This is a genomic window from Flavobacterium branchiicola, from assembly GCF_018383905.1.
GTDB lineage: Bacteria > Bacteroidota > Bacteroidia > Flavobacteriales > Flavobacteriaceae > Flavobacterium > Flavobacterium branchiicola.
Genome location: NZ_JAGYWA010000006.1, coordinates 1 through 57,671 on the forward strand (window position 1 = coordinate 1; position 57,671 = coordinate 57,671).

Below are 57,671 nucleotides of genomic sequence, written 5' to 3' on the forward strand. Positions count from 1 at the left end.
TATAACTTCTTAAGGTGGTTATTGCGGCGGGGCTCACCTCTTCCCATCCCGAACAGAGTAGTTAAGCCCGCCTGCGCAGATGGTACTGCAGTTATGTGGGAGAGTATGTCGTCGCCTTTCTTTTGAAAACCCTGTTTCGTGAGTTACAGGGTTTTTTATTCTTACTTTATTTATAGTAATATGAATAAATAAAGGTACCTTAGCTCAGATGGTAGAGCAATGGACTGAAAATCCATGTGTCCCTGGTTCGATCCCTGGAGGTACCACATCCGCTCGGATGGTGAAATTGGTAGACACGCTGGACTTAAAATCCAGTGAACAGCAATGTTCGTGCGGGTTCAAGTCCCGCTCTGAGTACTAAAAACTTCAATTAGCTTTTGCTGATTGAAGTTTTTTTTTGGAATTAAATGTAGCATTTTTGTTAAGCTTTCTTTTTAAAGTGGTTTTTGGGAGTTTTAAGTGCCTGTTTTTTTATTTTGCATTCATTTGTTGTGAACGTGGTTCTTTTCTTCGCATTATTAATAAATTTGGTTTTAAATATTTATGGTATGGAAGAGCTAATTGACATTATAAACAGTTTTCAAAAGTTGGACAACGAAACTGAAGAAGCTATTCGGAAGTTTTTTATTGTTGAGAAATTTGAAAAAAACGAATTTATCATTGAAGAAGATAAAATTTGCAGAAAGGTATATTTTATTAAATCGGGTGCAGTTAGAAGATTTTGTTTTGAAAACGATGAAGAAGTTACCAAGTGGATTTATACTGATAATCAATTTGTAACTTCGATGAGTAGCTTTTTCGAACAAAAACCTTCTTTTGAAATTTTTCAGACTTGTGAAGAAACCATTGTTTATTCGTTATCTTATTCTGATGAACAACTTCTATTAGAATATCCTTTATTTTTAAAATTTCACCTTAAACAGCTTCGATATTATCTTTCTAAAATTAATGAGTTTCATCATTTATTCCGGGTAATGACTGCTGAACGAAAATATTTATTTCTATTAGAATCCTTTCCTCAAATTATTCAGAAAACTAAACTGAAACATATTGCGTCTTTAATCGGTGTGAGTCAGGAAACATTAAGCCGAATTCGAGCAGGGATTATTTGATGTTAGGTCAAATAATTTAATTTTCTTTTTTTCAATATTTGCTTTATTGCTAAAATTTAGAATATTGAAAAATACTGACATACACAAGAAGGCTAATATTGGGACAAATGTTCAGTTTGGTAATTTTATTACTATTGAAAATGATGTTGTAATTGGAGCGAATACATGGATAGGGAATAATGTTTCTATTTTAAGCGGTTCACGAATAGGGAATAATTGCCAAATTCATTCTGGAACTGTAATCGGGGGAATGCCTCAGGATTTGAAATTTAAGAATGAATATACTTTAGTGGAAATAGGTAATAATAACATCATTAGAGAAAATGTTACTATAAATCGTGGCACTTCTTCAAAGGGAGTAACGCGAATTGGGAATTCTAATTTAATCATGTCAAATGCTCATATAGGCCATGATTGTTTTATTGGGAACAATTGTATTATTGGTTTTAGTGTTGGTATGGCGGGTGAAGTAATTGTAAATGATTGGGCTAATATAAGTGGTCTTACTGCGATTCATCAATTTTCCAGAATTGGTAGCCATTGTATGATTAGTGGTTTGAGCAGAATTGTTAAAGATATTCCTCCTTTTATAACAGTTGCCCATGAACCATTAAGATATGCTGGTTTAAATATTACAGGTTTGAAAAGAAGAGGATTTACTTTAGAGAAGATTAATGAGATCAAATCGATTTACCGGATATTATTTCAAGAGAAGAGAAATACAAAGTTAGCATTGGATTATATCGAACTCAATTTTGAACAAAGTCATGAACGTGATGAGATTCTTACTTTCATTAGATTATCTGAACGAGGAATTATCAAGGGTGTTTTATAGTATTATGAGAAATAGAAAGACTCCATTCTACAACTTTAGAATGGAGTCTTTTAATTAAATATGAATTAATAATTTTGTTTTAAAAGGGATGACTAACTTTTACTCATATTTTAAATATTTCAAAACATCTGTTTTTGTAGCTATGTACGCTCTCGATAAAACGATTAGTAAAGTCAGAATTAGTAAGATTGTAAATCCAATGAAAAATGGGAGTAAACCTATCTCTATTCTAAACGCAAAGTTCTCGAGCCATTTATTTAGTAGATAATAAATAGGGCACAATGCGATTGTAAAACCGATGATACAATATAGAATGTATTGTTTTGATAATTCTTTTATTAATACATTGGTTTCTGCTCCAAGAGTTTTTCGGATTGCAATTTCTTTCATTCGCCTTTGTATTGAATAAGAGGCCAGAGAAAATAAGCCAAAAAGGGCTATTAGAATTACTATTACATTTAACAGCGAAAAAAGATTTTTTTGTTTTGTATAAGCTTCATAAGTTCTAGCATATTGTTTGTCTACAAACTCGTATTTAAAAGGATATTCTTTGTCAACATTTGTTGTCCAAAAATTTTCTATGTCCGAAAGTGTATTTTTAATATTCTGAGATTTTAATTTTACATAAACGACATTCATATTTTCAGCTAAATGCAAGGTTTCCATATGAAAAAATGTCATTGGTGGCACTTTGACTTCAGGACTTAATAAATTGAAATCTTTTACAACTCCAATAATTTTTAACTTTTGATTTCTAATTAGAATTTCTTCTCCAATAGGAGTTTTCATATTCATCAATTTTGCAGCAGTTTCATTTATCATTATGGAATTTGTAGTGTCAGAGGCAAGTTTTCGATCTAACCCTCTGCCTTTTGCCATTTTGATTTGCATCATTTCGAGCATTCCAAAATCAACTCCAATATGTTTTGCTTTAAAAAGCACATCATGATATAAAAGTGGTGCTAACGAATTGTCTGAACCATCAAAAGATACAAGTCCTGTTGAAACATTTTCAACTCCTTCAATTTTTCCTAATTCTTGTTTTATTGTATTGTATTTGTTGAAAATGCTTTTGTCAATGTTTTCACCTTCGTAATATGAAGGCGGTAGATTTAAGTCTATAGCGACTAACTGGTCTCCTTTAAAACCAAGATCCCTATCATTTAAATATTTTACTTGTTGATAGACTATATGGGAACCAATAATAAAGAATGTTGCAATCGCAAATTGAAAAATCAACATTCCGTTGCGCAGCCAAACTCCATTTTTGCTTCTTGCAAAATTACCTTTTAATACTTTTAACATTTCAAAATTTGAAACATAAACTGCCGGAAATATTCCTGCAACCAAAATGGTAATAACAAAAACCAGAACTAATTGTAAATAAAACTGACTTCCATTAATTATTAAATTCTTGTTTAAAAAATTATTGTAATAAGGTAAAGTTAATTCTACAACGACCAAAGCCAATAATATTGAAAATAAACTTATCAGAGTGGTTTCAAATATAAATTGATATATAATGTTACTTTTTGATGCACCAAGAATTTTGCGAATTCCTACTTCTTTAGCTCGTTTTATCGCATTGGCAGTAGCCATATTTATATAATTGACAATAGATAAAATGAGAATTAAGATTGACAATCCCGCCATAATTATTAAAAACTGATAATTACCACGGCTTTCCGGATAACCATCTGTGATTGACTGCAATCTTGCTGTTGAAAGAGGTTCCATGAAAACGGTAAAATGACCTACTTTTTTTGTCATTTCTTCAGGAGTAAAACCAGCTTGTTTGGCCTCTCTCACGATGACTTCTTCATAGTATGTCTTTTCGAGCATTCTTCGTGTTTGCTCTACTTTTGATGGATTTTTAACTTTCAAAAGCATTTTTACAGCAAATAGACTTCGGCTTTTATCAGGGTCAACAAGATCCTTCATTCTATTTACTACAACATTTGGAGCAATCGAAGAATTGCCTGGAATGCGGTATACCGCACGAACTACAAACAAATTATCAAGACAGTGAATTTGTTTGCCAATTGGATTTTTGTTGCCAAAAACACGCTTAGCAAGATCTTCTGAAATAGCAATACCTGATCCATCTTTCAACGCATTGACAGCATTTCCCTGAGTGATTTTAAATGGGAATAAAGAAAAGAAATCACTTTCTACATTGATTATTTTATCAACGAATTCTTTCTTTCCATTATAAATTATTTTACTTTTTTGATACCAACTATCTGCGAACACAATGTTTTCGACATTTGAATCTTTTTCTAAATAAGCTTTGAATCGTACAGGATGATCGGTGCCAACAGGCGTATCTGTCAATTGAACTAATACCTGATAGACATTGTCTCTTTCCGGATTCCAGGCATTGTAACTTTGTTCGTCGTTCCAATAAAGCAAAGCGAAAATTAATCCTGAAATTCCAATTGCTAATCCCAGAATATTTAAAGCTGTAAAAAGCTTGTTTTTTTTAATTTGGTAAATAAATATATTGGTCCAGTTTTTTAACATTATTCGTATTTTAAATATTGTAAAATCTCCACTTTTGTTACTTGATAGGCTTTTGTTAAAACAATGGTCAGTGTTAGAAATAATAAAAAGAAAAATGCTACTACAAATGTCTGAATCGATATATCAATTCTATACGCAAAGTTTTCCAACCATTTTTGAAGTAATAAATAGGCAGGCACAGTTCCTATTAGAAAACCAATTATGCAGAAAATTACGTATTGTTTCGATAATTCTTTCAATAGTGTAATGGTTTCAGCGCCGAGTGTCTTTCTGATGGCTATTTCTTTCATTCTTCTTTGAATGGAAAAAGAGGCCAATGAAAAAAGTCCAAAGAGAGCTATTAGAATTACAACAACATTCAATAAAGAAAACAAATTCTTCTGTTTTACATAAGACTCATACGTTCGTGCATATTCCTTATCGACGAAATCATATTTAAAGGGATATTCGTTATCAACTTTTGACCATAATTTTTCTATGCTCGCAATTGTATTTTCTGGGTCATCCATTCTTAATTTTATGAAAACTTTGCTGATGTTGCGTGCCATTCCTAAAGTCTTTAAATGGTAGAAAGCCATAGGAGGTACTTGCATTTCCGGGCTTAATAAATTAAAATCCTTTACAATACCGATGATTTGTAATTTTCGCTCTCGTACTATAAGTTCTTTACCAATCGGGCTTTTAATATTCATCTGTTTTAAAGCGCTTTCATTTATAATAACTGAATTGATAGTGTCAGAAGCTAGTTTTCGATCAAAATTTCTTCCTTGTACAATTTTAATATTTAGCATTTCAAACATACCATAGTCTAATGCAATTGTTCGTTCTTGAAAAAGTTCATTATTATAGAGCACCCCGCTGACAAAATTGTCAGAACCATCAAAAGCAATAAGACCTGTTGAAATTTGTTCAACACCTTTTATTTTGGTGAGTTGTTGTTTTATGAGACTATATTTGCTGTAAATATTTTTTTCTACATTTTTATCTTCATATTCTACTGCCGGAAAATTCAATACTACAGAAATTACCTGATTTCCTTTAAAACCAAGATCTTTATTTTGTAAATATGTAATTTGTTCATAAACAATATAGGAACCAATTATAAAGAAGGCAGCAATTGCAAATTGAAAAATCAACATTCCGTTGCGTAACCAGATTCCGTTTTTACTTCTTCCAAAATTTCCTTTTAAAACTTTCAAAGTTTCAAAATTGGCTACGTAAATAGATGGAAGCAGGCCAGCTGTAAATACTGTAATTATAAAAATTAGCATTAATTGCCAGTAAAATTGACTACCGAGCAGGATGAGATTTTTGTTTAAGAAATTGTTGTAAAAAGGCAAGGTCATTTCTACAATAACTAAAGCCAGGATTACCGAAAAAGAAGTTGTTAAAATCGTTTCAAATATGAATTGATAGATAATATTCGTTTTGGAAGCACCTGTAATTTTTCTCACGCCAACTTCTTTCGCTCGTTTTATGGCATTTGCTGTAGCAAGATTGATATAGTTAACAATTGATAAAATGAGAATCAAAATTGATAATCCCATCATAATTATTAAAAATTGATAATTGCCTCTTCCTTCAGGATAACCGTCTGTTATTGAATGTAATCTGGCTTTCGAAAGTGGTTCGATTACGACATTAAAATGACCTACCTTTTTACCCATTTCTTCAAATGAAAAACCTGCTTCTTTTGATAAACGTTTAATGAAATCATGGTTGTAGATTCGTTCCAGTTTTTTTCGTGTAATTTCAATCTTTGTCGGATCTTTTACTTTAAGTAGTAATTTAAAAACAAATGGATTGTTAATATCTGAATTGACTACTTCCTCCATTTTATTGATTATCACATTTGGAGCGATTGAGGAGTTTCCCGGAACTCGATAAACTGCCCGAACAGAAAAAAGTTGATCAAGACATTTAATTTGTTTCCCAATTGGATTTTCATCGCCAAAGATTCTTTTTGCAATACCATCAGAAATTGCAATACTAGAGTTGTCTTTTATTGACGAAATCGCATCTCCCTTTATGATTTCAAAAGGAAAAAAAGAAAAAAAGTTGTGTTGTACATTAATTATTTTATCTACAAATTCCTTCTTCCCTTTGTAAATAATTTTATCTTTTTGATACCAGTCGTCTCCATACATTACGGTTTCGATATTGGGATCTGCATCCAGAGCTGGTTTTAAAAATAAAGCGCAATTTGACCAGGATGGCATGCCACTCAATTGTACTAAAACTTGATATACATTGTCTTTTTCAGGATTCCATGAGTCATAATTTTGTTCGTCGTTCCAGTTTAGAAGTGCAAAAATTAATCCTGAAATACCAATTGATAATCCTAGAACATTCAGGGCAGTAAAAAGTTTATTGTGTCGTATTTGGTAAATAAATATATTGATCCAGTTTTTTAGCATGTTATTCGTATTTTAAATATTGTAAAACATCAACTTTGGTAGCCTGATAAGCTCGGGAAAGTACTACTGCAAGAGTAAGCAGTAATAAAATGGTAAAACCGGTTAAAAATGGAAAAACAGAAATAGAAATTCTATAAGCAAAATTTTCTAACCATTTATTTAATAAATAATAGGCAGGAAATAAAGCGATCGTAAATCCTATAATACTAAAAAGAACATATTGTTTACAAAGTTCTTTCAATAAAATATTTGTTTCGGCACCAAGTGTTTTTCGAATAGCAATTTCTTTCATGCGTCTTTCGATAGAGTAAGAAGCCAGGGCAAATAAACCAATTAGAGCAATAATAATAACAATCACGTTTAGTAACGAAAAAACATTCTTTTGTTTGACATAGCTGCTATACGATCTTTTGTATTCTTTATCTACAAAATCATATAAAAAAGGATATTCTGAATCAACTTTCTTTATCCATAAACTTTCTATGTCAGTAATAGTCTGCTGCATGGTTTTGGGATCTGCGGTTACATAAATATTGTTCAAAAGATTAGTAAACCACGGTATACTTTTAAAATGAAATATTGACATTGGAGGGACGGCTTCGCCAGGATGTCCGAGATTAAAATCTTTTACAACACCTACAATAATTACTTCTTTTCCATCCCAGTTTATTTTTTTTCCTATAGGATCTTTTTCGTTTAATAATTTTAAAGCGGTTTCATTAATTAACATCGAATTTATAGTGTCCTGAGAAAAATTAGGATTAAAATAACGCCCTTTCACAATTTTTATTTTCATCATCTCAAGAAGTCCAAAATCTACAGGAATACAACTCCCGTCTATATTTATGTCTTTGTAATGATATGAAATTACAGATTTTGCACCTCTTCCCATAACAAAGCCACCGCCTGCAACTTGTTTTACGCCTTTTATGCGAAGCATTTGGTTTTTGATACTGTTATATCTGCTAAATTGATTTTTATCTGTGATTTTTTCGCCATATATATTTCGATAGGAGATATTAAGAATCTGGTTTCCGTTAAAACCTAGATCCTTCGAATTCATATAATCGATTTGCTGATATACAATATAAGATCCGATGATAAAGAAAGCAGCCACAGCAAATTGAAATATCAACATTCCGTTGCGAAGCCATACACCGTTTTTACTTCGAATAAAATTTCCTCGCAGCACTTTTAAAACTTCAAAATTCGAAACATAAACTGCAGGAAATATTCCGGCAACAATTACAGTAACAATAAAAATAACAGCTAACTGCAGATAGAATTGTTCACTTTGAAGAACAAGGTTTTTTTCTAAGAAAGCATTGTAATAAGGAATTGAAAGTTCAACAATTACAAGGGATATCAAAATTGAAAACAATAAAATTATAGCAGTTTCAAAAATAAACTGTTGTATAATATTGGCTTTAGAGGCTCCAATAACTTTTCGAACACCAATTTCCTTTGCTCTTTTTACAGCATTTGCTGTAGCAGAATTTACATAATTGACAATAGACAGTATGAGAATTAGGATTGATAAACCACCAAAGATCAATAAGAGTTGATAATTTCCGTTGGTTTCAATAAGTCCACCCGTTTTGGTATGTAACCGAAGAGAAGATAAAGACTCTAAATGAGGTTTTACTTCTCCAAATTTTTTAATGAACTCTTCTGGATTCATGCCCTGAGATTTGGCACGGGGTACCGTCATGTTATCATAATAAATTTTAGTCAGGTTCTTTATGATTAATGCTGTATCAGTTGGTTTTTTTAGTTTTAATAAAAGGATAAACTGAAAATTTCCCCATTGCTGGATCGTATTTTTTACTCGTGAATCCATAAAATTGATTACACAAGAAGGATTAAAAATCGACTTTTTGTCTAGTTTATAAACGCCTCTAACAACCAATACCTGATTCTGAAAAACTATTTTTTTGCCAAATGCACTTTTGTTTCCAAAAAGTTGCGCAGCCAAATCTTCAGATAAACAAATACTATTTGCATCTGGTATACTTGTCTTTGGATTTCCTTCGATAAATTGATAGGGGAAATAGTCAAAAAAGTTTTTTTGTGCAATAAGAATTTTATCAGACTGTATTTTTTTACCGTCATAATGAATAATTTCATTATCATAATTTCCGTTTACATAGCAATAAGATTCGACTTCTGGACTTATGTTTTTTATTGTAGGTCCTATTGGAGCCGAACTTGAAGCCCAATATGTAGTAGGATCCATTTGATTTGCAACTAAAAAAACATTGTCCTTATTTGGATTCCATTGATCGTAACTTTGTTCGTCGTTCCAATACAAAATCGCAAAAACTAATCCTGCGATTCCGATGCTCAAACCCAAAACATTCAAAGCCGTAAAGAATTTGTTGTTTTTGGTGTGATATATAAATATATTAATCCAGTTTTTCAGCATGACTCTAATTTTTAGAAGCTACCAAAACGTCTACATTTCTATGATTTACTTTTTCAGAAAGAATAACTCCGTCTTTCATTAAAATGGTTTTTTGCGAAAAAGAAGCATCATAATCAGAATGCGTAACCATAAGAATCGTTGAGCCGCTGGCATGAAGATCAGTTAGTAATTCCATAACCTCATTTCCGTTTTTACTGTCCAGATTTCCGGTTGGCTCATCGGCAAGAATAATTTTCGGATTATTGATTAAAGCTCTTGCAACGGCTACACGTTGTTGTTGTCCGCCCGAAAGTTGCTGCGGAAAATGTTTCAGTCTATGAGAGATTCCCAAAATTTTTGCGATTTCATTTACTCTGGATTTTCTTTCGCCAGAAGGAACATTATTATAAATCAAAGGCAATTCGATATTATCAAAAACAGATAATTCATCAATTAAATTAAAGTTCTGGAAGATGAATCCGATGTTTTCTTTTCTGGCTTTTGATTTTGCTTTCTCCTTTAAACCCACCATTTCCTGATCCAGTAATACATAACTTCCATCTGATGCGCTGTCCAGAAGTCCGATGATATTTAATAAAGTCGATTTTCCGCTTCCGGATGGTCCCATGATCGAAACAAAATCGCCCTGGTTTATAGTTAATGAAATTTCGCTTAATGCTCTGGTTTCTAATTCCTCAGTTCTAAATACTTTTGAAAGCTTGTTAATGGTAATCATAATAGATTGTTTTTAGTTTTGATTGATTTTCTTTTATAAATATTATTCCTTCGGAAGTAAAAGAAACACGTCTGAAAATTAAGATAATTAACAATGCGATTTTTTGTTATTTTTACTTTCGAAAGAGGTTAATAATTAATGATTTACCACAACAAATGTGATTTTCATGCCAAAAATTTAAACCTTGTAACTGCTTTGTTTTTAAGATTTTATTTTCTAAAAAAAAGCTTCACTGTCCATAAGTGGACACCATTCGTCCAAAACCGAACAAAAATGAAAAAGACAAACGCTTCAATTTTAATCATCGATGATCAGGAAGACATCCTTTTTGCGTCGAAAGTCTACCTGAAAAAGTATTTCGAGAACATTTATACACTCAATAATCCGAAAAATATTGTCGAATTATTGGCAAAAAATACCATCGATGTAGTTTTGTTAGACATGAATTACAGAATAGGTTTTGAAGATGGAAGAGAAGGTTTGTATTTATTGAAAGAAATAAAAACACTTTCGCCAAAAACAGTTGTGATTTTAATGACCGCTTTTGGTAAAGTCGAAACAGCCGTTGAAGGATTAAAATCGGGTGCTTTTGATTATATTTTAAAACCCTGGGAAAATGTAAAACTACTAGAATCGGTAAAACAAGCCGTTGAAAAAGCGAGAAAAGAACAAAAGAAAATTAAAAGTCCGGAAATTGCCGATGACTTTTTTATTGGGAATTCTGAGATTATAAAAAAGGCCTATTCTTTTGCGGATAAAGTGGCAAAGACGGATGCCAATGTTTTGATTCTTGGTGAAAACGGAACAGGAAAATTTGTTCTGGCGCACCATATTTATTCGCAGTCCGAGAGAAAAAATCAGCCTTTTATCAATGTCGATTTAGGATCATTAAATTCTAATATTTTCGAAAGTGAATTGTTTGGTTATGCAAAAGGTGCTTTTACCGATGCAAAGGTTGATACGCCGGGACGCTTTGAAATGGCGCAAAACGGAACGATTTTTCTGGATGAAATAGGGAATGTTCCGCTTCATTTACAGTCCAAATTATTGCAGGTTATTCAAACTAAAACCGTAACCAGATTAGGCGAAACAAAAGCAAGACCTCTAAATGTTAGAATTATTACGGCAACAAATTTGAATTTAAAACTTGAAGTTGCCGATAAAAATTTCAGGGAAGATTTGTATTACCGAATCAATACAATGGAAATTATTTTGCCTCCGCTGCGCGAAAGAAACGAAGATAAAATTCCGCTGGCTGAATATTTATTAGAAAAAATCAGTGAAAAATACGGAAGAAGCCAAATTACTTTTGATAAAAAAGTATTGGAACAAATCGAGAAACACGCCTGGAACGGTAATATCCGCGAAATGGAAAATAAGATCGAGCGTGCTGTTATTCTCTGCGAAAACAATAAAATCACAGTTTCCGATTTAGATTTAGAGCAAATCACCGAATACGAAAACCCGGATGATATTCAGCTTTCTTCGGTTGAAAAAGCTACTGTCGAAAAAGCACTTTTAAAACACAATAATAATATTAGTAAAACCGCCGAAGAACTAGGGTTGTCAAGAGGATCTTTGTATCGCCGTTTAGAAAAATATAATATCAGTACCAATTAATATGCTTAAATCTTTCAAAACATATCAACTCATTTTCCTGCGTTTACTTTTGATTTTGGCGGGAATTGAGTTTTCTCTTTATCTGCATAAAATCAAATTTGTTTTTGCACCTGTTTTTGGTTTTCTGATTGTTTTTTTTCTAATTATCGAATTGTATAATTATATAAAAAGCATCATTTTATTGTACGACAAAACTATTTCTTCGATCATACAAAATGATTTTAGTTCTGATTTTTCGAAACATAAATCCAATCAAAATGATTTATTTCAGTTGTATGATATTTTAAAAAACAAGCGAAATGAACAGGTTTCAAAAGATATTATTTACACCTCAATTTTAAATAATATAGAAACCGGAATTATTATTCTGCAAAAACAGGAAAAGGATTGGAACGTTTTTTTAATGAACGATTATTTTTCGACTCATTTTAATGTACCTAAATTTTCAAAATGGAAATACCTGAAAAGTCATTTGCCTTCGCTTTGCGAGATTATTGACAAAGATGATTTTCAGGAAATAAAAACTTCGATCGAAATTAGTATCAATCAGGAAAATTCGCAAACTTTTGTTTTGCAGGCTTCGCGAACAGAGATTTTTGAAAATGATTATTTTATTGTTTTACTCGATTCGATTCAGAATGTGGTGGAGAAAAAAGAGAAAGACGCCTGGATTAATTTGATGAAAGTGATTTCGCATGAACTTTTAAATTCCATAACGCCAATTCGTTCTATTTGCCAGAATCTGCAGGATTTAGTTGAGCAGGATTCTTTGTCTTCAGAAGATTTAGAAGACATTAAAAATAGTGTTGGCACGATGTTGAGACGAAGTGATCACTTACAGAAGTTTGTTGAAGGTTATCGAAAACTGGCAATGTTGCCTTCGCCTAAAAAACAAAGAGTCGAGCTGCAGGATTTGATAAATAATGCGCTTCAAATTATGGAGCCCATGTTTAAAAAAGAAAATATCGAAATTGTAAATGCAATTTCTCTTCATTATTTAATTAATGTTGATGCGCAGCAAATCGAACAGGTTTTGATTAATCTTTTAACAAATTCAATTCATGCGTTGAAAAGCGCTAATCAAAAGCGGATTTTTATTTCGGCGGAAGCCAAAGAAAACAGAACTTTTATTAAAATTGCCGACAGCGGAAACGGAATTGAAAAAGAGATCGAAAACAAAATTTTCCTTCCTTTTTTTACTACCAGAAATGAAGGCGCCGGAATTGGTTTGACTTTATCCAAAAATATTATTGAAGCGCACGGCGGTTACATCAATTATAAAAATGAAAGTGACAAAACAGTTTTTGAAATTTGTTTAATTGAGGGGTAATTTTCTTTTTAAGTTTTAGAGATAAATATTGTTATACTTAATGAAAAAATTATGGAAATAAATAGAGACTTAGTTCAAAAAATGATAAATGATTCTATAGGGGATGATTTTGTTATTCATGAATTTATAGACAGTTCTAAATATGTATTTATAACATATAAGCATAAAGAATTTGATGAAGATGATGAGAGAGGAAAATTAATTGGACCTGGACCGATAGTTTATAATAAAGAATCAAAAGAATATAAAACTAGTGGAAGTGGTGATTTTGTTTGTGGAGAATATTTTGGCTACTTGAATGATGGTGACGAATATATTGAAAAAGAGTTATCTCTTGAGGAAATTAAAAGTAATATACTGCGAAGAAAATTTGTGAACCATGATGATATTTGGGATCTAGAAATTATTTATAAAAATAAAAAAGGAGATTTTAAATCATATCTGACAAAAAATAGAAATTATAATCTTATGTTGCATAGTATTTATTGTTCGGAAGATTTTGATTCTGTAATATATTTTGAAAATTTATGGATAGAACTCAAATTAAAATATGAAATGATAAGCCCTAATGAGATTTTATTGTGGAAAAGTTATTCTGGAGATTTGTTTGAGAAGTAGATTTTATCTTTACAAGAGAATAGCACATTACTTTTAGCATTAATTTATGTTAGCAAATAAAAAGATTTTTATAAAATGATATTAGCCTTCGACACGTATTATTACGACAATAAAGCCAAAACAATCTGCATTGAATTTACAGAGTGGAACCAGAGTACAGATTTTAAAGTTCACTCCCAAATTATTGATAATGTCTCAGAATACATTCCGGGAGAATTTTATAAAAGAGAATTGCCTTGTATTTTAAGTTTATTAAATAACATTGATTTAAAGTTGGTTGATATCATAATTGTGGACGGTTTTGTATATTTAGATGACGATAAAAAATACGGTTTAGGCGGTCATTTATACGAGAAACTAAACAAAGAAATTCCGATTATTGGTGTTGCCAAAACTAATTTTGCCAGCATCGAAAATGATAAAAAACCTTTATTGAGAGGCGATAGCAAAAAGCCATTGTTTGTTACTGCTATCGGAATTGATTTGGAAGATGCTTTTAAGAAAGTGGAAAGTATGCATGGCGAATTTCGAATGCCAACTTTATTGAAAGAAATGGACAGGTTAACAAAAGAACTTTAAAATATTTATGGATAAATCTCTTTGGTCTGAAATTGAAAAATTTGATTTAGACAATCCGGGAGAAGAATATGGTTTTTCGACCAGGCTGGCATCTGAAAACAGCTGGACAACTTTTTTTACCAAAACAGCCATTGTTGAATATAAAAAATTCATGTATTTGGCAGCAACCTCTGGCGAGATGGTTTCGCCTTCAGAAATAGTAGATGTAGTCTGGCACCAGCATCTACTATTTACAAAATCATATTCTGATTTGTGTGCTATTTTATCTAAGAAAATAGAACATATTCCTTCGACTCATAATAAAGCCGAATTTGAGAAATTTAAAAAAGCAAAAGAGGCAACAAAAAAACTATACGAGTTAAATTTTGGAAACCAGCCAAAGGAAATATGGGAGTATAATGATCCGTTAGATACCCTTCAATTAGAGGTTTCAAATCTGGATCTCGCCGTAATTAAAATACTGTTTTTAGGATGTGCTGTACTTTTTATTTTTCCAATTTCGCTTATACTTAAACCTGTTTTAATCCAAATTGGCAATCCGGATTTTGCCTATTATTATGTTTTTCTGTATGCCGTTGGAATTGTTTTATTAATGCAATTTGTAAAGAAATCTTGTGAGAAACTAATTGAAAATTTAAGAACTACATTTTTAATTCGGAATCTTACACCATTCGAATTACTGTTTTTGCAAAAAGAAAGATTGGATTTGGTTATTCACGGAGTTGTAAATAATTTAATTGAAAATGGAAGGATAAATGTTATAAGTGGTAAACTGACTTTGATTGATGAAACTCTGACAGCAAATCCATATGAAAACTGTGTTATCGAAGCCATGAAAGGACAAGATCTGATTACTTACTGGTATCTCAATCAATTAGTAAAAAATAAACCATTATTTGGGAATCTGAAAAAATCAGTTGGAAAAATTCGGGAAGCAATTGTTAATTCCAAACAGTTTTTATGGATTTTTAAAATTGTATTATTTGTTTTTGTATTCCTTTTAAATATCGGGTTTAGTAGAATTTTTATTGGATTTTCGAGAGGAAAAGCTGTTGGCAATATAATTGGTGTGATGATTCTCTTAATTATAATTTCGAATTATTGTTTTAAGAAAATGATCAATTATATATTTCTTAAAGCGGTATATTTAAGTTTTAAAAAAGAAAGACCTGTTACTGCAGTAGAACAAGATTGGCAGTGGAATTATTTTTTATATGGAGGACTTGCTGCTTCCTTTCTTCCATTGACCGGACATACAAATTCTAATTTTAGTTTTTCAAGTAATAGTTCAAGTAATAGTTCTGGATGTGGAAGTTCATGCGGAACCTCGAGTGACAGCTCCAGCAGTAGCTCCTGCGGAAGCTCTTGTGGGAGTTCTTGCGGAGGTTGTGGTGGTGGCGACTAAACTATTTTATATATAAATAATCATGAATCTAATAATCCAATCACTTTTACCGGACGATTCTGTTTCGCATTTTGTTCACAGCTTTTGGCTGGTTGAGAATAAAACAGGTTCAGCTATTCCAGGAACTATTCTTCCAAACGGAATGGTGGATATGACGCTCATGAAAATGAATTCGGAAGATTGGGAAATGTCAATTCGCGGGCTAGATACCGTACCAAGTCAGGTTATTATTGCCAAAGAGGCTAAAATATTTTCGGTTGGATTTAAGCTTTTGGCGGTAGAATATTTATTTGGCGATTCTGTAAAAGATGTTTTAAATGGCGGAAAAGAACTTTCAAATGACGTTTGGCAATTTGAAGAAAGTGACTCAGAAAGTTTAGAGAATTTCCGAAAAAAAGTAACGCAACAAATCAATTCGATTTCTGCTAAAGTTATTGATGAAAGAAAAAAGAAATTGTTTGAACTGATATATTCTTCACACGGAACCATTACAGTAAAAGAACTTTCGGAAAAAGTGTTTTGGAGCAGCCGCCAGATTAATAGATATTTTAATCAGCAATTCGGAATTTCGCTAAAAGAATATTGCAAGATTTTGCGTTTCGGATCTTCGTTTAAAGATTTAAGCGAAGGCAGACTTTTTCCGGAACTGAACTTTACAGATCAGAATCATTTCATTAAAGAAATTAAAAAATATTCGGGTGTTACACCAAAAGAGCTAAGCAAAAATACCGATGATCGTTTTATGGATATTCTGGCCATTAAAAAATTACCTCCCGAAAAAAACGACTGATTTTTACTATTTCAATAAAGACCTTCTTCGCAATTTTGTATCGTAATTAAACAATACAAAATCATGTTACTACACAATAAAAAAATAGCCATTATTGGAGCCGGACCTGTTGGTTTGACTATGGCAATATTACTTCAGCAAAAAGGAATCGACGTTACGGTTTACGAAAGAGATAAAGATGCCCAAACCAGAATCTGGGGCGGAACACTCGATTTGCATAAAGGTTCTGGACAAGAAGCGATGAAAAAAGCAGGTTTATTAGAACGTTATTTTGAACTCGCGATCCCGATGGGCAGAACCATTGCCGATGAAAAAGGAAATATATTGGTTTCTAAAAAAACGACTCCCGAAGAAGCGCAGGATAATCCCGAAATTAACAGAAATGATTTAAGAACTTTATTGCTAGAAAGTTTAAAACCTGAAACAGTAATCTGGAACAGCAAACTAACTGAACTTGAAGAAAAGGACGTAAAATGGCTTCTGCATTTTGAAAATGGAGAAACTGAAACTGCCGATTTTGTTATTGGTGCAAATGGTGGAATGTCGGCCATTAGAAAATATATTACCGATGCCAAAGTCGAAGAAACCGGAACCTATATGATTCAGGGCGAAGTTTCTCAGGCAGAAATAAAATGCAAAGATTTTTCTAATTTATGCGATGGTAATATTCTAATGACTTCTTATAACGGTAATTTATTGGTCGCAAATCCTAAAAATAAAGAATCATTGAGTTACAATGTAATTTTTAAAACACCTTTGGACTGGATTTCAAATGAGCTTGATTTTAAAAATACAGAAAGTATTTGTTCATTTCTAACAGAGAGATTTTCAGACTGGGACGAAACCTATAAACAACTATTTCGTGCAACATCCGTTTTTATGGGATTACCTACGCGAAAAATTTCATTAGATAATTGGCAAAAAAAGCGCCCTTTACCCATTACACTTATTGGCGATGCAGCGCATTTAATGCCACCTTTTGCAGGACAAGGCGCTAATATTGGTTTGGTTGATGCTATGGTTTTGGCAGATAATCTTTTAAACGGAAAATTTGATACGATCGAAAGTGCAATTTTAGATTACGAAAATCAAATGTTTGTTTATGCAAACCAAGCCCAGAAGGAAACAAGAGAAAACGAATTGATGATGCAGGAAGTTGGTTTTTCTTTTTTAAGATTTGCAGAATAGTTTTTCTCTAAAACCCTAACGCCATTTTGTACTGGTCATCTTTTGTTTTAATTTTGCAAAGCTTTTGTGTGATGCAAAACGTTGATAATAAAGAGAAATAAAAAAGGTGAAAAAGAAAGAAACATGCTGGACGATTTGTGAGGAATGTCAGGGACTTGGTAAAAAAAGCCAAAGACTGAGCAAGAAAGTACGACTTCGTTACCAACAGGAATTAGAGCAATTTGAAAAGTCCGATAAACAAGGAATTGAACCAGTCAAACCAAAGGCGCATAAAATTGTGTGTCAGAATTGTTCAGGTTCCGGATTGATTGCTTCTGTAAATTTTCCCGCAGCAGATATTGAAAATTACCCGCATGTTGCTATTATTGGTGGCGGAATTGGGGGTGTAGCTCTGGCAGTGGCTTGTTTGCACCGAAAAATTCCTTTTACTTTATTTGAACGCGATCTTAATTTTGAAGCCCGTTCTCAGGGTTACGGACTTACACTGCAACAAGCCAGTAAAGCCATCAACGGATTAGGAATTTTTGCTTTAAAAGATGGCGTAGTTTCTACCAGACATTTGGTTCATACTACAGAAGGAAAAGTAATTGGTGAATGGGGCGTTCGAAAATGGATTCCGTCTGATGCAACAACATTTCAAAAACGATCAAATATACATATTGCGCGACAATCGTTGCGTCTGGAATTGCTTGAGCAACTTGGCGGACATAATGTTGTGCAGTGGGGACATCAATTAATAGATTTTGAGGAATCTGAAAATAATGGTATCGAATTGAATTTTCTGGTAAACGGAGAAACAAAACACTACAAAACTGATCTTGTGGTTGGTGCCGATGGTATTCGAAGTGTTGTACGCAGATTGTTGGTTGGTGAAGATACTTTTCCGTTGCGCTATTTGGGCTGCATTGTAATATTGGGTATTTGTCCTTTGAGCGCGATCGAAGGTTTAAATAATTCTTTGTTAGATTCGGCAACAGTATTTCAGACTGCAAATGGCAATGAGCGAATTTATATTATGCCTTATAAATCAGATTCTGTAATGTGGCAATTAAGTTTTCCGATGTTGGAGGAAGAAGCAAAAGCATTAAGCGCTAAAGGAACCAAAGCACTTAAAGAAGAAGCGTGCCGAAGAACACAATGGCATGATCCGATTCCTCAAATTTTAGAAGCCACGCACGAAGCTCAAATTTCGGGTTATCCGGTATATGATCGTGAATTGCTGAATGCAGAGGTTTTGAAGAAAGCAGGAAAAGCAACTTTAATTGGAGATGCCGCTCACCCAATGAGTCCGTTTAAAGGACAGGGCGCAAATCAGGCTTTATTGGATGCGCTTTCGCTGGCACGAACAATTACCAAAGAATGCAGACCTTTGTCTAAATGGAGGGAAGCCGGACTTAGAGAAAGTGTATTGAATGTGTATGAAGCCGAAATGCTAAAACGAAGTGCTGTAAAAGTAAAAGATTCCGCAGCTGCCGCTGAGTTTTTACATTCGGATATTGTACTTCATGAAGGCGATGAACCACGAGGACGTTGTTTGAAGAAAGGAAAGTTATGATTGATTTGTATAAAATGTAACAAATTTAAAAGGCATGAGATATTTATTTACATTACTTTTTGCATTTATACTTTTTGGATTTTCAATTGAGTCTAACAAATCCGGAATTGAAATATATACTGTAAAAGAAGGTTTTAAAAAATCATTAAAAGATTGCGAATATTGTTTTGATGAAAAAACGGTAGAGTTATCTGACAAACCAATTTTAGATGAAAATGATATAGAAAATTTTAATTGGAAGAATCAGAAGATATCTCTAAATATATCTGGAAAAGAAAAATTGAAGAAACTTAAAATTGAACTTTCGGGATTACCAGTTGTAATGGTTTTAAATAAAAAGAGAATATATGGATTTTGGTTTTGGAATCTTTTTTCTTCTTTTAGTTGTGATCGAGTTTATACTTACCCGGACAAGGATTTCAAAATTAAATTCGGATTACCGGAGAAATATGCTTTTGGAAAAGATCCAAGATTTGATAAATTATTGGAGAAGTATGTTGTAGAAAAATATAAACAAAATTAGTCGCAACTTAAACTTTGTAGAGTTATTCGATTTGGGGTAATATAATAAATACAAAAAGAGACCCGAAAGTCTCTTTTTGCATTATATATCTTTTATAAAAGGTTATTTTCCTTTTAATAATTTTTCTAAATATTCTACTTTATCTTTTTCAGATTGAACTAAACGTTCGTAAAGTTCAACTACTTTATCAAGAGGATTAAAAGTGCAGTTGTGGTTAGTACTTGCAAAGTGGCTATTATTTACAGTGTCATTAAAAGTATTAAAAAAATTAATCATATTTTCTTCTGTAAAATTCTTAATAGCGTCTACCGTTACACCAAGTGCTTTTGCAATTTCAATAAGTTTTTCCTCATCTATAGTTTCGCTATTTTCTAAAATAGAAATCGCTTGCTGGTTTGTGCCTAAAGCCTGTGCTAAAGCTTCCTGTTTCATATCACGAAGTTCACGAATACGGCTTATTTTTCGCCCTATATGATTTGGTCTAGTTAGTGTGCTCATAATTCAAAGATAATAATTAAGTATAATAAACAGGAGCTGTAAAAAACATAATTTAAAATGTGAGTTACAGTAGTTCAACACAAGTGTAAAACAAAAATACAATTTTTCGCACAAGCGACAAACAAGAAGTTAAGATTACGAATTAGAATCAAAAAAATAAAAGACTGCGCTTAATCCATTCGATGAAATGAAATAAAATGATTACACTCAACGGCTATTGGTTATTAATTTTTTTTCCATAGCCCCTGGTTTCAACCAGGGGATTTCAGAAATTGATAATACGGGCTTTAGCCAAAAATGCCAAATCTGTACCATTTTTGGCTAAAGCCATCTTTGCACTGATTTTATATAACTCCATCTAAAGATGGAGGCAACTGATTTTTTTCAAACTTAAATCAAAATAAGTAATTCCATCCAATGCAGGTTTTAGTTGCTTTTTATTCTTGTAAACTACTGTAAAATAACGTTTTGTAATTACTCGTACGTGCTTTGAAAATTATTCGCACCTATTTTTTTAAACAAATGCGTTCGACTTTTTTTACTCGGTCGCACACCGGTGGCTTCTTTCGCAAATTTGTATCGAAATAAACTTCTAACCTTAAAACACGATACAATGAAAACTTCATTAAAATTTTTAGCAACACTTTTAGTAATAAGCAACTTTACTTTTGGACAAGATATTACCAAAAAAATTGATTCGATAGTAAACGTTCATCATCAAAAAAATCCTAATGTGGGTATTAGCGTTGGGTTTATCAAAAACGATGAAGAATTTTATACTTCTTATGGAAAGTTGAATTCTGCAGGTACAAGTAAAATTGATAAAAACTCATTATTCGAAATTGCATCGATTACCAAAATTTTGACTGCCAATTTAATGGCACAAGCTATTTTAGAGCACAAAATAAAAGCCGATGATTATATCGACAACTTTTTGCCGAAACAATATGTATTGCAGGAAAGCTTAAAAAACAAAATAAAAATTTCAGATCTGGGTTCTCATCAGTCTGGATTACCTGATATTGATTTCGGAAAATTAATAGAACTTAATCCGCAACAACCGGTAAGTAATGTTACTGAGAAAACATTGGCAGATATAGTTAATACTTGTACAGAGTTGAAAGATTATGGTAAATACAGATATTCTACAATTGGTATTACTTTGTTGGGACAAATATTAGAAAAAGTGTACAATAAAAGTTATGACGAAATTATTAGAGAAAAAATAATAGTACCGTTGAAAATGAAAACGACACTGACTAAAGATTTTAACGTAAAAAACAAAACAGAAGCTCATAATCCTGACGGAGGAATTCAGGAATTCTTTAACTGGAATGTTACTGCACCGGCAGGATTAGTAAAATCGAACGCTGTGGATATGGTTAAATATTTAAAAGCAGTTTTAAATAAAGAAACCAAAGTGGGTAAAGCAGCTTTAATTACAGAGCAAATTTTTTATAAAGATGAAAAACGCGAATTAGGATTAGCACTCAACATTGTAACCGATGATAAAAATACGCTGTATATGAAATCGGGAGATTCTATGGGACAATCTTCAATTATATGTTACAACAGAGCTAAAAATTGGGGAATCATCATTCTTCTTGACCAAAGAAATTCAAAACTAAGACAAAATATGTTGAATGAAATTTGCGATACGGTTTTAAAATAAATATAAACAGGCAGACAATTATTGTGGTCTGGTTTTAAAAGACAAAACTCCTTAAGAAATTAAGGAGTTTTTTTATTTTAAGCTGTATCGAGCAAAAGCTTCAATCGTAAGACTTTGGAGAATGTCTTTTATGATTTTTTTTACTTTGTATTTATTTTGCTTTTAAAAACTAAATAATCAGTACATTTGCAATGTTAAAGTATAGACTATACTCTATACTTTATTGTTTTTTTATTAAAGAATAAAACTATGCTTATAAACGAATTATCAAAGAAAACAGGGCTGTCAGTTCATACTATTAGATATTATGAAAATTTAGGAATGATTAAAGGATTGACTAATGAAGAAGTGAAATCAAATAATTATAAATATTATGATGAAAATGCTGTTGAGCGTTTAGAAATTATTATTGAAGCGAGGGAAGTTGGTTTTAGCTTAGCAGAAATAAAAAAAATATTGACTACATGGTTTGAAGGTACTGACTCGAAATCAGAAACTCTTGAACTTTTTCAAGCTAAAATCAAAGAGATTGATGATAAAATGAAATATTTCAAACAAACTAAGAAGCTTCTCGAAAAAGTATGCGAGAAATTACAAAGTAATGATTGATATTGGATTGTCGATTAGTTGAATCTTAAAGTATAAAAATCATAGGAAATCTGTTAATATGCAAATTCGTTTAATTCTAAGTAACCGATCTTTAATCATAGTATTTTTTTTATTCTTAGTTCAAGTTTTATTTGGGCAAAATAATAGTGCTTCATCAGATGATTGGGATAAAATCATTATCATAGATAGTAAAGGAGGTTTTTCAAGTTTTGAAAATAAATTTCAAATTCAGAATCAAAAATTTTGGCTTACACCGTTAGAGAAACCGGATTCAATAATCAAAAAAGTTGATTCTAAATTGGTTTCCGAATTGGTGAGATTGCTAACGCAAAAAGATTCGGTTTCTTTTGATCAACCTTTGGTTTCTTTTGGAAGAGATTCTTTATGGCTTGTTTCTAATGCTGAAAAGCTTTGGAAAGCATATGCAAAGAAAACGAAAACCACCGAAATAGATTCTATAGCAATTAGCATAATTAAAGATTATGAGAAAGCGAATAAAGTTGCTTTATCTCTTCAAGGCTCAGTTTGGACAGATGATTATCCGCTAGTTGTTGTAAATGTGATAAAAGAAAAAGATACACTTTCAGCATATTCATTTGGACAATATCCCTATATGCTTCCATGGATTCTTAAGAAAAGAAAAGTTTACAATTCAAAAATTCCGGAGGTGATCGCTGAATTATTGCCTGATATATTTCCAAGCAATAAGGAAAGATTAAGTGGGCAAGATTTTGACAATTCGTTTATTGGAGGAATTTATGGAGCTTTTCTTGCTGATAAAGAAAGTTATTTAGAAGCCAGGAATAAATATCCAAGAACTTTTAGGGCTTTAAAGAAAGAGTTTGAAATAACTAAGGCGGAAATTATGGACATGTCCTCAATCGAGTGGGGTGGAGATTCTGGTCGTATGTGCCTTGAGATGTATTTGAAGGATGTGGAAATTTCAAAAAATATTCAATTTAATACAATTTCAGGGGCAAATGAATTATTAGGAACTAAAAGATCAATAATTTATAAAAAGGATAATTTAATACGTTTGTTGCAGGATAATCCAGTATACAAGTATACTTTAAGTTGCGATACTTGTTTGGGAGAAATACATTGGGTTAAGTCTAAGTCATTAAGTTTAGAAGCACAAAATAATTTCAAAGAAGATTTAGAAGAAAACGGAATAGATAAAAATAAATACGACGGGCAGTACAAAGATGCAATCTTTTATGAATTGACTGAACATACAGATTCGAGAAAAAGTTTTTCTCGCTGGATCTTTCTTAAAAATGGAACATTAATATTATGGCAATTGCAAGGGGATTATCTAATGAATTTTCCAAAAGATTTTTTTGATAAGAAAGGCTATATCTGTAAAGAAATTAAATTATGAATTGAGATTAACAATGATGAGAATCCGATATCAGATACGTGCTTATAGTAACTCATAATATAAGGCATAAAAAAAAACTCCTTAATTTCTTAAGGAGTTTCTTGGTGGGCGATGAGGGGTTCGAACCCCCGACCCCCTCGGTGTAAACGAGGTGCTCTGAACCAGCTGAGCTAATCGCCCTATTTTACTAGGTTGCTATCGTTTGTGATTGCGAGTGCAAATATACGCTTGTTTTCGAGTTCTGCAAAGAAAATACAGAAAAAAATCAAAGTTTTTTTCATGTATTTTCTATCTTGCTGATGCAGAATTTGTTATAAAAGTATATTTTTTGGTTGTTTTTTATTTTGAGACCGACGGAATGTTTCTATAGATGTAGTCGCCGTGTTTTCCCGTGAAAGATTTCTCCAGTTCATCAAAAAAAGCATCCGCATCTTTCTCATTAGGCCAGGTTGACTTGATCAATTCATCTATTTTATCATTCGATTTTTCCATATCGGACAGCGAATCATAAAAAAAGGCTTCCATAAAATCGGTGCTGTTAGATCCCCACGCATGACGAAAAGGATAATAAGCTTTTATAAACGGATCCTTGAAAGTGATTTTTTCATTAAACTCTTTTGCATTTTTACCATTTCCTTTCATGCTCATCTGCGATTTTCGAATGTAAACAATCATTGGCTTCTTGGTTTCATCCTTATACGGCTTTTCGCCAACGGAAGTAACGCTCTGATAAATTTCATCAGAATGCAGGGGAGTATAAAATGCGTTGTATTTATCAAAAAAGGCTTTCCGTGCTTTTTCGTCCGGCCATGCTTTTTCAGCAAGTTCATCACTTATTGCATTTGCTTTCTCGATATCTTCCCAGGATTTGTAAACACTAACCAGAACAATTTCGGTATTGTCGTCTGTGTAGTAATGAGTCAGAATTTCCGAACCAATAATAAGATCATTTTTGCTGGTCACTTTATCAAAGTATTCCTGCTCTGCCGCTTTCCAGTCTTTAGCCTTTGCATCGAGACTGCGATGTAGCGTAGTCATGGTGATAAAGACTGGTTTTTCTTTTTCCTGTGCATTTCCGGGAATGCACACCAGAGTCATCCATAGGACAAGCCCCAGAAGTTTTCTTCTTTTTTTCATGATAATAAATTTGTTTGGTTATTAAAAAAACTTAACAAATTTAAAACATTAAAAATCAAGCTTTTACGGTTTTTAAATAAAGTTTTACTCCCAGTTTTGGGTCAAATTTTAATTGTCTTATTTTAAAGGGAGTTCCGCTACTACAAACGTACTTCCGCCTACATAAATAAAATCGTTTTTTGTAGCGTTTTTCTTTGCCTCATGAAAAGCTTTTTCGACCGAATCGTATTTTTCTCCCAATAAATCATGCTTTTTAGCAGCATCCTGCAATATTTCGGTACTTAATCCCCTTGAAGAATCGGGTCTGCAGAAATAATATTGTGCTTTTTTTGGGAAGAGCGGTAAAATAGAATCGAGGTCTTTATCGTTTACAACACCAAGAACAATATGTAAATGATCAAATGTTTCTTTCTGAATCTGATTCATTACAACCGCCAATCCGTGTTTGTTATGTGCTGTGTCGCAAATAATTTTTGGGTTTTCACCAAGTTGCTGCCATCTGCCTTGCAAACCGGTATTTTTCACCACATTTAATAATCCTGATTTTAGGCTTTCTTCAGCAACTTTAAAGTTTGTTGTTTCGTTTAAAATCTGAATAGTTTGCTGAACGGTTTTTTTATTGTGAAACTGATAATCCCCAATCAAATCCGACGGGAAAACTTCAGCAATTAAATCAGCAGCAAAATAAATCGGTGCTTTCTTTTCTTTGGCTTTAGCTAAAAATACAGGTTGCGTTTCATAGGTATATTCGCCAATAACAACAGGGATTTCAGGTTTTATAATTCCGGCTTTTTCTCCTGCAATTAAAGCGGGTGTATTCCCTAAAAACTGAGTGTGATCTAAATCTATATTTGTAATTACAGCAACCAAAGGAGTGATAATATTTGTAGCATCAAGTCTTCCGCCAAGGCCAACTTCAATAATTGCAATATCTACTTTTCTTGAAGCAAAATAATCAAATGCCAGACCAACAGACATTTCGAAGAAACTCATATCATTGGCTTCAAAAAAAGTTTTGTGTTTGTCTATAAATTCAATCACAAAATCCTCTGAAATTTCTTCACCATTTATCTTGATTCTTTCTCTAAAATCTTTTAAATGCGGCGAAGTGTATAATCCCACTTTATATCCTGCTTCCTGCAATACAGACGACAACATATGCGAAGTAGAACCTTTTCCGTTGGTTCCCGCAACGTGTATGCATTTTAACCCATTTTCAGGATTACCAAGATGTGCTGCCAGTAATTTAATATTGGTTAAATCTTCTTTGTATGCCGAAGCGCCTTGCAACTGGTACATTGGGAGTTGATTAAACATCCAATTGGTAGTCTCTTGATAGTTCATTTATTTTGGATAAAATGGTTGTTGATTGAAATAATTTTCGATTTTTGTAGTTTAATAGTACAGCGAAAATTATCTTTAGTGCAAATTTCAAATAATTTTTAGAATTAATCATAAAAACAAGAATTAAAATATGTTTAGCTACATTCAATTACAAACAGATACCATCGCAAACGCAGCATCTAACGTAGTTATCGAAAAAATCGCTCCAAATAACGAAATCTCAGTTTTAGGTTTTATCCTAAAAGGAGGTGTCTTCCTGATTCCAATTGCTATTTTATTGTTTTACACTATATATGTTATCTTCGAGCGTTATATGTACATTAGTAAAGCGTCAAAAATTGACAGTAGATTAATGCAGGATGTAGGAGATAAATTGAATGCAGGAAATATTGAACTGGCAAGAACAATTGTAGAAAGAAGTAATACTGCAGCCGGAAATATCCTGAAAGAAGGTGTTCTCGTAATTGGAAGACCAATTGCAGAAATTGAATCAAATATGGATCGCGCTGCCGATATCGAAATTGGTGAAATGGAAAGACGTTTAGGTCATCTCGGACTTATTGCCGGTATTGCGCCAACGCTTGGTTTCATCGGAACAATTTCGGGAGTTATTAAAATTTTCTACAGCATTTCGGTTACAGAAAATATCAGTATCGGGAATATATCGGGAGGTTTATACGAAAAAATGATCAGTTCAGGTTCAGGATTAATTGTAGGTATTATTGCTTATAGCGCCTACCACTTACTGAACGGAAAAATTGATGATTTTGCTTTAAAAATTCAGAAACAAATTTTAGAATTTGTCAATATAATTCAAAGAGCATAAAGTATGTCTATTAAAAGAAAAAGAAGATTTCATGCTGAGGTAGCAACTTCATCTTTAAGTGATATTATGTTTTTCCTGTTGTTGTTTTTTCTTATTATTTCAACACTGGCAAATCCTAATGTTATTAAAATGACATTGCCAAAAGCCAAAGCAAACGAAAAAACAAATAAGCAACTCATAAGTCTATCGGTTACAGAAGACAAGAAATTCTATATTGATAAAGAACCCGTAGATTTCGAAAATCTGGAAACCAGTTTAATGTCAAAAATTGGTACAGACAAAGAACAAACCGTAGTAGTTCGAATTCCGTTTAATTTGCAAGTACAAGATTTAGTCGATGTTCTGCAAATAGGAGTAAAGAACAATTTAAAGTTTGTCATCGCTACAAGTCCGAAATAAAATAATAATTAGGGCGTGACCAGAATAAAAAAATGGGCCAATCAGCATAACGTTGATTCGCCCATTTTTTTATTCTGGTCGAGCTATACGCGTCCGCCGCGGCGGATTGCTTCTATCTCTCACGCAAACGGAAACACTACAAGTTTTGTTATTTCGAGAAATGAAGCAATTGCATTTAATTTTGCTAAGTTTGTGATTTCTAGGAACGAGAAATCACACTAGAATATTCGTCGCAATTTTATCGATCGAAGAAAGAAGACTCTCATGACAGACAGCGAACAGGCGAAACAGATAGTGCGCGGAAATGCGCCCTGTAACCGCAATATTGTCATTTCGAGGAACGAGAAATCACACTAGAAACTCCACAAAGAAAGTCGTCAATCTTTGTCGATTTGCGAGTGCGATTTCTCCTTACGTCGAAATGACAAACTAGCGTATAAAAAAAGGCTTTCAGTAAATCTGAAAGCCTTTTTTGTGTATTTGAGTTTTATTTTAATTCAAACTAAAATTGTAAATAATTTTCCCAACCTGTTTTACAGGAGCATCGCTGTCAGATTCCCATTTGGTGTTCATGGCAGCAATTCTCGCCTGGTCTAATAAACAACTTGCTTTGTTTGTAGTTCCTTTTATTCCGGCAGTTGCACTTACGGTTTTTCCAGTTTGATCTACCGAAACTTCAACTACAACGGTTCCTTCTTCATTACAAGTATATTTTGGTGCAGGTTTAGATAATGCCTTTCTGTTTCCTAAAGAATATCCAGATCCGCCTCCTGAACCACCGCCGCTTCCGGCTCCGTAACCGCTTCCGGTTCCAATTCCATGTCCGGTGCCGTTACCGCCTCCGGTTCCTCCGCCAGAACCACCGCTGCCATAATAACCGTTAGATCCTAAACTTCCGTTTGCTTTTCCTTTATTTCCTGCAACTTTATCATCTCCGTCGCCACCTTTATTAGAACCTTTCATAATGCTCGCTAAAGCATCGTTTGTTGAGTTCGAAACTTTTGGCTTCTCCGGAACAGGTTTTTGTACCGGTTTTTCAACAGGAACAGGTTTTTTAGGTTTTTCCTTTGTCGGAATAACAACATCATTTTCTGCAGTTGTGTTTTCCTGTGATATTATAGCTTCTTCTTCCGGCCTTGATTTTGCCGGAGCTTGTTTTACATTATTTTTTACATCCAGAACTTCACTTTTATAATTCGCTCCCGAACCTAAATCGCTGTCACCAAAATTTACAGTTACACCACCGCCGCCACCGCCGCCTTCGGCAAGAGCGACATTATTCTCCGGATTATAAGGAGGCCAAAAACGTATAAAAAACAGCAATATAAGTATGGCTGCATATATAGCGGTTGTAAAGAGTAATGATTTCTTTTGATCTGCAGAAATAGAGGAACTCATTTAATTCTGAATTTTGTAATTGTATTATTAAAAAACGTTTAAAAGTAGTAAAAATTGTTTAGAATGGAAGTGATTGTTTTACTTTGAGATTAATGTTTTTTAGCTCGCAGATTTAGCAGATCATGCAGATTTGTTTTATGCAATGGATTTTAATAGATCTTCGTGATCTTCGTAATCTGCGGGAAACAAAAAAGGACCAAATTAAATTTGATCCTTTTGATATAGAGTAGAATGTATAGTTTTTACACTAACTGTTTCAAAGCAATTTCAAAAGCAGTTGCACTAATATTTGTTTTAGATGCACTTAAAGCATGTGCTTTAACAATTGCATTTTTTATAGTTTCAGAAGTGTCATTAAAAATAGCCTCATCTGTCATTTGAACTTTTTTCTCCATGAAATAAGCAAAAACTCTCGCCATTCCGCAGTTTGAGATAAAATCAGGAATCAAACTTACTTTATGATCCACTTCTTCCATAATAGATCCGAAGAAAATTTCTTTATCTGCAAAAGGAACATTCGCACCACATGAAATTACTTCAAGTCCGTTTGCAATTAAATTGTCAATTTGTCCCTGAGTTACCAATCTTGAAGCTGCACATGGTGTAAAAATTTCAGCGCCAATTGTCCAGATTTTAGAATTGATTTCTTCAAACGGAATCATATTATCAGCAACTAATTTGTTACCATCTTTATTTAAAAATAAAGTTCTGATTTCTTCAAAAGAAAAACCTTCTTCTTTGATTAATCCTCCGTCACGGTCAATAATTCCGATAACTTTTGCTCCCATTTCAGCTAAATAAAATGCTGCTGCAGAACCCACGTTTCCAAAACCTTGTACGATTGCTTTTTTACCTTTTATTTCTCCACCATAAGTAGCGTAGAAATGGCGAACAGCTTCCGCAACGCCATAACCAGTAATCATATCTGCAACAGTATATTTTCTGGTAACGTCCGGAGAGAATTTCGGATTTTCGATTACCTTGATAACACCTTGACGTAATTGACCAATTCTATTGATTTTGTCTGCTTCTGTTGGTTTAAAATGTCCGTTGAAAACACCTTCCTGCGGATGCCAAACACCACATTCTTCTGTCATTGGGATAACTTCGTGAATCTCATCAACATTCAAATCACCACCAGTTCCGTAGTAACTTTTTAATAAAGGAGAAACAGCTTTGTACCAACGTTGTAAAACTCCTTTTTTGCGAGGATCATTCGGGTCAAAATTTATTCCAGATTTAGCGCCTCCAATTGCAGGTCCGGAAACTGAAAATTTAACTTCCATTGTTTTAGCCAGAGATAAAACTTCGTTCATATCTAAGCCTTTTCTCATTCTTGTTCCTCCACCGGCAGCTCCTCCACGAAGTGAGTTAATCACAGTCCATCCTTCGGCTTCAGTTTCAGAATCTTTCCAGTTAAACACAATTTCAGGTTCCTTATTTTCAAATTGTTGTAATAAATCTTTCATTTTGTTGAGATATGTTTATTTTGCGTAAATATATAAAATAGAATAATGCGAATAATGTATTTTGTTTCAATTTTAATGAAGAAAAAAAAGAAAGCCGAAAACTATAAGGTTTTCGGCTTTCGAATTTCGGATCTTTTTAAGAATTCCTGAATTATATTCCTAATAAATGTTTTTTCAAAGTTTCGTCAACTGGTTTGTCAGAAAGCCAGATTCCAAATAAGGCTTGTTTAAAATCAAATCCAGGTACTTTTCCTTTTACAACATCATTTTTAATAACGTTTATTGTTTGGTCAAGTGGATTATACCATAATATAAAAACATCTTTTTCTGTAATAACATCGCTTAGATACGTTTTGAACTGCTCAATTCTTGGACGTAAGGATTCAAGATTACTTCCCGCAGATTTTTCAAAACCTGCATTCATCGCTTTTGTTAATTTGTTTGAAGAAACCATAGCTGAGGTAATTTCAATTCGCACAGCCATTTCAGTATCACTATCGATAATGAATTTTGGATCCTGGCTTAATTGCGATAAATAAAGCGCCTGAACATAAACTTCCAACCACATTTTTGATCTTCCGCCGGCACCATTTAATTGCATTGTTTTGTTTTGTACTTCAATTTTTCTTGGAACTGTAACGCCGTTTACTTCTAATTGAGTTTGCGCAGAAACAGTTGAAAATTGAAAACTAAAAAGGAATGTAAGTAGTAGTAAAGTCTTTTTCATATTCTATCGAGGTTATTTTTTTTTAGGCAAAAATACTTTTTTTTCTAAATTCTGAACTCTTAAAACGCATGTTTTTTACATTAAAGTAACATTTTTTTAATTTGTATTTATTTAGTAATCAAATTAGTAAGAGTTGTTTTACGTACATTTACAGGATTGATTGCGGACTGCTTTTTTTGTCGAATTTATTTTACTAAAACTTTAGAAAATTGCTTTTTTATGCACAATTATATTCTTAAATTTTAAAGAAAACCTTGCGTTATTAATGCAAGTTGGTGAAAATTTCCGAATAATAACGAAAACGTTATCGTAATTATTGCTGATCTATTAATTTTATATGCGTGCATTGTTAATTTGAGTTATAAAAATTATCTTTGGGAGCCTTTTTCAAAAAAAGAACAATTAAAAAAATAACGACCAAAAACAGCTCTGTTAACAAAGTTTTTGATTTTGGTTATCAAAAAACAATAAAACGAACAAGACTATGGATTTTAATCTAACTGAAGAGCATTTAATGATTCAACAAGCCGCTAGAGATTTTGCTCAAAACGAATTGTTGCCTGGGGTTATTGAACGCGATGAGAAACAAATTTTTCCAACCGAACAAATAAAAAAAATGGGGCAACTGGGCTTCATGGGTATGATGGTTGATCCTAAATATGGAGGAAGCGGACTGGATGCAATTTCATATGTAATTGCAATGGAAGAAATCTCTAAAGTTGATGCATCTGCTTCTGTAGTGATGTCTGTTAATAATTCATTAGTTTGTTGGGGTTTACAGGAATTTGGTACAGAAGAGCAAAAGCAAAAATATTTGCCAGGTTTAGCTTCTGGTGAAATTCACGGTGCATTTTGTTTAAGTGAGCCAGAAGCTGGTAGTGATGCAACTTCTCAAAAAACTACTGCAGTTGATATGGGAGATCATTATTTGGTAAACGGAACTAAAAACTGGATTACCAACGGAAATACAGCTTCAGTTTATTTAGTGATTGCACAAACGCATCCAGAATTAAAACATAAAGGAATCAATGCATTGATCATGACCAAAGATATGCCAGGTTTCTCTATTGGACCAAAAGAGCAAAAAATGGGAATTCGTGGTTCTGATACACACTCTTTAATGTTTAGTGATGTAAAGGTTCCAAAAGAAAATAGAATCGGTGAAGATGGTTTCGGATTTAAGTTTGCAATGAAAACACTTGCTGGCGGACGTATCGGAATTGCTTCTCAGGCTTTAGGAATTGCTTCTGGAGCTTACGAATTGGCTCTTAAATATTCTAAAGAACGTAAAGCTTTTGGAACTGAAATTTGCAATCATCAGGCAATTGCTTTTAAATTGGCAGATATGGCTGTTAATATCGAAGCAGCGCGTCATTTATGTATGAAAGCAGCTTGGGATAAAGATCAGCATAAAAACTATGATGTAAGTGGTGCAATGGCAAAATTATTCGCTTCTCAGGTTGCAATGGATACTGCTGTTGAGGCTGTGCAAATTCACGGTGGAAACGGATATGTAAAAGAATATCATGTTGAACGTTTTATGCGTGACGCAAAAATTACTCAGATTTATGAAGGAACTTCTGAAATTCAAAAAATTGTAATTTCAAGATCAGTTATAGCAGGATAAGCTTAAACCTTTATTAAAATACAGACAAAACCCTTTCAGCTTTTTTAGCCTTGAAAGGGTTTTTTAATTTTTTTTTGCTACTTTTCAGACAGCTAATTAATTAAATCAATATTCAACTTTATAATATTAAGCTTTCATTTTATGAGAAAACTATACTTTCTACTTCCTTTTGTAATGTTCGGTTGTAAATCTAATAATTCTACAGTAGTAGAAAAAACATCGAACACAAGTGAAAAAGCTGCGGAAGTTAACTATAAAGTTTCGCAAACCGATGTTTCAGATTTCTTAAAATACCTTTCGTCAGATGAATTAGAAGGGCGTGAAACCGGAACAAAAGGAATGGAAAAAGCTGCTGTGTTTTTGGAAAATTTCTTTAAAAAGAATACTATCAAACCTTATTTTTCTTCTTATCGTGATACTTTAACCAACTTTAATTCTCCCGCTTATAATATTGTTGGGGTTATTGAAGGAACAGATCCTGTTCTTAAAAACGAATATGTTGTTTTGAGCGCCCACTACGATCACATTGGTTTAGAGAATAAGAAACAGGATGATGTTATTAATAATGGAGCAAATGATGATGCATCGGGGGTTACGGCAGTTGCTCAAATGGCAAAATATTTTGCAGAAACAAAATCTAATAAGCGAAGTATTCTTGTGGTATTTTTTGCCGGAGAAGAAAAAGGATTGTTAGGGTCTAAAAGTTTGGTAGAGAAACTAAAAAAGAAGAACTTTAATTTATATGCACAATTGAATATCGAAATGATAGGTGTTCCTATGAAACGTGATTATCTGGCTTATATAACCGGTTTTGATAAATCGAACATGGCGGAGAAAATAAATGAATATACAGGTAAAAATACTATTGGCTTTTTGCCAAAAGAAGCAGAATATCAATTGTTTTACAGATCTGATAATTATTCGTTTTTTCAGGCTTTCGGAAAACCTTGTCAATCTATAAGTACGTTTGATTTTGAAAATTTTGATTTTTATCACCACGTTTCGGATGAATTTAAGCTGATGGATATTGCCCATATCACTTCATTTACACAGGAACTACTTCCTGCTGTAACGCGTATTGCGAATTCGGCAACACAAGAAATTACAATGAATAAATAATAGAGCTATAATTTTGGTTTTGCTTATTTTTGCTGCATGAAAAATATTATTGTTACAGGATCGAGTAGAGGAATTGGTTATGAACTGGCTTTGCAATTTGCAAATGCCGGAAATCAGGTTTTGGCTATTTCCAGAAAAACACCAAAAGCGCTTTTAGAACATCAAAATATAACGTGTCTGTCTATTGATCTGGCAGATGAAAAATCGCTGGATGTAGTGGATCATTTTCTTTCTTCAACATGGAAAAAAGTTGATGCTGTTGTGCATAACGCGGGAGCATTATTATTGAAGCCTTTTGCAGAAACCACTCAAGCTGATTTTGAAAGTATTTATAAAGTGAATGTATTTGCAGTTGCAAATCTTACGAGAATTTGTCTTCCGTATTTACAAAAAGGAAGCCATGTTGTAACTATTAGTTCTATTGGCGGTGTAAGAGGAAGTTTGAAGTTTGCTGGTTTAGCAGCTTACAGTTCAAGTAAAGGTGCTGTAATTACATTAACTGAATTGCTTGCTGAGGAATATAAAGAAAAAGGAATTTCGTTTAATGTTTTGGCGCTAGGTTCCGTTCAGACTGAAATGCTAAATGAAGCTTTCCCGGGTTATCAGGCGCCAATTTCTGCGGAAGGAATGGCAACTTATATTTACGATTTTACGCTTAACGGAAATAAATATTTTAACGGAAAGGTTTTGGAGGTTTCTTCGACTAATCCGTAAATTAGTTATGAATTATGAATTTTGAGTTATGAGTGAGAGTATTGTGAAAGCCAAAAGTTTTGAATTAGCCGTAAGAGGAATTAATTTTTACAAATGGTTTGTATCTGAAAAAAAGGAATTTATAATTAGTAAACAATTTTTGCGTTCAATAACTTCTGTCGGAGCCAATGTTCGCGAAGCCGTTAATGCACAAAGTAAACCTGACTTTATACATAAATTATCAATAGCCCAAAAGGAATGTGATGAATCAATGTATTGGCTTGAAATTTTAAAGGAAACGAATTATATTTCAGTGATAGAATTTAATTCAATTCATCAACAATGTACCGAGGTTTTGAAAATAATCAGAAGCATAATAATCACGTCCAAAAAGAAACTTATAACTCATAATTCATAATTCATAACTTATAATTGCTTTGAGCGAAACTTTAGCCAAATATATTCCGGAGCATGCTGTAAAGCCTGTTTTTGATTTGATTGTTGCCAATCAGGTTCATCTTAAAATCGTAAATGAGCGTCAGACGCGACATGGCGATTACAGGCGCGGACATACTGGTAAACATGAAATCACGGTTAATGCAAGTTTGAATAAGTACAGGTTTCTGATTACACTAATTCATGAGATTGCGCATTTGGTTGCTTTTGAAAAGTTCGGACGAAATATTAAACCGCACGGGAACGAATGGAAGCATACATTTCAGCGTTTAATGATTCCATTTATAAGACCGGAAATATTCCCGGGACAAATATTACCATTACTGGCGAGGCATTTTAAAAATCCGTCTGCAAGTAGTGATACTGATACAACTTTGTCTTTAGCTTTAAAGCAATATGATAAAGAAAACGATAAAAATTATGTTTTTGAAATTCCTTACGGAAGTGTTTTTAGAATCAAAAACGGAAAAGTATTTAAGAAGCTAGCCGTTCGAACAAAACGTTTTGAATGCATCGAAATTAGCTCAGGAAAAACATACCTTTTTAATCCAAACGCAGAAGTAGAATTAATCAATATTCAATAAAAAAATCCCAAATTCCAATTGTATAAACGTTGGAGTTTGGGATTTTTTTTTATTGGGATTTCAAAGGGTTTTAACCCTTCAAATATGCTTCTCTAACTTTTTTGAATAAGTTTGAAGAGTAAACAAATTTAACAATGTCTTTGTTATCCGTTCTGAAGATTTCTTCTTTAGTTCCCTGCCAGGCTTTTAATCCTTTTTTTAAGAATACGATATTCTCTCCAATTTCCATCACCGAGTTCATATCGTGGGTATTAATTACAGTTGTTATGTTGTACTCTTCTGTAATTTCTTTGATCAGATTATCAATAAGCGTTGAGGTATTTGGGTCCAGACCTGAGTTAGGTTCGTCACAAAATAAATACTTTGGATTGTTTACAATTGCACGGGCAATTGCCACACGTTTTTGCATACCTCCGGAGATTTCAGAAGGCAGTTTTTTATGTGCATCAATCAGATTTACTCTTTCTAAAACAAAATCAACACGTTCCTGGATTTGCGCTTTATTATTATTGGTAAACATTTTTAGCGGGAAAGCGACATTCTCCTCAACTGTCATTGAGTCAAATAAAGCACTTCCCTGAAAAACCATTCCAATTTCGGTTCTTAATTCTCTTTTTTCTTCCGGATTTAATTCAGAATAAACTCTTCCGTCAAATTCAATAGCTCCAGAATCAGGAGTATGAATTCCCAATAAAGTTTTTAATAAAACTGTTTTTCCAGATCCACTTTGTCCAATAATCAAGTTGGTTTTTCCAGTTTCAAAAACGGTTGAAACGCCTTTTAAAACTTTACTGTCACCAAATGATTTTTCTATGTTTTTTACTTCTATCATTATCCTAATAATAATTGAGTTAATATATAATTAAAAAGAATGATACAAACCGATGTCCATACAAATGATACAGTACTTGCTTTACCAACTTCTAATGCACCACCTTTCATGTAATATCCGTGAAAAGATGGGATTGTAGCTAATAACATTGCAAAAATTAAAGTCTTAATAAAAGCATATGTAATATGAAAAGGAATAAATTCCATTTGAGCACCCTGAATAAAATCCTGACTAGTCGAGAATCCGCCATATGCACAAGCCATCCATCCGCCAAAAATTCCTAAAAACATACTAATTCCAATTACAAAAGGATACATTAATAAAGCTACAATTTTAGGAAAAACAAGATAGTTTAATGAATTAACTCCCATAACTTCTAGCGCATCAATTTGTTCTGTAACACGCATGGTTCCAATACTGGATGTGATATAAGATCCCATTTTTCCGGCCATAATTACCGAAATAAATGTTGGGGCAAACTCTAAAATTACAGATTGACGTGTAGCAAAACCAATTAAATATTTAGGAATTAAAGGATTAGTTAAGTTTAATGCGGTCTGAATGGCAACAACTCCTCCAATAAAGAATGAGATAAAGCAAACAATTCCAAGTGAGTCAATAATAAGATCATCAATTTCTTTGAAAATTAAGTTTTTCATAACAGGCCATTTAGTCTGTTTATTGAAAATTTCTTTCAGCATTAAAAAATATCTCCCTATTTGGGATAAATAACGAATTAGCATCATAAGTTTTACAAATATTGGCTAAGGTAAAAATAAGTTATGAGTTTTGGGTTATGAGTTCCCGTTTTTCGGTTTTTTTTACCAATCAGATTAACTTTTGTTTCATTTTTTGAAAGCGGTACTTTCTTATAAATTTAGCTTGGTCAGGAGTAACTAATAAAGGGGTTTTCGCTTTTTTTGCTTTCAAAAAACCTTTAATATAGTCTAAAAACAGAAACGGTTTCTTTTTCATCATAGCCAATTTTGCCGATGCAATTGCTGTGATCCAAAAACCATATCCTAAAGTATAAAAAGCTTCGCCTTGTTTATAACGGGCTGTTTTATTGTAATTAGCTCCTGTAGGTTTTAGGTGTTTTACATGTAAAGATTGGTCTGTAACTATTTTCCAGTCGTAAAATTTACAAAGCAGTTCATCTACAGTATCCCATCCCATTGCAGGTTTTAACCCTCCAATTTGTTGAAATGTTTCTTTGCGATACGCTTTTAAAGCACCGCGAATATGATCCTTATCGGTTAGGTTTTCCAGTACCCATTCGCCATTTTTATCAATATAGCAGAACCCGCCGGCCATTCCAACTCTTGAATCTGATTTGAAATGATTGATTATGGTTTCGAAATAATTAGGCGGAAAAATTAAATCACCGTCAATTTTTACAATAATATCATATTCTGAATCTAAAGTCTCGAAACCTTTTTGAAAAGCCTGAATAACTTTACTTCCGGGCATATGTATGGCATCTGAAGTTTTGTTTACAATAGATATAAACGGATTTTCTTTTGCAAATCCCAAAACAACTTCTTCTGTTTTATCTGTAGAATTATCATTTACAACGACAACTTTTGCTGGTAAAACAGTTTGCGAAACCAAAGACTGCAAAGTCAGGCCTATAAGATCTTGCTCGTTGTGCGCGGGTATAACTATGTAGTACTTCATAAATTTTTAATTTAAAATCCAATTATTTTAAATTCCAAATTCCAATCAAAACAGGTTTAATTGGAATTTGGAATTTTATTTTTGAGCTTTCCAAATTTGGAATTTGGAATTTTTTTATTGGAATTTGCCGTTAGGCTCTCTCAGCAACAACAATATAATATCTTGGAGTGAAATATCGTAATAAAGGTCTGAATCCAAACTTTTTTACCGGATGTGTAAATTGCATTCTATCGGTTATTTTCCAGCCTGTTTTTTCTAAAAGCCAGTCCAGTTGCCAGTCTTCAAATTCATGATAATGTCTGTCCCACATATCTGTTTTAGATCGATACGCCGGAGAAAACCACAAACGTAACGGAATTGAAATTAATAATTTATCGCATTTTACATTTTCTAAAATAGTGTATGGATTTAGCAAATGTTCGAAAATTTCAAATGCAGTAAAAACAGTATATTCTTCAGTTTGTAGCGCCGTTTGATCGTTGTCTAAATCTTCACCTTTAGTGTTTTTTACGGTATAACCATTTTCTTCCATTATTTTAGAGAACGGATTTGGAACTCCAAAATCAAAAATGGTTTCTGATGTGCTAACGTGTTTTTGTAAAAACTCTAAAGTAAGTTTGAATCTTTTATTCGGAAACGTTTTTTCGTACATAGTCTTGCGAGGAACGAAACAATCTCTCGTTCTTGATTTTAATTAGGTCGCAAATATACTAAAAAAGTAATCAGTGTTCAGTTTTTAGTGTTCAGTTGCGGTGCTAAGTTTTAAAATGAATTTCTCGCAATCCCGAAAGCTATCGGGAGCGAATTCGCAAAATATTGATCAAAAAAATAACCATATAAATAATATAAGATATTTTAAGTTTTCACTTAATTGAACTTATATTATTTATATGGTTTAAAAAACTTTGCGATTTCGTGTCTCTACGAAAATATTTTATTACTTTAAAACAAACTTAATTTGTCTTAATATCTGTAAACAAAAGCATTAACATTCATTCCTGCTCCAACAGAAGCAAAAATAATTACATCACCTTTGTTAATTTCATGGTTTTCAATTTTGCCTTGTAGAATCAAATCATACAAAGTAGGTACAGTTGCAACACTACTGTTTCCTAAGTCGTGAATACTCATTGGCATAATGTCTTTTGGAGGAGTTTTGTCGTATAGTTTGTAAAAACGAGCAATAATGGCTTCATCCATTTTTTCGTTTGCCTGATGAATTAAAATCTTTTTTACTTCATCAATAGCAATTCCGCTGTTGTCTAAACAACTCTTCATTGCGCAAGGAACGTTGCTTAAAGCAAATTCGTAAATCTTACGTCCGTACATTTTGATGTATTTAATATCCGGATCTAAATCTGGATTATAAGATTTTCCGAAGTAAAGATAATTAGCTTCATCATTTGCATAAGTAGCACTTTCATAAGATAATAAACCAGCTTCATCTGTTGATGCTTCCAGAATTGAAACACCGGCTCCATCAGAATAAATCATAGAATCACGATCATGATCATCTACAACTCTTGATAAAGTTTCTGCTCCAATTACCATTACTCTTTTTGCCATTCCGGATTTGATGAAAGCATTTGCCTGAAGCACACCTTCAATCCATCCAGGACATCCAAAAAGAATGTCGTATGCTACACATTTTGGGTTTTTAATACCCAATTTGTTTTTAACTCTTGTCGCTAAACTTGGTAAAATATCTGTTTGATGCGTTCCGGTTTTCACGTCACCAAAGTTGTGTGCGAAAATAATATAATCTAAAGTTTCGGCATCGATCCCTGCATTTGCGATTGCTTTTTGAGCAGCAAACAAAGCTAAATCAGAAGCGGTATATTGTGGTTCGGCATAACGGCGATTCTCGATTCCGGTAATTCCTTTGAATTTTTTAATAACGACTTCGTTCGGATAACCAAATGGAGTTCCATCTTCATTTAAAAAAATATGTTTGTCAAAGTCTGTGTTCTTTACTTCTAAATTAGGAATGTAACTCCCAATACCAATTATTTTTATTTTCATTTTTCCGTTAATTATCCGATAAATTTCATGCTAAAATAGAAATAAAATCATGATAACTATCATAAAAAATACTATGCATGCATATAATTATGAAATAATTGTTTTTCAGGTAATATATTGGTTATTTTCTAATGATTTTTTAATTTTTCCGAGATTTCAAACGATTGAAATAATTAGGGTATTAGGTTTTTTCTGATGTTTAATTGAGGAGTGGGTAAAAAATACCCCGATTCTGAATTCTCAGATCGGGGTACTTGGTATAAAAAAGAAAACTATTTTTTAGTTCTCCATATAAGCTTCAATAGGAGCACAGCTACAAACTAAATTTCTATCTCCGTATGCATCATCTACACGACGAACAGATGGCCAGAATTTATTGTCAGCAATATATTCTAATGGATAAGCTGCTTTTTCTCTTGTGTAAGGGAAATCCCAGTTGTCTGTAGTTAACATTGCTAATGTATGAGGTGCATTTTTCAATACGTTGTTTTTATCATCTGCTGTTGATGCTTCGATTTCTTTTCTAATAGAAATAAGAGCATCACAGAAACGATCTAATTCTGCTAAATCTTCAGATTCTGTAGGTTCAATCATTAAAGTTCCAGCTACAGGGAAAGAAACCGTAGGAGCGTGGAAACCATAATCCATTAAACGTTTTGCGATATCACCAACTTCGATTCCGTTTTCTTTAAATGAACGACAATCTAAGATCATTTCGTGAGCCGCTCTTCCGCATTCTCCTGTGTAAAGAATTTGGTAGTGACCTTCGAAACGAGATTTCATGTAGTTTGCATTCAGGATTGCGTGCTCAGTAGCGCTTTTTAATCCTTCAGCACCCATCATTGTGATGTAACCGTAAGAAATCAAACATACTAAAGCAGATCCGTAAGGTGCAGATGAAATAGCTGTAATTGCTTGTTCTCCACCAACTTTTAAGATTGGGTTTGTTGGTAAAAACGGAACCAGTTTTTCGTTTACGCAAATTGGTCCAACTCCAGGTCCACCACCACCGTGAGGAATAGCGAATGTTTTGTGTAAGTTTAAGTGACAAACGTCAGCGCCAATTGTAGCAGGATTTGTTAATCCAACTTGCGCGTTCATGTTTGCACCATCCATATATACTAATCCGCCATTATCGTGAATTAATTTAGTGATTTCGATAATTGAAGATTCGAAAACTCCGTGAGTAGAAGGATACGTTACCATTAAACAAGATAAATCATCTTTGTGTTCAATCGCTTTTTCTCTTAAATCTTCTACGTCAATATTTCCTTCCGGAGTTGTTTTCGTAACGATGATTTTCATTCCCGCCATCGCTGCAGAAGCAGGGTTTGTTCCGTGAGCTGATGAAGGAATCAAACATACATTACGGTGACTCTCGTTTCTTGATAAATGGTAAGCACGAATAGCCATTAAACCAGCATATTCTCCTTGAGCTCCAGAGTTTGGTTGTAATGTTGTTCCTGCAAATCCGGTAATTACATTTAATTGTTGCTCTAGTTTTTTAAGCATTGTGATATAACCTTCAGCTTGCTCAACAGGTGCAAACGGGTGGATGCTGTTCCAGTTTGGCATTGATAAAGGCAACATTTCTGAAGCTGCGTTTAATTTCATAGTACAAGAACCTAAAGAAATCATCGAGTGATTCAATGATAAATCTTTACGCTCTAATTTTTTGATGTAACGCATCAATTGACTTTCTGAATGATGATTGTTGAATACATCATGCGTTAAGAAAGATGAAGTTCTTTCTAATGAAGCTGGTAATTGACTTGAAGCGGTTAATTCAGAAACAGTAACAGTTTCTTTTCCTAAAGCTTCAGCAAAAATGGCAATAATTTGGTTAACATCACCAATTGAAGTTGTTTCGTTAAACGAAATAGAAATCGAATCGGCATCAGGATAGAAAAAGTTTACTTCGTTTTTCTCAGCAACAGCTTTTACTTTTTGAGCATCTGCTTTTACTAAAATAGTATCAAAGTAAGCAGTGTTGGTTTGGTAAACGCCTAATTTATTTAAAGCTTCAGCAGTAGTAACCGCCGATGCGTGCACTTTGTTTGCGATATATTGTAATCCTTTTGGTCCATGGTATACGGCATACATTCCAGCCATAACTGCCAATAAAACCTGAGCAGTACAAATATTTGAAGTTGCTTTTTCACGTTTAATGTGTTGCTCGCGAGTTCCTAAAGCCATACGTAAAGCACGGTTTCCATTTACATCAATAGAAACTCCGATAATACGACCTGGCATAGATCGTTTGTATTCTTCTTTAGTTGCAAAGAAAGCAGCGTGTGGACCACCGTAACCCATTGGTACACCAAAACGTTGTGTAGTTCCAACTACTACAGCAGCTCCCATTTCTCCGGGAGAAGTTAAAGTAGCTAATGATAAAATATCGGCAGCAAAGGCAACTTTGATTTCATTTTCTTTTGCTTTAGCAACAAAAGCACTATAATCGTTTACCTGACCATATTTTCCAGGATACTGTAAAATAGCTCCGAAGAATTCATTTGAAAAATCGAATGTTTCGTGGTTTCCAACAACTAATTCAATTCCGATTGGAGTTGAACGCGTTTGAAGGATTGATAAAGTTTGTGGTAAAATTTCTTCAGAAACGAAGAATTTGTTTGTATTGTTTTTCTTTTGGTCACGAGTACGAACGTCAAACAGTAAAGCCATAGCTTCAGCTGCAGCAGTTCCTTCATCTAATAACGATGCATTAGCAATTTCCATTCCGGTTAATTCAATAACAGTAGTCTGGAAATTCAAAATAGCTTCAAGACGACCTTGAGCAATTTCTGCCTGATAAGGAGTATAAGCTGTATACCATCCCGGGTTTTCAAAGATATTTCTTTGAATCGGAGCAGGAACGATAGTTGGATGATAACCCAAACCAATATAGGATTTAAATACTTTATTTTTCTTTCCTAATTCCTGAATATGATTTGCGAATTCGTATTCTGTCATTGCAGGATCCAAATTCAAAGGAGCTTTTAAACGAATATCGTCCGGAAGGGTTTCGTAAACAAGTTGTTCAATCGAGTCAACTCCAATAGTCTTCAACATGTGTGGAAGATCTGTTTCTCTTGGGCCAATGTGTCTTAAAGCAAAAGCATCTGTTCTCATTTGTAGCTATGTAATTTTTTAAATTAATGTGTTCGTGCACCATTTTGCTGTACGAATCACATTTAAAATTAAATGTGTTGTTTTTTTGTCGCGCAAAATTAAGTATTATTAATAATTTAATAGGTATTTTTAACTTCATTTTTTATCAATTTTATAATCAAAGACTTAGTTTGTTAATAAAAGATTAGTTTTGAGGTATGATAGTACTAAAACGGTTTTTCGATTTTTATTTAAATAGCAGTATTCACGTGGCTTTATCGTGTTATGCTTTGGTACGAATTACATTTCATGTGTTTCATATTCAATACGATGAGCCAATGGCGCTTTTTGTTTTTTTTGGAACAATTGTAGGATATAATTTCGTAAAATATGATGCGTTGGTGCGGGTAAAGAAAAATCCCATCGGAACACAGTTGAAAATAATCGCCGTTTTGAGCTTTATTTCGATAATTTTAGTGGGTTATTATTTTTTCCATTTAAAAAGGATCACACAAATCGTCTCTGTCGGAATTTTTGCTATAACCGCACTTTACACTTTGCCGTTTTTTCCCAATAGAAGAAATGCCAGAAACTGGGCAGGAGTAAAAATTTATATTGTAGCACTTTGCTGGGTTGGCGCCACTTTGGTTTTGCCTTTAATAAATGCCGAAATTCCGTCTACAACAGATTTCTTTATAAAATGTATTCAGCGATTTATTTTGGTTTTTGTACTGATTTTAGTTTTCGAGATTTTAGATTTAGCGAATGATGATCCGCATTTGCAAACCGTTCCGCAAACCATCGGAGTCAAGAAAACCAAAATTTTAGGATTTTTATTATTGATTCCGTTTTGGTTTTTAGAAGTTTTTGTTTCAACATTTAATATTCATGATGCCATTATAAATTTGATAATGGTCACCATATTGATGCTGTTTATAGCATTTGCCAATACAAACCGTTCGAAATATTATACTTCTTTTTGGGTAGAAAGTGTACCAATTTTTTGGTGGCTAATGGTTGTTTTTCTTTAATAATGAAATTAATTTGGGCGTGCCACCATCGCGATAAAAGGGCTAATCCACGTTGCGCTTATTTGCCCTTTTATCGGGATGCTGTCGGGCTATCCGTTTCAAGTCCTCGCTCTTCCTTCGTCAGGCTGTGGGCTTTCCACTTCTATCCCTCACGCATATCTTAAAACGAGAAATTCGTTTTCAAAATCTATATTCCTCAATACACGTTTCCCAAGGTTGAAACCTTGGGCTATGTTTGAAATTTAGTATCTTAAAAATTGAATTTGATTTCAATGTTTTTGAATTGCCTCCAGCTTTAGCTGGAGGTTAAAGAGAAACTCTAATCAGGGTTTTAGCCGAATGATAAAGTTTGGCTAAAGCCCACAACATTTATTCCATTTCTCCTCCAGCTAAAGCTGGAGGCAATTCATCCTTTATTTTTTTCTGAAATCTCTTTCAAAACGTTATTCCTTTCTACAAGAAAATTTATCAAATGCTTTTTCAAAAATAAAACATCAAATAACTTTCCGAAAATTCCAAACGGAGTTTCATATTGCAATTTATCTTTCATAATTGTAATTCCGTTTTCTTCTTCAAAAATATGTTCATGTTTGAACGATTTGAATTTGCCTTTTTCCATTTCATCCACAAAATAGTCGTAAAGATTCATTTCGGTGATTCGACTTTTGTGTGTGAGATAAAATCCGAAATGTTTGCCGCGCCAGGTTACCGTTTCATTTAAATTAATTAAGCCCGAAGTTATTCCGGCAATTGCCTTTTCATTTGATGGACTTGCCGATTGTTGGTGAATATCAATATTTCTTGAGGCATCAAAAACAATTTGTTTTGGTGCTTTTATTTTGGTGGTTAAGTTTATTGTTGTCATTTAGATGAGTTTTAACTTTGTCAAAGTTTCAAACTTTGACAAAGTTTTTAGTGAGTTAGATTCTTAAAAGCCTCATCAATATTTCCAAATTTAAATCGAAACCCATTCTCCAAAAGTCGTTTCGGAATCACATTTCTACTTTTCAAAATCAATTCTGTTTCTGTTCGAATGAGAAAAGAACCAATTTCCAAAAGAAAAGTATTTAACGGAATTCCAAATGGGGAACCAATTGCTTTTCTAAGTTTTTCCATGAAATCTGCATTTCTGATTGGTTGAGGAGAAACAACATTTACAACGCCAGTCATTTCTTTTTGAATTGTAAAATCAACTGCATTTGCAAAATCTTCTTCATGAATCCAGCTTACAAACTGATCGCCGCTTCCTTGTTTTCCTCCAAAACCAATTTTAGTCAGCGTTTTTAACGGAATAAAAGCGCCGCCATTTTTCCCTAAAACTATAGAAGTTCGCAGAGCCGTTTTTAAAGTTCCTGGAGTTTCGGTTTTAAAGAAAGCTTTCTCCCAAGACAAAGCCACATTTATAGAAAAGTCATTTCCAATTTCGCCGTCAACTTCATCCATTTGTTTGTCTAATGAAAAACGATAAATAGTTGCTGTTGATGAATTGAGCCAATGTTTCGGTGGATTCACACACTTTAAAACTGCTTTATTCAGAATTTTGGTACTGTCAATTCTAGACCACAAAATTTCTTTTTTGTTTTCTTTCGTGTATCGACAATCAACAGATTTTCCAACTAGATTAATTAAAACTGTTGCGTTTTCTAATTCCTTTTCCCAACCCGAAAATGTTTTGGCGTTCCAGTTTACATAATTAATTCCGTCAATAGTTTTTGATTTTCCTCGAGTCAGAATTACAATCTCGTCAAATTTATTTTTGAAATGATTTACTAAAACTTGTCCTAGAAAACCAGTTCCCGCTGCTATAATTAGTTTCGTCATTTGTATTCGGTATTAAACCCGACAGTTTTTTAAAACCTGTCGGGTTTCGTTATAAATATTAAGCTTTAAAAACCAATCTTTCTTCCTGTTGTGCTTCTTTAGCTTTTCTTTTTCCTCTAAAAAAGAAATACAAATTAAAGAATAACATGATACCAAGATAAATAGAAAACCCTCCAATTTTATAGCTTAGATTTTCGATTAATTCCTGATAACTATCTCTGCTTAATTGTAATTCCAGAATCATTAGAGCAAAGCCAATATTTAAAAGATAGAACCCAGTTTCAAAAAGTTTATTTGTTGCCTGGGCAATATCTTCTCTTCCTTTAAAAATATCGAGCATAAATATTTTGCCATTTTTAAAAAGTGTTTTAGAAACGTAATAAGTTAAAAATAATGCAACAGGTAAATAGATTCCGTAACCAATTAAGATTTTTGTAGTTTCCATGATATTTAATTTTAGTTGTTATTTGATTAATTTTTGAATGTATTTAGTGATAATTATAATGTTGAGATAATGAAGCGCAGATATGATAAAAATAATGACAGCAGTCTTTATGCTAATAGTTTCAATTAATTGAGCTGATGAAGTTATTTTCTGCCAGGAAATTAAAGTCATGGCGCAATACCCTATATTTAAGAGATAATAAGCCATTAACAAAACCTGATTTATTTTGTGGCAAATAGCTTTATGATTTGGAATCAATTCTGAAACATAGATATTTCCATTTTTATAACAGATTTTGCCAACTCTTAGAATAATGAAGATTGTAATGCTGAGGTAGATTAAATACCCAATAATATTCAGATTCATAATTTCTTGGTTTATAAGATTTAATGCATTTCTTTCAGAACAGAATTAGTCTGAAGTTTTCTTTTATTCTTAACTGTAATTTTAGATCCTTTTGCTAAGAATACAGAAGCAGGATTTTGGTTTTGTAGAAATTTAAAATCATTTCCGTAGGTTTTTCCAAAGTCAATATCAATTCGATGATTTAAAACCTCAAATTGTTCCCATCTCGGATGGGTAACTTCATATTCAAAAGTCGTTTCTTCGTTGATTTTTGTATATCCAAAATAATGTTCCGTAATAAATTCTGGCTCAGAATTGACTTCAATTTCGCTTAAAACTTTTTTAGTTGCGATTTCAATTGTATTCCATTTTTTATCCTTTTTCCAATGATAAATAAAAGTATTGGTTTCTTTATTTTCAATGATTTCATGTCTCATCTTTTGGGTTTCATAATGTTCCTGATACAAAGTATTGGCAATAAAAGTGATTGCTTTTTTAGGAACAATTTCTTTAATGAAAACAACTCCACGTTTCCATTCTCCATTCTCGAATCGTTTGACATAAAATCTCAAATTCACTTCTTCAAAATTGATATGAAACGGAATTTTCAATCCCAAAACTTTGGTATTTTTAAATATAAAACCGACAAGGCTCACATAACATTTTTTATTCCAAACATCAATCTCAGTTCCAGCTGGAGCATATTTTTCTAAAACCTCACGGTCAACTTCATAATTGAATAAGGCTAAATTTTTCCATTCTGCTTTTAAGAAATTCATTTGTGTGCTTTTTTATAGATTAATATTGAAATATAAAAGGCTAGTATTGCCGGTATTCCCGTTAAAAAATAAATTTTAAGATCATGAGATGAAATTGGGTTAATACAAATTATAACAAAATATAAGACTACTCCGACGATGTAAGTTTGAAGATGTTTGTTTTTAGGTTCGTCAGATAACATACATCCTCCAATAGTCACTTGAAATAATCCTGTTAGTATGCTGAATAATAATCCAAATACAGTAAAATCAATGATTTCTAAGAAAGCTAGCAGAAAAATTAATGCTGGTATACCAACAAAGAAATAATTTAAGTAATTAATGTTTTTCATAGTTATTGTTTATTTTAAACTTTCAGAAATAATTGAAAGTTTTAATTAAATTTTTTTATTTCATTATTTTTATAATTAGTTTTCCAAGCCAGTTATCATTAAACTCAGTCATTTTATCCAGCATATTATCTGCTTTTAAAACAAAGTCGTACAATTTTGTGGTCTGATCTACAAAGTGTTTTTCTTCTGCAGAATCTTTTGCTTCAATTGTCGAAACTTCTTTTAAGATTTTAAGAGCAGGTTTGATTTCTCTTTTACTTCTTTCTCTTGAAATTTTTACAGCCAATTCGTCTAAATCTTTTTCGGCAGTAAAGAATTCTCTTCTTTCACCAGCTTTAAATTCTTTGTAAACAATTCCCCAATCCATAAGAGCTCTAAGATTCATACTGGCATTTCCGCGGGAAATTTGTAATTCTTCCATAATGTCTTCCATAGAAACAGCTTCGTTAGAGACCATTAATAATGCATGAATCTGTGCCATGGTTTTATTAATTCCCCATTGAGAACCTAATGCTCCCCATGTCTGAACGAATTTATTTTTTGCTTCTTTGAATTCCATAGTTCAAATGTAAACAAAAGTTTTTAAACTTTCAAAAATATTTGAAAGATATTTAACGAATAATAAAGTTATGTTAATTCAACTCTTGAAGTTTTGATTAACTAATGATACAGTTATTTTTGTAAAAATCACTTTTATGGAATTATACTACACTTTTTCAGTACTTATTGTACTGGCTTCTTTCTTCGCCTATTTAAACCTAAGATTTTTAAAACTTCCGGGAACTATTGGAATCATGATTATTGCCATGTTGGTTTCTGTCGGAATTCGTCTTTTAGGAGATTCTTATTTTCCATCTACAACAAGACATTTTTTTGATTTGATAAAGGAATTTGATTTCAATGAAATCTTAATGGGAGCAATGCTTAACTTTCTTCTGTTTGCTGGGGCTTTGCACGTAAATATGTCTGATCTGAAAGAGCAAAAAGTTCCTATAATGATGTATTCTACAGTAAGTGTTGTACTATCAGCTTTAATTATTTCGGTGTTGCTTTATAATATTGCACCACTTTTAGGAATAAAAATCCCTTATATATTTTGTTTGGTTTTCGGAACCTTAATTTCTCCAACAGATCCAATTGTGGTTTTGGGGGTTTTAAAGCAAGCAAAAGTTCCTAAACGTATAGAAACTAAAATCGTGGGTGAATCGTTGTTTAATGATGGAGTAGCGGTAGTAATGTTTGCTGTTGTATTAAGAATGGCAACCGATCCGACATTTGATGTGAGTTTTGGTTCTATTGCATGGTTGTTTGCAAAAGAAGGAATCGGCGGACTTTTATTAGGTGCCGTTTTTGGATTTACGGCATCAAGAGTTATGAAAAAAATTGATGATTATAAAGTGTCGGTTTTAATTACACTTTCGATTGTAACAGGAGGTTTTTTGGTCGCTCAGAGTTTACATGTTTCGAGTCCGCTGGCGATGGTTGTTGCCGGATTGATTATTGGAAATTATGGTAAAAAAGTAGCCATGAGCGAAGTTACTAAAGATTACCTGGAAAAGTTTTGGGAACTTATTGACGAAATCCTGAATGCTGTTTTATTTTTATTTATAGGTTTTGAATTATTATTGTTGCCAAATTTGGACAAACAATTATTAATAGGCTTTGTAGCAATTTTTATAGTACTTTTTTCAAGATTAACATCTATAGTTTTACCATGGAAATTCTTCGATATCTTTAAATTTTTCGGAATTAGGTCGGCTTACAATAAAGGCTCTTTAATGGTTTTAGTTTGGGGAGGAATCCGTGGCGGAGTTTCTATTGCATTGGTACTTTCTATGCCTGAAGGAGAATATAAAAATTTATTACTTGAGGTAACTTATATTGTTGTTTTATTCTCAATTGTAGTTCAGGGATTGACTGTTGGTAAATTGGCTAAACGAGTTTTGGAGAAAGAATAAAGAATATAGAGAGTAGAAAAAAGATTTCTATTCTTTGTCTCTAAGTTATAACTAAAAACCCTGCAAGTTCTTTTGCAGGGTTTTGTTTTTTATCTCTTATCTTCTTTAGAATAATTAGATTCGCCATTAATATTAATTTCTCCACCTAAAAAATGCGGCTCGCGATTTCTTAAAACATCAAAAAAGGATTTGAAAATAGAAAGGCATTCTCTAAAACGAACATAATTATAACCCAAATATTCTCCCTGATTTGCAGAATAACCAACCGATTTTATACCTAATTTATTTCCGATGTAAATCGCACGATTTAAATGATATTCCTGCGAAATTAAGGTTGCTCTTTTTGTCTTAAAAATGTGTTTAGCGCGGTACATGGTCGAATAAGTATCAAAACCGGCATAATCAATAAAAATCTTTGTAGTATCAACACCGTTATTATAGCAGTAATTTTTCATTACTGTTAATTCATCATATTCGTCACGGCCATTATCTCCCGAAAGTAGAATTTTATTAATGCGTTTTGCTTTCCAAAGTATAATTCCGGCATCAAGACGGTCTTTAAGATATTTGCTTGGCTGATTTCCGTTGATTCCGGCACCAAAAATAATTCCGACATCATTCTTAGGGAATTTTTTTGCCGAATAATATATTTTAGTTTTGGTTGAAGATTTTACGTAATAATTGACAGAAACAATGGCAATCAATCCAATGATGAAAAGATAAAGTGCTATTTTAAAGTATTTTTTCACGGCTTGTATTTGTAAGATTAAGATTTAAAAACACGAAGATAACTAAATTTACTTTCAGACAAAATCAAATAAAAAAACCGAAGCAATAAAGCCTCGGTTTCTAAAATATCTAATTTTCTAAGAAGTCTAAAAATCTAAGAAAGTCTATAATAATCCCGCTCTTTTCAACAAAGCCTCAGGTTTTGGTTCCTGACCTCTAAAACGTTTGTATAACGTCATTGGGTGTTCTGTTCCCCCTTTAGAAAGTACATTGTCTTTGAATTTTGAAGCTATTTCTTCGTTGAAAATACCATTTTCATGGAAATATTCAAAAGCATCAGCATCTAGAACTTCTGCCCATTTGTAGCTGTAATATCCAGAAGAATATCCACCTTGGAAAATATGAGAAAAAGCAGTACTCATAGCATTTTCTTTTACATCTGGATACAATTGTGTATTCGCAAATTGCTCTGTTTCGAAAGTTTTAAGATCTGTAATGTTAGTTGGATCTTGCCCGTGCCAAGCCATATCCAACAATCCGAAACTTAACTGGCGTAATGTTGCCAAACCTTCTTGGAAACTCGCACTTTCTTTAATTTTCTGAACATACTCAATTGGAATAATTTCTCCCGTTTCGTAATGATTCGCGAACAAAGCCAAAGCTTCTGGTTCGTAACACCAATTCTCCATAATCTGACTTGGTAATTCTACGAAATCCCAATAAACAGAAGTTCCAGATAAACTTGGGTAAACCGTATCAGCTAACATTCCGTGCAATCCGTGACCGAATTCGTGGAATAAAGTGGTTACTTCATTAAAAGTCAATAATGAAGGTTTTGTTTCGGTTGGTTTTGTGAAGTTGCAAACGTTAGAGATATGCGGTCTTTCGTTTACGCCATCTTTTACATATTGCGATTTGAATGAAGTCATCCAGGCACCGTTTCTTTTTCCTTTTCTTGGGAAGAAATCAGCGTAGAAAATCGAAACTAAATTATTATCAGCATCTTTAACTTCATAAGTTGTAACTTCTTCGTGGTATTTATCAATGTCAAAAACTTCTGTAAAAGTTAAACCGTACAGTTTTTTCGCCACCGTAAAAGCACCATTTAAAACTTTTTCTAATTGGAAATAAGGTTTTAGTTTTTCGTCATCTAAATTAAAAAGCTGTTGTTTTAATTTTTCAGAATAATAGGCGCCGTCCCATTTTTCAAGTTGTTCAATTCCGTCTAGTGCTGTAGCGAAAGCGGTTAATTCAGCAAACTCTTTTTGAGCTGCAGGTTTTGCTTTTGCTAATAAATCATTTAAGAAAGAAAAAACTTTTTCCGGACTTTCTGCCATTCTTTCTTCCAGAACAAAATGAGCGTGTGTTTTATATCCTAATAAATTCGCTCTTTCAAAACGAAGTTTAGCAATTTTTAGAACATTTTCCTGATTATCGAATTCATTATTCTGAAAAGCTTTTGCTCCAAAAGCAATTGCCATTTTTTTGCGCAATTCGCGATTATCGGCATAAGTTAAAAATGGAACATAACTTGGATGGTCTAAAGTAAAAATCCAGCCTTCTTTTTCTTGGTTTTTTGCTAATAATCTTGCCGCTTCGATTGTTCCTTCTGGTAAGCCTGATAAATCGTTCTCATCAGTTAAATGCAATTCGAAATTGTTGGTTTCTGCCAAAACATTTTCGCCAAACTGCAAACTCAATTTCGATAATTCTTTGTCGATTTCTCTTAATTGATTTTTCTTTTCTTCTGGTAAATTCGCTCCGTTTCTAGAGAAACTTTTGTATTTTTTATCTAATAAAGTAGTTTGTTCCGGGTTGAGGTTCAAACTTTCTTTTTGATCATAAACCGCTTTTACGCGCGCAAATAATTCAGCATTTAAGCGAATGTCATTTCCGAATTCTGAAAGCCAAGGCGAAACTTCCTGAGCAATTTTCTGCATTTCGTCATTTGTTTCAGCTGAATTCAAATTGAAGAAAACACTGGAAAGACGATCTAAAATATCACCCGAATAATCCATTGCCACAATTGTGTTTTCAAAAGTAGGTGCTTCCGGATTATTTACAATCGCATCAATTTCGGTTTTTGCCAAAGCAATTCCTTCCTGAAAAGCAGGAACGTAATCTTCGGTTTTAATTTGCGAAAAAGGTGCGGTATTATGTTTGGTGTTAAAATATTGTGTTAATACGCTCATTTTAAAATATAATGTTTAAAAATATAGACTATAATTATAGTTTGAATTTCTCCGGACTCTGAAAATTATTCCAAAAACGAAGTAATTCTAAGTTGCTGTTATTAATGCGGTAAAAAAGTGAAATGTGTTTGGTAATGACAATTTTATAAACGTTTTTGTAATTCGTTTTGATAAATAAAACATTGTCATTTTGTAAAAGTGTAATCGTGGTATTTACTTTTTCAATAAAATTAAAAGCAACTTTTTCAGACCATTCTGCTTCCAAATAATCGATGTTGTTCCAAAAGTCTTTTTTAGCTTGTGGTGCCCAAATTACATTCATTATTTAAAATATTTAGAATAACGATTTCTGGTTTCCTCCATAACAACATCATGTTGAATTCCTTCATTGTTTTCTAAAGAATAAATGGCTTCGTTGATTTTGGTTTTCTGCTCTTCGGAAATGCTTTCTTTAGATTGGATAAAATCAACAATTTCCTGAATCAAGTCAGGATTATCAATGTCTAAAACAATTTTAGCCAACTCTATTTTAGAAGTTTGAATGTTCATTTTGCTTTTTTCTCAAAGTTAAGTTTTTCTTTTAGAAATTTTTATAAGGAATAGTTAATAATTCTGCGACGAATTATTTCAGGAAGATTCGCAAAGAAAAAACACAGAGATTCACAAAATTTTGCGTGCCTCTGTGCTTCTTCGTGTATCTCTGTGAAATTACTTTTTCAATCCTTCAGCCGCTTTATTTACCGCAGTTTTCAATTCTTCTTTATAAGCAATAATCGTATCTAAAACTTTTTTGTCATGGCTTCCGATGATTTGTGCTGCCAAGATTCCAGCATTTTTTGCTCCGTTTAAAGCAACAGTTGCAACAGGAACTCCGCCTGGCATCTGTAAAATTGATAAAACAGAATCCCAGCCATCAATTGAGTTGCTTGATTTTACCGGAACTCCAATTACAGGAAGAGGAGACATAGAAGCCACCATTCCCGGTAAATGTGCTGCACCGCCCGCTCCGGCAATAATTACCGAAATTCCGCGATTGTGTGCATTTTTGCTGAAATCGAATAATTTCTCTGGCGTTCTGTGTGCAGAAACGATATCTACTTCAACTTCTACATTAAATTGTTTTAATATGTCGATTGCATCCTGCATAACTGGCATGTCTGAGATGCTTCCCATTATAATAGCTACTTTGCTCATGTTTTTGTTTTTGTTGTGTTTTGTTTCAGGTTTAAAGTTTCAAGTTTTGGAAACTGTAAACTATTTATTCTATTTCTGGAATCATGTTCCAAATGTCAATACCAAATTCTTCCTGAATAGCTCTTAAATATTTGATTTGTCTAATATCATCTTCAATAAGCATTTTGAAAAAATCTTCAATGCCATCTCCCCATTTTTCTATTTCTTTTCTTTTTCGGACTATAAAATCTCGTCTTTGTTCAATTTTTTCGGGTATATTTAATTCTAGAAAATCTATGAGGTTTTTAACTTTTATATCTGAACTTTCCTCAAAACGATATTCGCCAACTATATATTTTAGTTTTTCTTCAAAATCATTTCCACAAGGTTGTAAAATGTCATCAAACTGGATGTTCTTTTTTTGGAATTCTAATTCCTTTAATCTTTTTCGAAAGTTAACTTTGTTTTTAACTTTGAACCAATTTGAATATGAATCGTCATCCGAACATTTGAAATCTGGATTAAAATGTTCAATGTCATTAGAATCACTAATTGGATCGATAAATTCTTCTGAATAAGCACAGAAACTTTTTTGTTCTTTTAGAAGAATAGAGCCTAGGACACTATTATTTGCTCCCTTTTTACAATTGTATTGTAAAACATCAGTAATGATTTTGGAACTATTGTAGTCTTTCTTTATTTTTTTCATCTAAAACAAAATTATACTGATTGCCTAATTTAGACGCTTCCAAAAGATATTTTTTCTTTAATACTTTATTGCTTTCTGATTTTACTTTATCTAATAATTCTAAATATTCTTTAAACTTTTCTTGTACATCATCATTGTAATAATTTACACCGAAATCATTAAAAAGCATGTCATTCGGATCATCTCCAATAGGAGAGATACCTCTACGAACTTCTACTTTTCCTTCATCATTAAAATATAAAATAAAACGTTCGTCTGGCTCAAAAGATGCAGCTATAAATGGGGAATGCGTCGCAACAATAAATTGTGCATTTTGTCCGAGATTTTTATAATAATCCATTAATTCCATCTGTATATCTGGATATAATGATCTTTCAGGTTCGTCAATTAAAATTATTGAATCCTCAGTGTCGAATTTATATAATGGTAGTAATAATGATATTAAAAGCTTAGTTCCTGTGCTTAGAGAGTTTACAGGTACAAAGTTATCAGTATTAGAATTCTTAATTTTTAAAAAGGATAGTGTATTATTTATGTCTACTTCTAAGTTTAATTTTTTTAGGACAATATTTAATTTTGTGGCAAATTCTAAGTTCGGATTTGGATTTTCTGTCATCCAATGGTTAAGATCAGAAAGGAATTTATTTTTATCAGAAGAATTACTTAAGAAATCAGAGGCTTTTTTTAAAATACTTTCTTGGTATTCTACAAAGTCATTTGCGATATATTTATAAATTTCATCGTAGTTTTCGTCTCCAAGTTTAAATTGGTTATATTTCTTTAAAAAAAGTTCTTTATCCTTGTTATTTAAGTTTTGAATTCCTTTAGGTTCAAGGAAATTGATTATTTTGCTAATGTTTAATTCTGAAGGGAAAAAGATTTTTTTTGTCAAATCCTTTGTGTGCAGTTTTTTGTCAACGAAATAATTGATTAATATTTCTTTGTTTTTAATGCAAAACTCCTTTTGCTCATCATTAAATATTACACATAAAGAGGCTTTAAGTTTTTCTAATGAAGAATGATGTTGAAATTCTATTGGATAATCAATATATGAATTATTATGAGTTTTTATATCAATTAATTCTAATAAACTGGTTTTTCCTGTGGCGCTTTGCCCAATAAAACATATTTTATCTAAAGGTTTTCCTCTTTTTTCTTCAATATGAAAATCATTTGGATAAGTAAAATCAAAAGTAAGATTTTCTAATTGCCTAAATTGTTCTATATGTAATTTTGAGATTTTCATTTATCGATTTTTTTTACAAATCTAATTAAAATATAGTTGTTATTGTAAGCTATGATTGAGACTAAGCACTGATTACTCGAATTGTATTCTTAACTTCTTCAGCAATTCTTCTAGCTTCCTGCATATTCTCATTTACAATCGTCACGTGGCCCATTTTTCTGAAAGGACGAGTTTGTTTTTTACCGTAAATATGTGGTGTAACGCCATTCCATCCTAAAATGGTTTCGATGTTTTCATAAACTACATCTCCAGAATAACCTTCGGCACCAACTAAATTTACCATAATTCCGGCAACTTTACTATCTGTGTTTCCTAAAGGAAGATCTAAAATAGCGCGTAAATGATTTTCGAATTGTGAAGTATAACTTGCTTCAATAGAATAATGTCCAGAGTTGTGCGGACGTGGTGCAACTTCGTTTACCAAAATTTCGTCGTCTTGCGTTTGGAACATTTCAACAGCTAAAAGTCCAACGTGATTAAATTTTTCAGAAACATTCAAGGCAATTGCTCTGGCTTTTTCGGCTACTTTTTCGTCGATTCTTGCTGGGCAGATTACGTATTCAACCTGATTGGCTTCTGGGTGAAATTCCATTTCTACAACTGGATATGTTTTAATTTCTCCTGATGGATTTCTGCAAACAATTACCGCTAGTTCGTTTTTGAACGGAACCATGGTTTCGGCAATACATTCTACATTTGGAAGAGTATCTAAATCTGAAATCTGGCGAATAACTTTTACGCCATTTCCGTCATAACCAAATTCAGTGCATTTCCACACAAAAGGCATCTCGACTCCGCTCGATGTGACAGCGAATTTTAGATTTTCTAAATTTTCGAATCTTTCAAATGGTGCAGTAGGAATATTGTTTTTTGCGTAAAATTCTTTTTGAACACCTTTATTCTGAATTCCTTTTAAGGTTTTTGGAGACGGATATACTTTTAGTCCTTCATTTTCTAATTGTGTTAAAGCTTCAAGATTAACCAATTCGATTTCAAAAGTCAAAACATCGACTTGTTTCCCAAAGTTGTAAACGGTGTCATAATCCATTAAATCGCCTTGAAAGAATTTGTTGCAGGCAATTTTGCTAGGCGCTTCGTCGCTTGGATCAAGAACGTAAGTTTGTATATCAAATTTTCTGGTGTCGAACAAAAGCATTTTGCCTAATTGTCCGCCGCCTAATATTCCTAATTTAAAATCAGAAGAAAAATAATTCATTTTGTGTTGTGTTTTTGCAAAGATACTTTTTAATCTTTTTTCAGCCAAAAAATCATTGTGTGCTAGTTTTTTTCGCCACGAATTAGGCTTTAAAGTTTTGCCACAGATTAAAAGGATTAAAAATGATTTTATAGCTTCTTTTTTTTGCCACGAATTACACAAATTCGCACGGATTTTTTAAAAGCAAAATTAATTAATGAAAATTAGTGTAATTCGTTGCAAACAAAAAATCATTCTAATCCTTTTAATCTGTGGCTGAAAATAATCATTTCTCGATTTTTTTTAATACTTCTCGTGCAACGGCTTTGTAAGCTGCAGAATGATCTCCGTAATCTTTGTTTAAAATGACCTGAAGTTCCGGGTGAATCCAGTCGTAATGATTTCCTAATATATATAAGGTTCTTATAGAATAGGCTTTTGTAGCCACTTTGACATCATTAATCAGCCAGTCAAAACTAGCTTCGATACAATCCTGGAGATTT

55 protein-coding genes, 3 tRNA genes and 1 rRNA gene (1 of these 59 running past the window's edge) are annotated in these 57,671 nt (G+C 32.7%); 26 read left to right on the plus strand and 33 right to left on the minus strand.

Annotated elements, in window-relative coordinates; genetic code table 11:
• Positions 1–10: 10 nt before the first annotated feature.
• The 5 genes from rrf (at position 11) to lpxA (ending at position 1,947) form a co-directional block, all read left to right on the plus strand.
• Positions 11–120, plus strand: a 5S ribosomal RNA gene (rrf, locus tag KHA98_RS15170).
• Between the two features lie 73 nt (positions 121–193).
• Positions 194–266 (plus strand) — tRNA-Phe (locus tag KHA98_RS15175).
• A 5-nt stretch (positions 267–271) separates the two neighbouring features.
• A tRNA-Leu gene (locus KHA98_RS15180) sits at positions 272–357 on the plus strand.
• A 191-nt stretch (positions 358–548) separates the two neighbouring features.
• The gene (locus tag KHA98_RS15185) at positions 549–1,112 is read left to right on the plus strand and encodes a Crp/Fnr family transcriptional regulator (protein WP_213258777.1); all 564 of its coding nucleotides are present in this window, start codon (positions 549–551) and stop codon (positions 1,110–1,112) included.
• Between the two features lie 64 nt (positions 1,113–1,176).
• A complete protein-coding gene (gene lpxA / locus KHA98_RS15190; protein ID WP_213258778.1) occupies positions 1,177–1,947 on the plus strand; it encodes an acyl-ACP--UDP-N-acetylglucosamine O-acyltransferase in 771 nt (256 codons plus the stop codon).
• Between the two features lie 99 nt (positions 1,948–2,046).
• Here the strand turns inward: lpxA and KHA98_RS15195 are convergent, their stop codons facing one another.
• Genes KHA98_RS15195 through KHA98_RS15210 form a run of 4 tightly spaced genes read right to left on the minus strand, consistent with a single transcriptional unit; the run spans position 2,047 to position 10,027 of the window.
• Positions 2,047–4,470 (minus strand): ABC transporter permease, encoded by a 2,424-nt coding sequence (locus tag KHA98_RS15195; RefSeq protein ID WP_213258779.1) that lies wholly within the window; start codon positions 4,468–4,470, stop codon positions 2,047–2,049.
• Positions 4,470–6,887 carry an ABC transporter permease gene (locus KHA98_RS15200; RefSeq protein WP_213258780.1) on the minus strand — a complete coding sequence of 806 codons (2,418 nt, stop codon included), beginning with the start codon at positions 6,885–6,887 and terminating at the stop codon, positions 4,470–4,472. The genes KHA98_RS15195 and KHA98_RS15200 overlap by 1 nt, the downstream gene beginning before the upstream one ends.
• Position 6,888: 1 nt before the next feature.
• On the minus strand, positions 6,889–9,312 hold the full coding sequence (locus KHA98_RS15205; RefSeq protein ID WP_213258781.1) for an ABC transporter permease: 2,424 nt from the start codon (positions 9,310–9,312) through the stop codon (positions 6,889–6,891).
• A 4-nt stretch (positions 9,313–9,316) separates the two neighbouring features.
• A complete protein-coding gene (locus KHA98_RS15210; RefSeq protein ID WP_213258782.1) occupies positions 9,317–10,027 on the minus strand; it encodes an ABC transporter ATP-binding protein in 711 nt (236 codons plus the stop codon).
• Between the two features lie 273 nt (positions 10,028–10,300).
• Here KHA98_RS15210 and KHA98_RS15215 point away from each other — a divergent pair, with 273 nt between their 5' ends.
• The 9 genes from KHA98_RS15215 (at position 10,301) to KHA98_RS15255 (ending at position 19,635) form a co-directional block, all read left to right on the plus strand.
• Entirely contained in the window at positions 10,301–11,647 is a 1,347-nt protein-coding gene (locus KHA98_RS15215) for a sigma-54-dependent transcriptional regulator (RefSeq protein WP_213258783.1), read from the plus strand.
• Between the two features lies 1 nt (position 11,648).
• The gene (locus KHA98_RS15220; RefSeq protein ID WP_213258784.1) at positions 11,649–12,977 is read left to right on the plus strand and encodes a sensor histidine kinase; all 1,329 of its coding nucleotides are present in this window, start codon (positions 11,649–11,651) and stop codon (positions 12,975–12,977) included.
• A 51-nt stretch (positions 12,978–13,028) separates the two neighbouring features.
• Positions 13,029–13,595, plus strand: coding sequence for a hypothetical protein (locus KHA98_RS15225; RefSeq protein WP_213258785.1), 567 nt, complete (start codon positions 13,029–13,031; stop codon positions 13,593–13,595).
• A 75-nt stretch (positions 13,596–13,670) separates the two neighbouring features.
• Positions 13,671–14,174, plus strand: a complete 504-nt coding sequence (locus KHA98_RS15230; protein ID WP_213258786.1) for an endonuclease V — start codon at positions 13,671–13,673, stop codon at positions 14,172–14,174.
• A gap of 7 nt (positions 14,175–14,181) precedes the next feature.
• Positions 14,182–15,579: a glycine-rich domain-containing protein gene (locus KHA98_RS15235; protein ID WP_213258787.1), complete on the plus strand. Its 1,398-nt coding sequence runs from the start codon at positions 14,182–14,184 to the stop codon at positions 15,577–15,579.
• A 22-nt stretch (positions 15,580–15,601) separates the two neighbouring features.
• The gene (locus tag KHA98_RS15240) at positions 15,602–16,369 is read left to right on the plus strand and encodes a helix-turn-helix domain-containing protein (protein ID WP_213258788.1); all 768 of its coding nucleotides are present in this window, start codon (positions 15,602–15,604) and stop codon (positions 16,367–16,369) included.
• 63 nt (positions 16,370–16,432) lie between these two features.
• Positions 16,433–17,557, plus strand: coding sequence for an FAD-dependent oxidoreductase (locus tag KHA98_RS15245; RefSeq protein WP_213258789.1), 1,125 nt, complete (start codon positions 16,433–16,435; stop codon positions 17,555–17,557).
• A 97-nt stretch (positions 17,558–17,654) separates the two neighbouring features.
• A complete protein-coding gene (locus KHA98_RS15250) occupies positions 17,655–19,112 on the plus strand; it encodes an FAD-dependent oxidoreductase (RefSeq protein WP_213259159.1) in 1,458 nt (485 codons plus the stop codon).
• A gap of 34 nt (positions 19,113–19,146) precedes the next feature.
• Positions 19,147–19,635, plus strand: coding sequence for a hypothetical protein (locus KHA98_RS15255; protein WP_213258790.1), 489 nt, complete (start codon positions 19,147–19,149; stop codon positions 19,633–19,635).
• Positions 19,636–19,737: 102 nt separating this feature from the next.
• Here the strand turns inward: KHA98_RS15255 and KHA98_RS15260 are convergent, their stop codons facing one another.
• Positions 19,738–20,133 (minus strand): helix-turn-helix domain-containing protein, encoded by a 396-nt coding sequence (locus KHA98_RS15260; RefSeq protein WP_213258791.1) that lies wholly within the window; start codon positions 20,131–20,133, stop codon positions 19,738–19,740.
• A 613-nt stretch (positions 20,134–20,746) separates the two neighbouring features.
• On the opposite strand from KHA98_RS15260, the gene KHA98_RS15265 reads away from it, so the two are divergent.
• The 3 genes from KHA98_RS15265 (at position 20,747) to KHA98_RS15275 (ending at position 23,795) form a co-directional block, all read left to right on the plus strand.
• Entirely contained in the window at positions 20,747–21,805 is a 1,059-nt protein-coding gene (locus tag KHA98_RS15265; RefSeq protein ID WP_213258792.1) for a serine hydrolase domain-containing protein, read from the plus strand.
• A 249-nt stretch (positions 21,806–22,054) separates the two neighbouring features.
• Positions 22,055–22,414, plus strand: a complete 360-nt coding sequence (locus KHA98_RS15270) for a MerR family transcriptional regulator (RefSeq protein WP_213258793.1) — start codon at positions 22,055–22,057, stop codon at positions 22,412–22,414.
• Between the two features lie 58 nt (positions 22,415–22,472).
• A complete protein-coding gene (locus tag KHA98_RS15275) occupies positions 22,473–23,795 on the plus strand; it encodes a hypothetical protein (RefSeq protein ID WP_213258794.1) in 1,323 nt (440 codons plus the stop codon).
• Between the two features lie 102 nt (positions 23,796–23,897).
• On the opposite strand, the gene KHA98_RS15280 is transcribed toward KHA98_RS15275, so the two are convergent.
• The 3 genes from KHA98_RS15280 to KHA98_RS15290 all read right to left on the minus strand — a co-directional run bounded on the left by KHA98_RS15280 (position 23,898) and on the right by KHA98_RS15290 (position 26,276).
• Positions 23,898–23,975, minus strand: a tRNA-Val gene (locus KHA98_RS15280).
• Positions 23,976–24,134: 159 nt separating this feature from the next.
• Entirely contained in the window at positions 24,135–24,932 is a 798-nt protein-coding gene (locus tag KHA98_RS15285; protein ID WP_213258795.1) for a hypothetical protein, read from the minus strand.
• A 117-nt stretch (positions 24,933–25,049) separates the two neighbouring features.
• Positions 25,050–26,276, minus strand: a complete 1,227-nt coding sequence (locus KHA98_RS15290; protein WP_213258796.1) for a bifunctional folylpolyglutamate synthase/dihydrofolate synthase — start codon at positions 26,274–26,276, stop codon at positions 25,050–25,052.
• Positions 26,277–26,406: 130 nt separating this feature from the next.
• Between KHA98_RS15290 and KHA98_RS15295 the strand changes: the two genes are divergently transcribed.
• Both KHA98_RS15295 and KHA98_RS15300 read left to right on the plus strand, forming a co-directional pair.
• Positions 26,407–27,102 carry a MotA/TolQ/ExbB proton channel family protein gene (locus KHA98_RS15295; RefSeq protein WP_213258797.1) on the plus strand — a complete coding sequence of 232 codons (696 nt, stop codon included), beginning with the start codon at positions 26,407–26,409 and terminating at the stop codon, positions 27,100–27,102.
• 3 nt (positions 27,103–27,105) lie between these two features.
• A complete protein-coding gene (locus KHA98_RS15300; RefSeq protein ID WP_026728937.1) occupies positions 27,106–27,501 on the plus strand; it encodes an ExbD/TolR family protein in 396 nt (131 codons plus the stop codon).
• 492 nt (positions 27,502–27,993) lie between these two features.
• Here the strand turns inward: KHA98_RS15300 and KHA98_RS15305 are convergent, their stop codons facing one another.
• The 3 genes from KHA98_RS15305 to KHA98_RS15315 all read right to left on the minus strand — a co-directional run bounded on the left by KHA98_RS15305 (position 27,994) and on the right by KHA98_RS15315 (position 31,095).
• On the minus strand, positions 27,994–28,899 hold the full coding sequence (locus KHA98_RS15305) for an energy transducer TonB (RefSeq protein ID WP_213258798.1): 906 nt from the start codon (positions 28,897–28,899) through the stop codon (positions 27,994–27,996).
• 242 nt (positions 28,900–29,141) lie between these two features.
• Positions 29,142–30,368, minus strand: a complete 1,227-nt coding sequence (locus tag KHA98_RS15310) for a Glu/Leu/Phe/Val dehydrogenase dimerization domain-containing protein (RefSeq protein ID WP_213258799.1) — start codon at positions 30,366–30,368, stop codon at positions 29,142–29,144.
• 151 nt (positions 30,369–30,519) lie between these two features.
• Positions 30,520–31,095, minus strand: coding sequence for a chalcone isomerase family protein (locus tag KHA98_RS15315; RefSeq protein WP_213258800.1), 576 nt, complete (start codon positions 31,093–31,095; stop codon positions 30,520–30,522).
• A gap of 484 nt (positions 31,096–31,579) precedes the next feature.
• On the opposite strand from KHA98_RS15315, the gene KHA98_RS15320 reads away from it, so the two are divergent.
• The 5 genes from KHA98_RS15320 (at position 31,580) to KHA98_RS15340 (ending at position 35,574) form a co-directional block, all read left to right on the plus strand.
• Positions 31,580–32,722 carry an acyl-CoA dehydrogenase gene (locus tag KHA98_RS15320; RefSeq protein ID WP_213258801.1) on the plus strand — a complete coding sequence of 381 codons (1,143 nt, stop codon included), beginning with the start codon at positions 31,580–31,582 and terminating at the stop codon, positions 32,720–32,722.
• Positions 32,723–32,863: 141 nt separating this feature from the next.
• On the plus strand, positions 32,864–33,841 hold the full coding sequence (locus KHA98_RS15325; protein ID WP_213258802.1) for a M20/M25/M40 family metallo-hydrolase: 978 nt from the start codon (positions 32,864–32,866) through the stop codon (positions 33,839–33,841).
• 36 nt (positions 33,842–33,877) lie between these two features.
• Entirely contained in the window at positions 33,878–34,555 is a 678-nt protein-coding gene (locus KHA98_RS15330) for an SDR family NAD(P)-dependent oxidoreductase (RefSeq protein WP_213258803.1), read from the plus strand.
• A gap of 28 nt (positions 34,556–34,583) precedes the next feature.
• Positions 34,584–34,952 carry a four helix bundle protein gene (locus KHA98_RS15335; RefSeq protein WP_213258804.1) on the plus strand — a complete coding sequence of 123 codons (369 nt, stop codon included), beginning with the start codon at positions 34,584–34,586 and terminating at the stop codon, positions 34,950–34,952.
• Positions 34,953–34,971: 19 nt separating this feature from the next.
• Positions 34,972–35,574 carry a SprT-like domain-containing protein gene (locus KHA98_RS15340; RefSeq protein WP_213258805.1) on the plus strand — a complete coding sequence of 201 codons (603 nt, stop codon included), beginning with the start codon at positions 34,972–34,974 and terminating at the stop codon, positions 35,572–35,574.
• A 70-nt stretch (positions 35,575–35,644) separates the two neighbouring features.
• Here KHA98_RS15340 and KHA98_RS15345 read toward each other — a convergent pair whose 3' ends face one another.
• From KHA98_RS15345 to gcvP, 6 genes are all read right to left on the minus strand, one after another.
• Complete coding sequence (locus KHA98_RS15345) at positions 35,645–36,406, minus strand: ABC transporter ATP-binding protein (RefSeq protein ID WP_213258806.1); 762 nt, start codon at positions 36,404–36,406, stop codon at positions 35,645–35,647.
• Complete coding sequence (locus tag KHA98_RS15350; protein ID WP_213258807.1) at positions 36,406–37,152, minus strand: MlaE family ABC transporter permease; 747 nt, start codon at positions 37,150–37,152, stop codon at positions 36,406–36,408. Before KHA98_RS15350 ends, KHA98_RS15345 begins: the two co-directional genes overlap by 1 nt.
• Positions 37,153–37,234: 82 nt before the next feature.
• On the minus strand, positions 37,235–38,083 hold the full coding sequence (locus KHA98_RS15355; protein ID WP_213258808.1) for a glycosyltransferase: 849 nt from the start codon (positions 38,081–38,083) through the stop codon (positions 37,235–37,237).
• A gap of 130 nt (positions 38,084–38,213) precedes the next feature.
• On the minus strand, positions 38,214–38,735 hold the full coding sequence (locus KHA98_RS15360; protein WP_213258809.1) for a methyltransferase: 522 nt from the start codon (positions 38,733–38,735) through the stop codon (positions 38,214–38,216).
• 311 nt (positions 38,736–39,046) lie between these two features.
• Positions 39,047–40,105, minus strand: a complete 1,059-nt coding sequence (locus KHA98_RS15365; RefSeq protein WP_213258810.1) for a 3-oxoacyl-ACP synthase III family protein — start codon at positions 40,103–40,105, stop codon at positions 39,047–39,049.
• Between the two features lie 279 nt (positions 40,106–40,384).
• Positions 40,385–43,234: an aminomethyl-transferring glycine dehydrogenase gene (gene gcvP, locus KHA98_RS15370; protein ID WP_213258811.1), complete on the minus strand. Its 2,850-nt coding sequence runs from the start codon at positions 43,232–43,234 to the stop codon at positions 40,385–40,387.
• A 197-nt stretch (positions 43,235–43,431) separates the two neighbouring features.
• On the opposite strand from gcvP, the gene KHA98_RS15375 reads away from it, so the two are divergent.
• Complete coding sequence (locus KHA98_RS15375; protein ID WP_213258812.1) at positions 43,432–44,244, plus strand: UbiA prenyltransferase family protein; 813 nt, start codon at positions 43,432–43,434, stop codon at positions 44,242–44,244.
• Positions 44,245–44,650: 406 nt separating this feature from the next.
• Here KHA98_RS15375 and KHA98_RS15380 read toward each other — a convergent pair whose 3' ends face one another.
• Genes KHA98_RS15380 through KHA98_RS15410 form a run of 7 tightly spaced genes read right to left on the minus strand, consistent with a single transcriptional unit; the run spans position 44,651 to position 48,525 of the window.
• A complete protein-coding gene (locus KHA98_RS15380; RefSeq protein ID WP_213258813.1) occupies positions 44,651–45,109 on the minus strand; it encodes an SRPBCC family protein in 459 nt (152 codons plus the stop codon).
• 47 nt (positions 45,110–45,156) lie between these two features.
• On the minus strand, positions 45,157–46,065 hold the full coding sequence (locus KHA98_RS15385; protein WP_213258814.1) for a TIGR01777 family oxidoreductase: 909 nt from the start codon (positions 46,063–46,065) through the stop codon (positions 45,157–45,159).
• A gap of 58 nt (positions 46,066–46,123) precedes the next feature.
• Positions 46,124–46,510, minus strand: coding sequence for a hypothetical protein (locus tag KHA98_RS15390; RefSeq protein WP_213258815.1), 387 nt, complete (start codon positions 46,508–46,510; stop codon positions 46,124–46,126).
• Between the two features lie 18 nt (positions 46,511–46,528).
• Positions 46,529–46,876: a hypothetical protein gene (locus KHA98_RS15395; protein ID WP_213258816.1), complete on the minus strand. Its 348-nt coding sequence runs from the start codon at positions 46,874–46,876 to the stop codon at positions 46,529–46,531.
• Between the two features lie 20 nt (positions 46,877–46,896).
• The gene (locus KHA98_RS15400; RefSeq protein WP_213258817.1) at positions 46,897–47,634 is read right to left on the minus strand and encodes a YqjF family protein; all 738 of its coding nucleotides are present in this window, start codon (positions 47,632–47,634) and stop codon (positions 46,897–46,899) included.
• Entirely contained in the window at positions 47,631–47,966 is a 336-nt protein-coding gene (locus KHA98_RS15405) for a hypothetical protein (protein WP_213258818.1), read from the minus strand. Before KHA98_RS15405 ends, KHA98_RS15400 begins: the two co-directional genes overlap by 4 nt.
• Positions 47,967–48,021: 55 nt before the next feature.
• Entirely contained in the window at positions 48,022–48,525 is a 504-nt protein-coding gene (locus KHA98_RS15410; protein ID WP_213258819.1) for a GbsR/MarR family transcriptional regulator, read from the minus strand.
• Between the two features lie 136 nt (positions 48,526–48,661).
• On the opposite strand from KHA98_RS15410, the gene KHA98_RS15415 reads away from it, so the two are divergent.
• Positions 48,662–49,924 carry a cation:proton antiporter gene (locus KHA98_RS15415; protein ID WP_213258820.1) on the plus strand — a complete coding sequence of 421 codons (1,263 nt, stop codon included), beginning with the start codon at positions 48,662–48,664 and terminating at the stop codon, positions 49,922–49,924.
• An 89-nt stretch (positions 49,925–50,013) separates the two neighbouring features.
• Here KHA98_RS15415 and KHA98_RS15420 read toward each other — a convergent pair whose 3' ends face one another.
• The 9 genes from KHA98_RS15420 to KHA98_RS15460 all read right to left on the minus strand — a co-directional run.
• Complete coding sequence (locus KHA98_RS15420) at positions 50,014–50,673, minus strand: SanA/YdcF family protein (protein WP_213258821.1); 660 nt, start codon at positions 50,671–50,673, stop codon at positions 50,014–50,016.
• A gap of 144 nt (positions 50,674–50,817) precedes the next feature.
• Positions 50,818–52,845 carry a M3 family metallopeptidase gene (locus tag KHA98_RS15425; RefSeq protein ID WP_213258822.1) on the minus strand — a complete coding sequence of 676 codons (2,028 nt, stop codon included), beginning with the start codon at positions 52,843–52,845 and terminating at the stop codon, positions 50,818–50,820.
• Between the two features lie 34 nt (positions 52,846–52,879).
• Complete coding sequence (locus KHA98_RS15430; protein ID WP_213258823.1) at positions 52,880–53,167, minus strand: type II toxin-antitoxin system RelE/ParE family toxin; 288 nt, start codon at positions 53,165–53,167, stop codon at positions 52,880–52,882.
• Complete coding sequence (locus KHA98_RS15435; protein WP_213258824.1) at positions 53,167–53,394, minus strand: hypothetical protein; 228 nt, start codon at positions 53,392–53,394, stop codon at positions 53,167–53,169. The genes KHA98_RS15430 and KHA98_RS15435 overlap by 1 nt, the downstream gene beginning before the upstream one ends.
• Positions 53,395–53,553: 159 nt before the next feature.
• Positions 53,554–54,039, minus strand: coding sequence for a 5-(carboxyamino)imidazole ribonucleotide mutase (gene purE / locus KHA98_RS15440; protein WP_213258825.1), 486 nt, complete (start codon positions 54,037–54,039; stop codon positions 53,554–53,556).
• Between the two features lie 64 nt (positions 54,040–54,103).
• Positions 54,104–54,727, minus strand: coding sequence for a hypothetical protein (locus tag KHA98_RS15445; RefSeq protein WP_213258826.1), 624 nt, complete (start codon positions 54,725–54,727; stop codon positions 54,104–54,106).
• Positions 54,699–55,973, minus strand: coding sequence for an AAA family ATPase (locus KHA98_RS15450; RefSeq protein ID WP_213258827.1), 1,275 nt, complete (start codon positions 55,971–55,973; stop codon positions 54,699–54,701). The genes KHA98_RS15445 and KHA98_RS15450 overlap by 29 nt, the downstream gene beginning before the upstream one ends.
• A 61-nt stretch (positions 55,974–56,034) precedes the next feature.
• Positions 56,035–57,189 carry a 5-(carboxyamino)imidazole ribonucleotide synthase gene (locus KHA98_RS15455; protein WP_213258828.1) on the minus strand — a complete coding sequence of 385 codons (1,155 nt, stop codon included), beginning with the start codon at positions 57,187–57,189 and terminating at the stop codon, positions 56,035–56,037.
• A 265-nt stretch (positions 57,190–57,454) separates the two neighbouring features.
• Positions 57,455–57,671, minus strand: the final stretch of a protein-coding gene (locus KHA98_RS15460) for a hypothetical protein (RefSeq protein WP_213258829.1). Its footprint extends 338 nt past the window's final position; the window shows 217 of its 555 coding nt (coding positions 339–555); the start codon falls outside the window, past its right edge; it ends in the stop codon at positions 57,455–57,457.

Bases quoted from the DNA above. Each gene is read 5' to 3' on its own strand.
- KHA98_RS15185 (WP_213258777.1), top strand. From the start codon at position 549: ATGGAAGAGCTAATTGACATTATAAACAGTTTTCAAAAGTTGGACAAC.
- KHA98_RS15195 (WP_213258779.1), bottom strand. From the start codon at position 4,470: ATGTTAAAAAACTGGACCAATATATTTATTTACCAAATTAAAAAAAAC.
- KHA98_RS15200 (WP_213258780.1), bottom strand. From the start codon at position 6,887: ATGCTAAAAAACTGGATCAATATATTTATTTACCAAATACGACACAAT.
- KHA98_RS15205 (WP_213258781.1), bottom strand. From the start codon at position 9,312: ATGCTGAAAAACTGGATTAATATATTTATATATCACACCAAAAACAAC.
- KHA98_RS15210 (WP_213258782.1), bottom strand. From the start codon at position 10,027: ATGATTACCATTAACAAGCTTTCAAAAGTATTTAGAACTGAGGAATTA.
- KHA98_RS15215 (WP_213258783.1), top strand. From the start codon at position 10,301: ATGAAAAAGACAAACGCTTCAATTTTAATCATCGATGATCAGGAAGAC.
- KHA98_RS15220 (WP_213258784.1), top strand. From the start codon at position 11,649: ATGCTTAAATCTTTCAAAACATATCAACTCATTTTCCTGCGTTTACTT.
- KHA98_RS15225 (WP_213258785.1), top strand. From the start codon at position 13,029: ATGGAAATAAATAGAGACTTAGTTCAAAAAATGATAAATGATTCTATA.
- KHA98_RS15230 (WP_213258786.1), top strand. From the start codon at position 13,671: ATGATATTAGCCTTCGACACGTATTATTACGACAATAAAGCCAAAACA.
- KHA98_RS15235 (WP_213258787.1), top strand. From the start codon at position 14,182: ATGGATAAATCTCTTTGGTCTGAAATTGAAAAATTTGATTTAGACAAT.
- KHA98_RS15240 (WP_213258788.1), top strand. From the start codon at position 15,602: ATGAATCTAATAATCCAATCACTTTTACCGGACGATTCTGTTTCGCAT.
- KHA98_RS15245 (WP_213258789.1), top strand. From the start codon at position 16,433: ATGTTACTACACAATAAAAAAATAGCCATTATTGGAGCCGGACCTGTT.
- KHA98_RS15255 (WP_213258790.1), top strand. From the start codon at position 19,147: ATGAGATATTTATTTACATTACTTTTTGCATTTATACTTTTTGGATTT.
- KHA98_RS15260 (WP_213258791.1), bottom strand. From the start codon at position 20,133: ATGAGCACACTAACTAGACCAAATCATATAGGGCGAAAAATAAGCCGT.
- KHA98_RS15265 (WP_213258792.1), top strand. From the start codon at position 20,747: ATGAAAACTTCATTAAAATTTTTAGCAACACTTTTAGTAATAAGCAAC.
- KHA98_RS15270 (WP_213258793.1), top strand. From the start codon at position 22,055: ATGCTTATAAACGAATTATCAAAGAAAACAGGGCTGTCAGTTCATACT.
- KHA98_RS15275 (WP_213258794.1), top strand. From the start codon at position 22,473: ATGCAAATTCGTTTAATTCTAAGTAACCGATCTTTAATCATAGTATTT.
- KHA98_RS15285 (WP_213258795.1), bottom strand. From the start codon at position 24,932: ATGAAAAAAAGAAGAAAACTTCTGGGGCTTGTCCTATGGATGACTCTG.
- KHA98_RS15290 (WP_213258796.1), bottom strand. From the start codon at position 26,276: ATGAACTATCAAGAGACTACCAATTGGATGTTTAATCAACTCCCAATG.
- KHA98_RS15295 (WP_213258797.1), top strand. From the start codon at position 26,407: ATGTTTAGCTACATTCAATTACAAACAGATACCATCGCAAACGCAGCA.
- KHA98_RS15300 (WP_026728937.1), top strand. From the start codon at position 27,106: ATGTCTATTAAAAGAAAAAGAAGATTTCATGCTGAGGTAGCAACTTCA.
- KHA98_RS15305 (WP_213258798.1), bottom strand. From the start codon at position 28,899: ATGAGTTCCTCTATTTCTGCAGATCAAAAGAAATCATTACTCTTTACA.
- KHA98_RS15310 (WP_213258799.1), bottom strand. From the start codon at position 30,368: ATGAAAGATTTATTACAACAATTTGAAAATAAGGAACCTGAAATTGTG.
- KHA98_RS15315 (WP_213258800.1), bottom strand. From the start codon at position 31,095: ATGAAAAAGACTTTACTACTACTTACATTCCTTTTTAGTTTTCAATTT.
- KHA98_RS15320 (WP_213258801.1), top strand. From the start codon at position 31,580: ATGGATTTTAATCTAACTGAAGAGCATTTAATGATTCAACAAGCCGCT.
- KHA98_RS15325 (WP_213258802.1), top strand. From the start codon at position 32,864: ATGAGAAAACTATACTTTCTACTTCCTTTTGTAATGTTCGGTTGTAAA.
- KHA98_RS15330 (WP_213258803.1), top strand. From the start codon at position 33,878: ATGAAAAATATTATTGTTACAGGATCGAGTAGAGGAATTGGTTATGAA.
- KHA98_RS15335 (WP_213258804.1), top strand. From the start codon at position 34,584: ATGAGTGAGAGTATTGTGAAAGCCAAAAGTTTTGAATTAGCCGTAAGA.
- KHA98_RS15345 (WP_213258806.1), bottom strand. From the start codon at position 36,406: ATGATAGAAGTAAAAAACATAGAAAAATCATTTGGTGACAGTAAAGTT.
- KHA98_RS15350 (WP_213258807.1), bottom strand. From the start codon at position 37,152: ATGATGCTAATTCGTTATTTATCCCAAATAGGGAGATATTTTTTAATG.
- KHA98_RS15355 (WP_213258808.1), bottom strand. From the start codon at position 38,083: ATGAAGTACTACATAGTTATACCCGCGCACAACGAGCAAGATCTTATA.
- KHA98_RS15360 (WP_213258809.1), bottom strand. From the start codon at position 38,735: ATGTACGAAAAAACGTTTCCGAATAAAAGATTCAAACTTACTTTAGAG.
- KHA98_RS15365 (WP_213258810.1), bottom strand. From the start codon at position 40,105: ATGAAAATAAAAATAATTGGTATTGGGAGTTACATTCCTAATTTAGAA.
- gcvP (WP_213258811.1), bottom strand. From the start codon at position 43,234: ATGAGAACAGATGCTTTTGCTTTAAGACACATTGGCCCAAGAGAAACA.
- KHA98_RS15375 (WP_213258812.1), top strand. From the start codon at position 43,432: ATGATAGTACTAAAACGGTTTTTCGATTTTTATTTAAATAGCAGTATT.
- KHA98_RS15380 (WP_213258813.1), bottom strand. From the start codon at position 45,109: ATGACAACAATAAACTTAACCACCAAAATAAAAGCACCAAAACAAATT.
- KHA98_RS15385 (WP_213258814.1), bottom strand. From the start codon at position 46,065: ATGACGAAACTAATTATAGCAGCGGGAACTGGTTTTCTAGGACAAGTT.
- KHA98_RS15390 (WP_213258815.1), bottom strand. From the start codon at position 46,510: ATGGAAACTACAAAAATCTTAATTGGTTACGGAATCTATTTACCTGTT.
- KHA98_RS15395 (WP_213258816.1), bottom strand. From the start codon at position 46,876: ATGAATCTGAATATTATTGGGTATTTAATCTACCTCAGCATTACAATC.
- KHA98_RS15400 (WP_213258817.1), bottom strand. From the start codon at position 47,634: ATGAATTTCTTAAAAGCAGAATGGAAAAATTTAGCCTTATTCAATTAT.
- KHA98_RS15405 (WP_213258818.1), bottom strand. From the start codon at position 47,966: ATGAAAAACATTAATTACTTAAATTATTTCTTTGTTGGTATACCAGCA.
- KHA98_RS15410 (WP_213258819.1), bottom strand. From the start codon at position 48,525: ATGGAATTCAAAGAAGCAAAAAATAAATTCGTTCAGACATGGGGAGCA.
- KHA98_RS15415 (WP_213258820.1), top strand. From the start codon at position 48,662: ATGGAATTATACTACACTTTTTCAGTACTTATTGTACTGGCTTCTTTC.
- KHA98_RS15425 (WP_213258822.1), bottom strand. From the start codon at position 52,845: ATGAGCGTATTAACACAATATTTTAACACCAAACATAATACCGCACCT.
- KHA98_RS15430 (WP_213258823.1), bottom strand. From the start codon at position 53,167: ATGAATGTAATTTGGGCACCACAAGCTAAAAAAGACTTTTGGAACAAC.
- KHA98_RS15435 (WP_213258824.1), bottom strand. From the start codon at position 53,394: ATGAACATTCAAACTTCTAAAATAGAGTTGGCTAAAATTGTTTTAGAC.
- purE (WP_213258825.1), bottom strand. From the start codon at position 54,039: ATGAGCAAAGTAGCTATTATAATGGGAAGCATCTCAGACATGCCAGTT.
- KHA98_RS15445 (WP_213258826.1), bottom strand. From the start codon at position 54,727: ATGAAAAAAATAAAGAAAGACTACAATAGTTCCAAAATCATTACTGAT.
- KHA98_RS15450 (WP_213258827.1), bottom strand. From the start codon at position 55,973: ATGAAAATCTCAAAATTACATATAGAACAATTTAGGCAATTAGAAAAT.
- KHA98_RS15455 (WP_213258828.1), bottom strand. From the start codon at position 57,189: ATGAATTATTTTTCTTCTGATTTTAAATTAGGAATATTAGGCGGCGGA.